Here is a 57,671-nt window from a genome sequence, read left to right on the forward strand (position 1 = left end):
TCGCGAGGTTGGCACCAATAATTGGGAAATACACATCGTTGATCAGCTTGTTACGCACAAATGAAGAGAGCGCACTCGGTTTGAATTCATCCAGTCGCAAACGATCGCGCTGAGTTGCCAGTACCGACTGTTTCTGTTGATGAAACGCGGTAAAGGCTGGCACATCAATCGTCACAAACTGGCGCAAGCGACTAATAAACTCTTGATAATTAATCGCTAATTGGCGATCGCTGATATTGGCATGCTGCCCGAGCAAACCCTCAACCACCGCATCGGTTTGTGCGCTTGAGCCGTAAAAAGAACCAGAAAGCTCGGCATTTACATCAAGCAGCGATTGGCTGGTAAGCAACGTTTGACTAGTAAGTATCAAAGCCGCTTCAATTAATTCATCCTGACTGACTTCAAGCGCTTGATGATCAGCAAAAGATTGCAGCCACGCCAAGTGCAGCTGATATTGCTGCTCGACAGTTGCACAGCCTGAAAGCGCATCATTGATTTGCTGCGTTAAGCTTTTGTGTTTTAGTGTGGTTTGCAATTGCTTAACCAGCGCTAAGCTCGTTTCTTTTACCACAAAACACGGTTTAGCGTTTGCCAGCTCTTGCACTAAATAGCTCGCCGCTAATTGAGTATCAGCGCGCAGCCATGCATGGTTTTCAATAAATTGGCTTAGGGCGTTTGCGATTTCTTCGCTTAGCTGCTTGCTTAATTGACTGCCGCCAAAGGTTGATGCCATTAAATGCAAATTGTGGCAGCGCTGGATAAGGTCTTGTTGCGCCTCTGACGTTAGGTTTGTCAGGAAATACAAGACCGCTAATCGACGCTCAGGCGCAGGAATCGCCAGCAAGCCAATTGACGCTTTTAACGATAATAACTGGGTGAGAATTAACGCCGCATCAGCATCGTGCACGCCTTTGTCGTAACCTTCTTGGTAGCGAGGCTCTGCCGCCTTGCGCACGATATCCACTAACGTGCCATCTTTAGCTGCTGCCGATAAGCGCTCCACTTCACTTGTGCCACTGGCTTCGGCGTCAAATAAAATAGACGCGGCTAAATATTCAGCGCGATACACTTTGGCAGATTCGGAAATTAGCCCTTGCTCCCACAGATATTCAGTGCCTGCAAAGTCTGTTTTGGGCAGGTTTTCAAAATATTCGGTACCGCTAATGTGCACCACCATGCTGTTGTCGCGTGGCAGTAAGGTGAGTTCCAGCTTTTGTTTGTTAACAGTAAATTGATGCTCGCCAATTTTTACCAAGCTACCATCGGCTGAGTAAATATCGGTTTTATCGCGCAGTGAGCGAATACCTTGGTCTTTGGCGTTTTTAAGCTGGGCTTCAATATCGTCAGCGCGGACATGATCGTCTAATTCACGCAATTGTTCGACTAGCTGCCTAAGTTTGGTAACCATAGGGTCGGCAGCAAAAAAGCTATTGAGTTGGTCTTGCTCGTTAAACGATTGGCTGCGGCGCACTATGCCTTCAATAATGCGGTCGGCTGCGGTCATAAGGTTTAAGCAACGGCGCTGCACCGCATCCATTAACTGTTGCTTGTGCTGCTCAAAGTTGTCGTAAATTTCATCGCGCTTGGCGAGTATTTCTTGGTAAAACTCGTCGTAGTCGCTAAATTGGCTTTCTAGCTCCTCCAGTTGGACAAGAATTTGCGACAGTTGCTGGTCGCAAGCGGCGGGCGTGTCGGCGGCGCTCAAACCACTGGTGACACTTTGCCCTAGCAGCTTAAAACGGGCACCAAACTCTGCGCGCGCCTCTTCACTGCCAACATTTTTAGCCGCGAGATCGGCACCTGCTTTCACCCGATTAATTTGGCTAAACACACCAGAAATATCTTCTAAAATTCGCGTACGTTGGCGGCTGTCTTCAATTTCCAGCGACAACATGGTGTGATTTAGCAATTCTAAACCACTGACAAGCTCTTCAATTGCTTGGCGAATAGGCTTTAGCGCTGTGATTGATTCACTTGCTTCCACCGCCGCTTCTAGTTCGGCAATTTGTTGTTGATAGGGCGCTAATGCTTGGTCTTGTTGCAAAAAGTCAGCGGTTGCTTGGCTCACTGCTTTCGTTAGCTCATCAAGCTGCGCTTCCATGTCGTCAATTTCTTCCACACCAACATAGCGCAGTTCTTTGTGGGAAATAAGCTCCCCTTTAAATTGCGCAAGCTGGGCAAGGTTATCAACAAATTGCTTAGCAGTTTCAAAGTTAGACGAGCTGTTAGCCGCAGTGAGTTCTGCTAATTTTTCACGCGCTTGGCTCATGGTTGCATCAGAATTTGCCTTGATGCTGGCGACCTTTTCAAACTCGTCTAGTACCAGCTCTGACGTGGTGACTACCTGTTTTAGTAACTCGTTAAGGCTAGCGAGCTGGGCATCATCAAGCCAGTGGTATTTATCGAATAATTGTTTGGATTCTTTGACCAAATCATTGAAGTGCTGGGCGCTTGGCTCAGCCACTGAAATCAGCTTCACAACACTATATAAATCAGAAACGCCGCGCACTAACTCAGGATTGCCGATTTTGCCAAAAAAGCTGTTGTCGGCTGGCTGATTACTGGCGTGCTCCTCGCTGCAAAATGGTGTTTGCCATATCTGCATGGCATGTACGCGCGAAGGCTCAGCTTCGGCGCTAAAAACCACAGTGCGACCATCGTGATACAAACTTTGCCCATGACCATAAATAGGGTTTTGCAAGGTGCGGGTGATCAGGTTGTAGCCAAACAGCGCATATTGCCCTTCGTTTGACTCATAGAATATATAGAGATAGTCTTCACCGTTTGGTGATTTTACGACGCGGTGCAGTTGTAAATCGTCAGCGTTATCGTCAAAGCTTTTGTTTTCGCCGTTTTGCAGATAATAGCCGCCGGGAAAGATAATGCCGTGATCTTCAGGAAGTTGAATACAGGCGTGCTCGATGGCGTCTTGGCGCAATACCTCTTGAGTTTTTCCGTTGTAAATTAAGTGCCTGGTTTGCTGTTCGCGGTAAGGCTTAATTTTCAGCAGAATAAGTTCGCCAACTTTCGCGTATTGAATGTCGGCATCATCGAGCGACTGATGTTCATCTTCGACCGGCTCAGCATAAATTCCTTTGCCATCTTCAGTGTTGTTTTCAACTTTTAAGGTGATCGAGCCGCCAATCGCTTCAACAAACAAGGTATCAAACAAGTTAAAGTGGGGATGCTTACCTTGTTCTTGTTGCTCACGAGTGACTTTGTGCCATTCAAAATCAAAATTTTCCGGTTGTTTTACCTCGCGCTCGCCGCGATTATCGATGTAAGTGACTTGCTCATTGGCATCAATCGCCCATTGGAACACTCGAATATCATCTAGTCGTTCACCAATGCGAAATACCGCAAATAACTTGCTGCCCTGACGGTAAATATGGGTGAGGTAGGTTTTCTTGTAGTAGGTATACAGCTCTTCAAAATCGCGAACAAAGTCAGGGTGTTCCAAAAAGCTGCCTGCCATGGGGATATCGACAATATCGTATTCGCCATTGTTTTCTTCTATTCGGTGTAGGCTAAAGACATCGGCAATGGTGATATTGCGTTTTAGCCCCAAGAAAACATTGTAGCCAAACAGTAAAGTGTCACCAATTGCTGCGATATCTCTGGCGGTGCAATTATGCTCGGTACGCACTCTTACCCGCGCTTGCACTTTCATGTCGGTGGCGCCAAAGGTGGCAATGCGCTCGTCGTTGAGCTGCTTAATTTGGCTACTCAGGTCGCTGCCTAATGCTGTTAAACGACGCTGAATGAGTTCGTATGAGCCACCTTCTGCAACCGCTTGGTTAGTGACGCTTTCCTTATCTGTCATGAAATACTCCATGGTGCTGGCTGTCAGCTAATTCTGTAATTAGCCGACTCAATGGCTTAGCCATACCTATGTAAAAAAGAACTATGTAAAAATGCGATTGAATCTACCTGCCAATCGCCCAACACAGTATTAACTTGTGTTGCCTTTTATTAGCTACGAAGACGATTTACCGTTTAAATTTAACAAACTTGCCAATGCGCCTTTTTGCGCATCATCTGCATTGTTAAGCGACGATAATAGCTTTGCCATATTGATATTTTTAATGGTTTCACTCGATTCTGCCGCGCCAGACAACACGCCTTTCAAGTCTTCCATAAAGTTGCGATCGCCATTTAATTGCTCTTTAAACAGGGCTTGCACGGTATCGCTTTCATTGACTAAACCATCAAGCGATTTCCCCACAGTGATCGACTTCATAAACTGGCGTAAGAAGTCGCCGTCGCCGCCCATTATATTGATATCAGCTTCGCTTAGTGCCGTACCTAACACTTCTGCTTGCTTCTCGGCTAAATCAACACTGTTGTCTAATTTCGCCAGGGTTAATTCACGCTCTTGGTTAAGGCGTAAACCGAAGGTTTCAAATTCACGTGCCTCCTCAGACATGGCATTGAGCACTTCTTGTTTCTCGCGTAAACCGGTTGCTTCCGCCATTGCTTTTTCTTGAATACCTTTGGCTTCAGCAGTGAGTTTCAGCTCAAGCGATTTCGCCTCAGCTTCACCTTGGCGCTCATTTGCCTCGGCATTGGCAAGCGTAACTTGTGCTTCTGCTAAGCCAAGTGATGCTGCTTCAGCTTGTTCACCCTCAGCAAGAATTTTCTTCGATTCGGCTTGTTTGCTCGCCGCCTTTAACTCGGCATCTGCAATAGTCTGCATTTTTCTGGCGGTGTGCTCAGCCGCTTGCTCTTGTGCTTTCGCCGCTTCAATGTCTTTCACTAACGCTTCTTCGGCTTCTGCTTGTGCTTTGATCACTTGCTCTTCTTTAGCGCGATTCGCTTCTGAGACTACGCGTAAGTCTTTAATGCGCTCTTCTTCTTCGGCAACATTTTTCTCTACCGCAATACGCTCGCGCTGCACTTCAGCAATGTTCTTACGTTCAATTTCCAATGCTTTTTCTTTATCGATACGCAGTGTTTCCACTTCTTTTTCGCGATCGATCGATTCAATTTGGCGAGCACGGGTGACTTTTTCTTCTTCAATTGCCACCGCTCTGAGGCGATTTTGCTCGGCAATATCACCTTCGCGTTGTTTGTTTTGCTCGGCAACCACCACTTTTTGCTCGGTATCGATACGCGCTTGTTCTGATTTAGCACGTTCTTCTTCAACAATTTTCGCTGTTTCCGCTTCTTCGCGAGCTCTAACCGTGGCAATTTCACGGGCTTGTTTCGCTTCGGCATCGGCTAATTGGCGCTCTAGCTCAAGGCGTTTTTCTTCGGCATCAATATCTTGGCGTTTAATGCGAATTTCTTCTTGGCGTTTTAAGTCGTTCGTTTCCACACTTTGCTGCGCGGTTAATTCGGTGATGCGGCGAATACCTTCGGCATCCATAATATTGTTCGGATCTAAATCATTAATCGAGGTTTGCTCAAGGAAGTCGATAGCCACATCTTCCAGTACATAGCCCGATAAGTCTTGACCAATCACTTCTTTGATTTTGTCACGGAAAATATCGCGCTGGGTAAATAGCTCAGTAAAGTTCAGCTGCTTACCAACGGTTTTTAGCGCTTCTGAGAACTTGGCTTCAAATAGCTCTTGCAGAGTTTCAGGGTAAGAAGAACGATCACAGCCCACTTGCTTGGCAACGCGCAGAATATCTTCTTTGGTTTCGTTAACGCGAATATAGAAGGTGATAATGATGTCGGCGCGAATATTGTCTTGGCAAATCAACCCAGAGCGACCTTTGCGCTCAAGCACCATGCGCTTGGTTGAAATATCCATCACTTCTTTTTTATGGATAACAGGGATCACCATGCCACCTGTGGTGCTGATCTCAGGCTCAGCTCTTAACTTGTTGATGATCAGCGCCTGACCTTGTTCTACTTTGATGTAAAACTTGGCGACCATAATGAGTAGTGAAAAGACGAAAAGTACGCCAATTCCAATCGCTAGATAGAGTGGTTCCATTACCATGTGTAGTTCCTCTTATTTAAATCACGTGCAAGTTGTGAAAATTTTTCTTGTCTGGTTGTTCTTCTCTAGTTTTGAACAAATTCAAAATGTTTAATTGGGGTAGGGGGCAACGATATAGGCATGGCTGTCGTTTAAGTATTCAATCACCAGCACTTTTTCACCCATTGCCAAGGTGTGTTCAGGTGCGCAGCGCACATCCAGTAAAATTTCCGCGCCGTCATTAAACACACGGGCTTGACCAAATGTCTCACTCACTTTGCTGGTGGCAATAATGGCTTCTTTTCCCACTAGATGATCACTTTTGGCGGTTTCAACGCTTTTAAACATGCCTTTGAGAGGGCGAATAATCACGGCAGTAGCAGGTAATGACAGGAAAAACACAACCACAGCACTGATTAAGCCGCCCAAGTAAAATAGCCAGTCACTTGGCAGCCAAGTTAATAAATAATATTGCAGGTAGACACTCACCAACCAGCAAACGAGCGCGATAATGCTGATCACTAAAGTGAACGGAATGCCTGTTAAACCAAAGGTGAGCAGTAATCCGGTTAAACCGCCAACACTGGTAACTGAAGCATCTGCATCCATATCAACGTCACCGCCAAGATCTAAATCGACTAGCCCAAGCAAACCGACAATCCAATAGACAACAACAATGCCAAGTAACACAGAAAAGATAACAGTGGGGAATTGCGAAGAAGTGGTTAACAACTGTTCCATGTTTCGTCCTTAAAAAGTAGTCGCTAGTCAAACACTCGCGAATCCTAGATGCATTTAATTACTATAGGAGGTTGACATAATATGTCAACCTCCTATAGTAATTTACGACTTTATAACATATAAATTAACCTACAAACTATCGGTATTTAAGAAGTCAGAGCGTAATTTGTTGATGATCAACTTCTCAACTTTACGATACAAATTAAATTATATTTATCAATTTATTAGATGGGATAAGGAAGTCATTATGAAATGTACCTGCTGTAAACAAGGCGAATTAAAACCCAGCTTCATTGAGGGTTTGTTTAGAGCTCACACTTGCACGAACTGCAGTGGTAATTGGGTTTTAATTGAAGACTATGTCGCGTGGAAAGAACGTAATCCACAATTTACATTCGACAATAACGCAAAGGTAGCCGTTGATGAAACAAGTGAAGCACTGTTGTGTCCGATGACTGGGACAATCATGCGTAAACTGCGTCTTGCAGCAAACACAGAGCATCGTATTGATTACAGCGCCAGTGTTGGCGGTGTTTGGCTGGACAAGGGAGAATGGGAGCTACTCAAAGAGCATGGACTTGCAGGTTCCTTAAATGCGATTCTCACTGCTCATTGGCAACGCAATATACGTCTTGATAGCACTAAAGATAACTTTACTGAAATCTATAAAGACAAGTTTGGCGAAGAGAATTACGATAAGGTAAAAGCATTAAGAGAATGGCTATACCAACAACCGAATAAAGCAGATTTACGAGCCTACCTTTTAGCAGAAGATCCATATTCAGCAGAAAAATAACAATAAGGGAAGTTTATTATGCGCGGAGCAGGTGGCACTTCAGGTGGACTAGGGCAGTTTTTTATTGGTCTAATAATGATGTGTGGTGGCTTTTATATGCTGTTAAATGCCATTACCGTTTCTTCAAGCTTTGGTATGGGCATGCGCTTATACAGCTTTTCAGCCATGGGTAGCAATTACAGTGTGACCAGTGGGATGATTATGATCCCCTTTATGTTCGGCGTTGGTCTTATCTTTTATAACGGGCGTAACATTTTAGGCTGGATACTCGCGATAGGTTCAATCACAGGATTAATTTTCGGTGTGATTTCCTCATTACGCTTTTCTTTCCGTACCATGAGCTCTTTCGACCTGATTGTTATTCTGGTGCTTGCTGTTGGCGGCTTAGGGCTATTTTTACGCTCGCTAAAAGCGCTTGATGAACGCCTGCCAGATTGAACATTAATGACAGTAGATAAAGTGGACTTGAGCGAATATTCAATTTTGAAAACAAAAGGCTAGCAATTTCGCTAGCCTTTTACGTTTTTTAAGCTGGGTTTGTTAGTTATTGAGCAAACTGAAACTTATGTAGCTGCGCGTAAGCACCATCTTGCGCTAGTAACGCTTCGTGATTGCCTTGCTCAATCACTTTACCCTGATCGATCACCAAAATATTGGTGGCACTTTCAATCGTCGATAAACGGTGAGCGATAATGATTGATGTGCGTTGCTGTTGCAGTTCGGTCAAAGCATCCTGAATATGGCGCTCAGATTCAGTATCTAGCGCACTGGTGGCTTCATCTAAAATCAAGAAAGGTGCATCACATAACAATGCTCTAGCAATTGCCACGCGTTGACGTTGACCACCTGATAGCAGGGCGCCATTGTCACCAATATTGGTGTCTAAGCCTTGTGGCAATTTGTCGGCAAATTCCAATACGTGAGCTTTCTTTGCGGCGGCAATGATTTCTTCGCGGCTTGCGTCAGGCTTGGCATAAGCAATATTGTTGGCAAGCGAGTCGTTAAATAGCACAACTTGTTGAGATACATAAGCAAATTGGCGACGTAGCGATTTAATCGTCAGTGTCGAGATATCGGTATCGTCAATTAAAATTTCGCCTTTTTGCGCTTGATAGAACCTTAATAACAACGACGTTAACGTCGATTTACCGCTACCAGAGCGGCCCACCAAAGCAATTGTTTCGCCGGTATTGGCGTGAAAGCTGATATTGTCGAGCGTTAGCTTTTCTTCATTCTGGTATGCGAAGCTAACATTGCGAACGGTTAACGCACCTTGCGATTGCTCAAGCACCTTATCACCAGTTTCTTGCTCTGGTTGCTTATCGAGCAGTTCAAAAATACTGCTACTCGCCGCCATTCCGCGCTGGAATTCGTTGTTCACATTAGTGAGCAGTTTCAGTGGCCTCAATAGCATGGTCATATAAGTCACTACGCCCATAAATACACCGGGCGTTAAGCTGTCAACAAAGCCATCAAGGGTGGCCACATACAGTACAAAGGCTAAAGCGAAGGACGCAATAATTTGAATAATTGGCACACTGGCAGACTTAGCGGTGACCATTTTCATCCGCTGCTGGCGATTGTGCTTATTAATTTGGTAGAAGCGATCGTTTTCACGCTCTTGGCCATCAAACGTGATAACAACCTTGTGTCCGTTAAACGTTTGCTCTGCAGCGCTGGTCACTTCACCCATGGCGTTTTGAATATTTTTGCTGATCTTGCGAAAACGCTTAGACACTATGGTCACAATCACCGCGATAATTGGCGTGATCACTAAGAAAATCGCCGATAACTGCCAACTTTCCCAAAACATTAGGAATAGTAAGCCAATTACAAAGCCGCCTTGCTGAACCAGCGTCAATAATGACTTGCTCACCGCTTGTAACACTTGCTCCGTGTCAAACGTTAACTTGGAAATTAACGTACCCGTAGACGTGCTATCGTGAAAGGCAACAGGCATTGCCATAACATGCTTAAAAATTTTCTGGCGCAAGTCAGCAACCACATTGTTGCCAACCCAAGCTAAACAATAATTGCTTAAGAAGTGGAAAGTGCCGCGCAAAATAAAGCAGACAATCACAAACAGCGGGGCCCACTTCATAAACTCTGGGTTTTTGCCCGTTAAACCTTCATCGATCAGCGCAGGCAATTTAGATAAGAAGTAAACATCAATTGAGGCATAGCCAAGCATACAAAAGATCGCGAAAAACGATGCTGCTCGGTAAGGAAACGCATGGCGAATCAAGCGCTTAAAATTAAGCCAAGTGTTTAACTCGGTTACGTGTTGTTCGGCTGGCGATACTTCTTTGGAGCCATTTCCCATGGATTAAATTCTCGTGTCTTGCGTATGCAATCTAGCTGAAATAATAACTTAGCGCTGATAGAAAGCGTTCTGCGCTGAAATTTTGCTAATTATATACAAAGTTTATGGGCATTGGCATGACTGTATAAGATTCTCGTCAATGTGATTAGTCTTCTGGTAAACAGCCGTGAGGGATCGGCTTCATGGTTTCAGGGTCAACACAGACAAAAGTCACATCGTGCACTTCACAGATAACACAATGAGTTGATTTATTGCGCACTAGCACATCAACCGTGATTGAGGTACGACCAAGGTTCTTGGTTTTCATCCCAAATTCGATGATATTGCCTTTGAAAGCGGGCGCACGAAAATTAATTTCGCCAAATCGAGCCGTTACCATGGTCATATCATCTTGGTTACCTAATTGGCACTTGGCGTATATGTAAATTTCTTCGTCTATCCACGCCAACATAGTGCCACCAAACAAGGTGTCATTGTGATTAAGGTTGCCGGTTTGCACTAAACGGCGACCGAAAAAGGCCCAATCTTGCGAGGCTGATGTCATTCGTTATACCTATCAGTAGAGTGTTGAAGCTAAGTTTATCACGCTCGGCCTGTAATCAGGCGATATGTCGCAGAAAAACCACCAAAGTAAACCAAGGTGCCCTAGATCAATCTCTCGCTAAAATATATCGGCAAAAGCTGATTTTAACTAAGGCTTGCAGTACACTAGCGTCAACTTGAAAAGGTAAACGAATAATTGATGTCTCAGCCCATGCAGCACGAACAAAGTGAAAACCAAAACGCAACAGATCAAGAAACCACTCATTTTGGCTACCAAACGGTAGAAAAAGGTTCTAAAGAATCTATGGTGGCAGGTGTATTCCACTCTGTAGCGAAACAATACGACATTATGAATGACTTGATGTCTTTCGGTATTCATCGCTTGTGGAAACGTTTTACCATTGACGCTTCAGGCGTGCGCCCTGGCAATAAAGTATTGGATTTAGCCGGTGGCACGGGCGATTTAACCGCGAAGTTCTCTCAGCTTGTGGGCAAAGACGGCAAAGTGATTTTGGCAGACATCAATAGCTCAATGCTTAATGTAGGTCGTGACAAATTGCGTGACCGCGGTCTAGTGCAAAACATTGAGTATGTGCAAGCAAACGCCGAACATTTGCCATTTGAAGAAAATACCTTTGATATTGTGACCATTGCATTTGGCCTGCGTAATGTCACCAACAAAGACAACGCATTGCGTTCAATTTTCCGTGTATTAAAACCAGGTGGACGATTACTGGTATTAGAGTTTTCAAAGCCTGAGCACGAAATACTTAACAAAGCTTACGATTTCTATTCATTCAACATTTTACCGAAAATGGGTGAGCTGGTCGCCAAAGACGGTGAAAGCTACCAGTACTTAGCCGAGTCAATTCGCATGCACCCAGATCAAGAAACATTAAAAACTATGATGAATGATGCAGGCTTTGAACAAACCACTTATCACAACTTAACCGGTGGTATTGTAGCGTTACACAAGGGCTACAAGTTCTAATTTATGCGACCTGCTTTACTTGCTCAATTGCTGTGTTCAGCGATAGAAACTATCGCTAATCAAGCGTTTGCCCTAAGTGAAAAGCCTGTAACTTTTGCCGAAAAGTATCAAGGCAAAGCACTTGCTATTGACCTAAAAGAGCTCGGCTTTTCACTGCAATTCCAATATATATCTGCGAAGTTATTAGTCACAAGTCCTGAGCAGCCAGCTGCCGACTGCACCATCACCACTAGCCTATCAACACTTAATAAAATAAAAAGTGAGTACCAACTTACTGAATTGATAAAGGCAGACCAGCTCGATATTTCTGGCGATATGAAACTCGCACAGCAGTTTGCTGCCTTGGCAGAAAGTATTGAGATCGACTGGGGCAGTGCCATTGAAGCGCATATTGGCGATGTTGCAACGCATAAGCTGCTAAGCCTTGTGGCTAAAGCGAAAGACAAACTGAATTTTGCTAAAGCACAAATAAGCGCGGATATGAGCGAATACTTGGTCTTTGAGCAACAGTTAGTTGTTTCTGCTGGCGAATTGCGTCACTTTAACGAGGGCGTAAAAAACAACCAGCAACACGCCGAGCAGCTTGCTCAACGCATTGATGAGCTGTCAGCAAAAATCACGAAACTCAACCATCATTAGCGGGTGTAGCTAGCTAATATCTTGGCTTTGTTAATCAGGGTCTTGTTGAACATAGCAAGTCAAATTAAGCGGCTTAAGCCAATAACACTAACGGAATGCCAACGTGCGCAGCTTACGAATTTATCGAATTATTAAAACCTTTCTTCAGCATGGATTAGACGACCTGCTGCCAAGCAAAGCTATTCCTTGGTATGTAAAATTAGCAAGACTTTCACTGTTTTGGTTATACAACAAGCATTCAGATAAAAGCGATGCCCAGCGTTTTCGTTTAGCCATTGAGGCGCTTGGGCCTGTGTTTATCAAGTTTGGTCAAATGCTCTCAACACGCCGAGACCTGTTGCCACAAGCCTTTGCCGAAGAACTGGCATTACTACAAGACCAAGTACCACCATTTTCTGGCGAGCAAGCCTTAAAACAAATAGAAAAATCGATTGGTCGCGAAGCCTTTGCTACCCATTTTAAAAACTTTGAACAAGAGCCGCTCGCGTCTGCTTCGATTGCGCAAGTGCATACCGCCACGTTACTGGATGACGACGGTAACAACATAGAAGTCGTGCTAAAAGTACTTCGCCCGGGTATTGAAAAAACCATTATCGCTGACATTAACGTGATGTTGATGTTTGCAGGCATTGTCGCCAAGTGGCTGCCTGACGGTAAACGGTTGCGCCCAAAAGAAGTGGTGAACGAATACAAGAAAACCATTTTAGATGAATTAGACTTAAACCGTGAAGCGGCTAATGCCATTCAACTAAAGCGCAATTTCACGCAAGGCCGTGATACAGATCACCACTTATACGTTCCTGAAATTTATAGCAGCTATTGCCACAAGAACGTGTTAGTGATGGAGCGCATCTATGGCATAGGTGTTGGAGAAGTGGCCACCTTGCAGGAACTTGGCTGCAATATGAAGCTCTTGGCTGAACGCGGTGTTGAAGTGTTTTTCACGCAAGTATTTCGCGATAGCTTCTTCCATGCCGATATGCACCCCGGCAATGTATTCGTTAACGCCAGCAACCCTAGCGATCCAACGTGGATCGCCATTGATTGTGGTATTGTTGGCACACTAAACAAAGAAGATAAACGCTATTTAGCTGAAAACTTTGTCGCGTTTTTCAATCGCGATTACCGCAAAGTCGCGCAATTACATGTCGATTCAGGTTGGGTGCCACGCGACACGAGTGTCGATGAATTCGAATTTGCTATTCGCACGGTTTGCGAGCCTATTTTTAATAAGCCGCTGGCCGAAATCTCGTTTGGCCAAGTGTTGGTGAACCTGTTTAACACAGCGCGCAGATTTAACATGGAAGTACAACCACAACTGGTGTTACTGCAAAAAACCTTGCTCTATATCGAAGGTTTAGGGCGCCAACTCTACCCACAGTTAGATTTATGGCAAACCGCTAAGCCTTTCTTAGAAAACTGGGTAAAAGAACAAATGGGTGTTTCGGCAGTTTTTGGCAAAATTAAAGATAACTTGCCATTCTGGAATGAAAAACTACCGGAAGTGCCTGATCTGGTTTACGACTTTTTGCACTCAGGAAAGCAGGCGCATTTACAGCAAATTGAATTATTGACCGAAATCAAACAACACCAGCAAATTAAATCACGCCAGCTGACATATTCTATTCTTGCAGCCGGAGCAATGATCACTAGCGCGTTAAGTTTGTCCGCTCAGAACTGGCTTGTTACCTCAGCTACTGGTGCTATTGCGGTGCTATTTGCAATCAAGGCACTCAGCGCTCGCTAACGCTAATTTCTGCTAACGCTAATTCCTATTGGGGAGCTAAACTGCTCCTCTTCTTCTGCTTTCTTCTGTCCGCAGCTCTGCTCTCTGTTGCTATTCGGCGTAAACCCTCACTCAGAAATTTTCCAGCATTCTCAAAATCAATTGCTAAGCTTGTTTTAAATCAAAACCTAAGCAGTAGCCAACTGCTAAGATGAAGAAAATATAGACAAGGAACTCGCTCAGCTTGCAAGAAACCATCAAAAAGCTCGCTGGATTTATGCTCGGCAGTATTCGCGATTTAGCGCCAATTATTGCCGTGATCGTGTTTTTTCAGCTAGTCATTATTCAACAACCCCTACCTAACGTGCTAGAGCTCTTAGTCGGTGTACTTTTTGTACTGCTCGGCCTGACCTTTTTTATCCATGGTTTAGAGCAAGGCCTGTTTCCTATTGGCGAAACCATGGCTCACGCATTTGCCAAAAAAGGCAGTGTCTTTTGGCTGCTCATTTTTGCCTTTGCACTGGGTTTTGGTACGACAGTCGCCGAGCCTGCGCTTATCGCCGTTGCGGCAGAGGCTGCTGAAGTCGCTGCCAGTGGCAATATGATAGCCGCCGATGAAGCGGCAAAAGCTAGCTACGCTAATGGTCTACGCTTTACCGTTGCCTTATCAGTGGGACTAGCCATTGTGCTTGGTGTATTTCGAATTCTTAAGGGGTGGCCAATTCAGTACCTAATTATTGGTGGCTATGTCTTGGTGGTAATTCTTACCTTGTTTGCACCGGTTGAAATTATTGGTATCGCATACGACTCTGGCGGTGTTACTACATCAACGATCACAGTGCCTTTAGTGACGGCTCTCGGTGTCGGACTTGCTTCTTCCATTAAAGGTCGTAACCCAATGATTGATGGCTTTGGTTTGATTGCTCTCGCGTCATTAACGCCAATGATGTTTGTAATGGTTTACGGGATGGTAATGCTATGAACCTATTCACGATATTGACTGACCTAGCACAAACCATGTTCAGCACGGTAACAGATGTTATTCCAATTGCCGTTATTATTTTTGGCTTTCAATTTGCCGTCATACGCCAACCTGTACCCAATATCGGTAAGGTACTGACAGGATTTGTTTGGGTTGTCGTCGGCCTAACGTTTTTCTTAGTCGGCTTAGAACGAGCCTTGTTCCCTCTTGGCAAATTGATGGCACAGCAACTTACTGATCCTGTGTTTATTGCTGGTGGCGAAGCACTTAATGCGGTTAAACAGGCTATCACACTTAGCTGGCAAGACTATGGCTGGGTTTATTTATTCGCTTTCTTAATCGGTTTTAGTACCACTATTGCCGAACCTTCACTAATTGCCGTGGCGATTAAAGCGAACCAAGTTTCAGGTGGTGCCATTGGTATTTGGGGATTGCGTATTTCAGTTGCACTTGGCGTTGCTATTGGTATTTCTTTGGGTTGTTACCGCATTGTGGTTGGCGACCCTATTCACTGGTACATCATTGCTGGCTATGTCGTTGTGGTTATCCAAACCTTATTTGCGCCGAAACTGATTATTCCACTGGCGTATGATTCCGGTGGGGTAACAACGTCAACCGTAACCGTGCCATTAGTAGCAGCGCTTGGTTTAGGCCTAGCGGAAACTGTGCCAGGAAGAAGCCCACTTATTGATGGCTTTGGATTAATCGCTTTTGCTAGCCTGTTCCCGATGATGTCGGTAATGGCCTATGCACAATTAAGTCAATGGTACGCTCAGCGCAAACGCCCTGAAGCGGCTCAATCTTAAGGAATTATTATGCGCTTTAAACTTATTGTGGTCTTCGTGGAAGATGCACTCACAGATCAAGTCGTTGAATCTGCTCGTGAAACAGGCGCGACGGGCGCGACTGTTATCAACAATGCTCGCGGAGAAGGGTTAAACAAATCAAAAACCTTCTTCGGCTTAGATTTAGTCACCCAACGTGACGTGGTGCTGCTGTTGGTAGAAGAGCACATGTCACGCCATATTTTAGAAGAAATCGCCCGAGTTGGTGAGTTTGACGAAAAACCAGGCTCAGGTATTGCCTTCCAAATCGATGTTGAAGACGCGGTTGGCGTGTCTCATCAAATCAGTCAATTAAGCTCAAGTGTGGAGAACGAACTGTGAGTATGAAACAAACCATCAAATCAAAAGATGTTATGACCTCTGCCTATGCCCAACTTGACGGCATGCAAACAGTGCGCGAAGCACTTACCGCGATGAAAGAAAAAAATACGCAAGTTGTGATCGTGAACAAACGCGACCAACATGACGCTTACGGTATTTTATTGCTGTCAGACATCGCGAAAAAAGTGCTGGCTAAAGACCGCTCGCTTGACCGCGTGAATATTTATGAAATTATGTCTAAGCCAGTAATGGCTGTACCGCCAGAAATGGATGTACGCTACTGTGCACGCTTGTTTGATAAGTTTGGCTTAAGCTGTGCGCCAGTGATTGAATCAGAGCAAATTCTGGGCTTAGTTGGCTACCAAGAATTGCTGATGAAAACTATTGAACAGTTTGAATAATCGCTGACACTGCTTGCGATAAACTTTTTCCAACCAAATACGAAAAAGGTCAGCGTCATAACAGCTGACCTTTTTTATTCAAAACTAAGACTAAGCGATTAATTTAGCTTAAAGCCCCGATATACTCAGATGTACTAGTTCAGATAAACTAGTTCAGATAAATTAGTGCAGACTAGCCACTAGCAGCAAGCCGCTTTCACATCTACTGTTTCTTCAAGTACATTAGCTTGCTCTACTTGCGCTTTAACTGCTTGTAATGCTTGCGTATTGCGTTCACTAAACCTGTCGGTGAGCATAGGGTTGGCATCGCGAGTCAACAAAGTGAATTTCATTAACTCTTCCATCACATCAACAATACGATCTCTAAAGGGTGACGCTTTCATTGTTCCATCAGGGTTAAACTCTTGCCAAGCTTTCGCTACCGATGATTGATTCGGTATGGTTAGCATACGCATCCACCGACCTAAGACCCGCATATTGTTGAGCGCATTAAAGCTTTGAGAACCACCCGTCACTTGCATAATCGCCAGCGTCTTCCCTTGTGTCGGTCGCACAGCACCATCAGAAAGCGGAATCCAGTCAATTTGATTTTTAAACACTCCGGACATATTGCCGTGAATTTCTGGCGAGCTCCACACTTGGGCTTCTGACCACATAACAATTTGCCTTAATTCCTTCACTTTAGGGTGCGAAGCCGACGCGCCATTATCAAACATTGGCAGCTCCGCTGGGTTAAAGAGTTTTACCTCAGCGCCTAAATGTTCGAGTATTCTACCCGCTTCTTGTGCCGCAAAACGACTAAAGGATTCCTCTCTTAGCGATCCGTACAGCACCAATACTCTTGGTTTATGGGTGCTCGGCTTAGTTACAGTTGAAGTGAGGTTAAAGGTATTATTTTCTAGGTAATTCATTAGCTATCCTATGTTTGTTAAGACAGCTATAAGACGTGCGTCAGTCTGAAAAGACGAAACAACAACGAGAAAAAATCAAAATATTTTGCTAACGCTTACTTAGGGCGTGTTGATCTTTCAGGGTTGTTTATGCAGTAGTCTGTTTGGGTTTTATACAAGGCGGCACTTGTGCAGTGTAGTCATTCTCCATAAATAAGTGCCAACACAGTAGAAAATTCAAACAGACGCTGCCCTGCGGGTTCACCTAAACGCTTCCTGCTCATTGTTGCTCGATTTTTACATAGAACGACTATGCGACAAAGCGAGCGCCGCGATCAGAAAGCGTTTAGATAGAACAAAATTCAATCTCGAAAGTTCAACACGCCCTAGTCGCAACGTAAACAGTTAGTCGGTTTTTCGATAAATTCGATTAAATTACCCTGTTTATCCAACTCGAAATGGCAGCAGTCATCAAACAAGGCTTTTAATAGCGTTCGTCCTTTTTGGACGCGAGACTTTAACGTTGAATAGCTAATACCAAGCTGCTCTGCATATTGCTTTTGGGAATGCTCCGAAAGCTCAATAACAGTCAGCAATTCCGCAGTTTCTCGTGGCAGCGCGTTAATAAAAGGCGCGATACATTTCGACAATTCTTGCTTAACGTCAGGTGGACTATTTTCATACCACAAGTCTTGCGCACTAAGATCTCGGTTTCGTTGTTTTCGATAAAAATCGATGATGGTGTGGTTAGTAATTTGGAACAGCCAAGGCTTAATACGGCTTTTATCTTTAAGCTCAGGTAACTTTGTATGCACTTTAATCAAAATTTCCTGCAACAAGTCTTCAACATCATCAACGTTAGCCACTCGTGATAACAAAAACGCTTTCAAGCTACTTTTGTATTGTTGCCAAATAACTTCAAGCTTCATATCAGTGCGCCTTAGACATGTGTTACATGATAGGGAAGAGTGGGGAAATTTATCACACTCCCATCAGCAGCTTAAGCCAAATAGTTAGCGGACTCTGCTTGAAGGATTAAAGCAAATTATCAAAGAAAAGCTAGCCTAGCTATAAGCTGACGTTGTTTGACCTGAACGGCTCACTAACTTGGTCAATGAGGCTAGCGGCATAGGTTTATAATAAAAGTAGCCTTGATGGTAATGAATATGAAGCTGCTGGCAGTACTCCGCTTGTTCAGCACTCTCTATTCCCTCTGCAATCACTCGCATATTCAGTTTATGTAGCATGCTGGCAACGCCCGCCAACATCGCCTTGCTCATTGAATGTTGCGAGCCAGAGTCATCAATAATACTGCGATCAATTTTAACCGTATGAATGGGACATTTTAGTAGGTGTGATAACGACGAATACCCCGTACCAAAGTCATCCAACGCTATCTTAATACCATACTCATATAAGGCTTCTAAGTTTTCTAATGTTGCAGTGTTATCGTTGAGCAGGGCGGTTTCGGTAATTTCAATGGTGATATTCTTGGCAAGAATTTTCTTTTGCTTTAACCGGTTAATGATAGCAGTAGCAAAACCTGCTTCAGTGAGCTGGCAGGGGGACACATTGATAGAAACATAAAATTCAGACGCTGGTGATTGTAAATACGCTGCTAATTCTTCCAGTGCTTTGTCAAATACCCACAAACCGAGTTTTTGAATAAGGCCACATTCTTCTGCAACTGGAATAAACTGATCAGGGCGTTGCGTAACGTTTGCTTTGGGCCAGCGCACTAACGCTTCAGCCCCCATAATTTGTCCTTGCTTGACGATAGGTTGGTAGTGAAGATCAAAATCCTGCGCAAACGATGCGCGCCTAAGCTCGGTTTCGATCTTATACTTAAATAAGATCTCTGCCTGCATATTGTCTTCGTATACACACAGCTTTTCGTGAACGTTTTGTTTAGCTCGATACATAGCAATATCTGCACACTTCATCAGCTCTGTTTGAGTATCCCCATTGAGCGGGAACAGCGCCATTCCAACGCTTGCAGAGCTATGAACTAAATGGTCGTCGATCATAAAAGGTTCCGCCAGAGCCTCTAGCAGCCGATTACCAATTTGTTTTGCTTCTACCAACGACTTAAGCTGACCGCAGGCAAAGGCAAACTCATCCCCCCCAAGTCGGGCAAACAGCTCGTTACTGCGAAAAACTTTTTTAAAACGCTTGGCCACTTCAACAAGTAGTTGATCGCCAACATTGTGTCCGTATGTATCGTTAATATGCTTAAATTTGTCAAGATCGAGCAACATTACGACAATAATTTCACTGGGATGGCGCAGTCCTGCTTTGATGCGCTGCAATAATGATTCTTCAAAATGGTAGCGATTGTATAAGCCAGTCAGAGAATCACGCTCCGCCATACTCTTAACTTTTTGATAGCTTTCGTAAAGCTCTTGTTCTAACTCATAACGCTTTTTCGCCTGTAAAATTGAACGTTTTAGCTGTGAAGGGGTAATATCTTCTTTGAGTACAAAGTCTTGGGCACCAGCATTAATAGCGTCAAGTATAAGCTCATCATCCGCATAATTGCTGACCATAATAAACGCGGTTTCACAGACAAATGGCGATTTTTTCAGTTTAAGCATCAACTCAATACCATTAACCGCAGGCATCAGATAATCCAATAAAACCACATCAAAATTTTGATAAGTGAGTTGTTGCAGTGCTTTATTTGGCTCGCTTTCTTCGACAATATTGTAGTTAAAATCTGCGTTCGACAGAGCGCGTTTTAAACTCGCACGCTCAATGTCATCATCATCCACAATAAGCACATTTAACTGGTTATACATCCTTATACCTCAGTACTTTTAACTTTATACTTCTAACTTTGCACTTTTGCCTTCTAGCTTTTACCTTGGTACAGGAACGCTCCAAAAGTTTAGACGGAAACGTTAAGTAAAAAGTGTTAGCTTAAGCCTCAAATACAAAACTCAAAACAAATTAAAACGCAACAGCGGGAGCTAGTAGGCATTACGCTGGCTAGCGCCAATAGGTTTTATACTGGCAAGTGAGCTATCCGCCAATAACCCTGTAATAACGACACTATTTCAACAAACTCTTTACCTGCTTCATCTTTGACAAAGTAGCCAGCAACGTTTTGGGAATAACTACTGACAATATCTTGCTCATCATCAGAAGTCGTCAGTACAAAAATGATCGCATTTGCTGTGTTCTCATTGCTTCTAACCTGCGCTAAAAACTCTAGTCCTCCCATTTTGGGCATTTGCAGATCAAGCAACACGACAAATGGATGAGGTACAGCATCATTGAGCAGTAGTGATAAAGCTTCTTCACCGTGATGAGCACGGATGATTTTGTTACCAATACGCTCTCTAGCAAAACTGCGCTCTATGGTCATAAAATCAATATCGTCATCTTCAACTACCAGTAGAGTAACTTGCTCACCGAACTTGGTCATAAGCTTCCTTATTGGTTTGCTGAACCACAAGCTGCTGCAACGGCCAAATAATTTTAAAGTGCACCCCTTGGCGGTGTTGTTCGTTATAGACAAGCTCAACGCTACCTTGGTAGTGATCGATGACCTTTTTCACCATCGCCAGCCCCATACCGCTGCCTTCAACTTCATCTTTAGATTTGAGTGTTTGAAACATTTGGAATACTTTATCAGCATATTCTGGCGCAATGCCTGGCCCATCGTCTTGATAATGAATCTCGTAGCAGTTTTCGCGCTCAACTACATCAATAGTAATAGTCCCTTGCGCTTGATGGTGATGTTTGATGGTATTGCCAAGTAAATTCAATAACACAATCTGTAAGGCTGCCCGTGGTAGCATAACGTCGATATCGGTTGCCACCACGGGGAACCGCTCATATTCAGCATTAAGTTCGTGGGCACTGACTGCTAACCGATTAAAGTTAAAGTGTTCAGCGTCTGTCAGCTTTTTATTCAATCGTGAGTAGGCCAGTAAGTCATTCAATAATTGTGATAATCGCGCAGCGCGATTCTTGATCATATTAAAATGCTGCTTAGCACCATCTGGCATGCTATCGCCGTAATCTTCTTCAACCCATGAGACCAGCTTCTTAATGGCATTAAGTGGTGATTTCAGATCGTGTGACGCGATATAAGCGAATTGTTCGAGGTCTTCATTGGACTTTCGCAACTTTGAAATCAGTAAATCGCGCTCTGTCACATCAGCAGCAGAGCCGAGAATAAAGGGCTCACCAGCGCTATCAGTAAAGCGAACTTTATTAGTTTGGAGGATTCGGACTTCACCGTTGGGGAATGTAATTTTTTCAACGGTTTCGCTAAAACCCGCAGCAAACGCTTCCTTGTCTTTGGCGAGAAAGTCTTCTACGTCTGCTGGGTCATAATCTTCAAAAGTCGTTCTGCCCAACACTTGCTCTTGATCGTCAACCCCATAAAGTTGAAGGAATTGCTCGTTAACTTTAACTAAACGAAAATCTTTGTCTTTCACGAACATATAGCCAGGTACAGCCTGAAAGACTAACTCTAAAAAATTATGCGCCTCGCTAAGTTCTTGTTCTTTTATTGCTAACTGCCGGTCATGACGCTTTTTCTGCACCGCTAGCCGAATAGTTTTATCCAACATACTGGCAGTCAATTCAGCTTTGACTAAATAGTTTTCCGCACCAAATTTAATGGCATTAACGGCGACAGATTCACTACCTTGCCCTGTAGTCATAATGACGGGTATAAAAGGGTGATTAGTGACAATATTAGCAAGCACTTCTATGCCCGTTACCCCTGGTAGAGAGTAATCAAGCAGTATGCAATCTGGCTGTATGTTTTTAACCAGTTCCATACCTTTTTGACCTGTAATGGCATGGTAAAAAATATAGTCACTGGATGCCTTCCCCAACAAGCGTTCACACATTTCAATATCATCGGGGTTATCATCAATGATCAATACTTTGCAATCCAAAGAAGTGCGCCGAGGTAGCAGTGTTTTAGCATGTTTAATTGCTGAAGATATTTTCTCGTCGAGATTAACAGAGAATAAATTATATTTGTTGATATAGTCTTGGGCGCCTTGTTTAATCAAGGTTGCGGCGGTTAACTGGTCTGTTTGTCCGGTTAACACCACAATCGGAATGCTAGGAATTTTGGCCTTTAAAGCACGAAATAAATCTAAGCCCGACATGCCCGGTAGGTGGTAATCAAGCAAAATACAATCGTACTTGTTCACTTCAATTAGACTTAACCCTTCTTCACCTGACAAGGCACTTGAGAACTGATAGCTATGCACCTGACATTTAGCTAAAGAGCGCTGAATTGCTTCAACATCGTCTGGGTTATCATCAATGATTAATACATCCCTTACTTGCATGCTAGCTTTCCTTTTGCTCGCTACCTGGCAATACCGCAATACCAAACCAATAGTCTTTCATGGTTCCTATCGCTTGCGTAAGCCCTTCGAAACTAACCGGTTTTTGAATATAAGTACTGGCTCCCAAGTTATAGCAGGCTTCAATATCATGCGGATCTGTGGAAGTGCTCAGTACCACAACAGGAATACCTTTTAATGCCATATCCTGTTTAATAATTCTCAGTAATTCTCGCCCGTCTAGGCCCGGCATATTAAGGTCTAACAAAATAATTATCGGCTTTTCAGCAGCGTTTTCACCACTGTGCTTGCCTTCATGGTACAAATAATCTTTTGCATCCTGACCGGATTGACACCAAGCAACGGGATTTAACAATTGATTTTTGCGCAATCCTCGAAAGGTTGCCTCAAAATCATCCGGGTTATCATCAACTAGCAAAATAGTACCGACTTTATTGTCCATCGTTGCCTTCCACATTTAACGTAAAGTAAAAGCAAGTACCGTTGCCCAGCGAGGACTCCAGCCATATTTGCCCATTTTGCCGCTCAATAATTTTTTTAACGAAAGTTAACCCGACACCTGTGCCACGAACAGCATCATTTTCTTCGTTTAAGCGCTTAAAAATGCGAAAAATATCGCTAAAGAAGCGTTTATCAATACCAATACCATTGTCTTTAACAAAGAAAACTCGTGATTCCTGAGTACCTGAGAACGGGTTAATGGTTTGCGTTATGCCCACTTCAACACGCTTATGCGGGCTATGGTTGTATTTGATTGCGTTAGAAATTAAGTTTCGAAACAACTCAGTCGTACGCGGGACATCGCACAACACCTCAGGTAAATCACTAGGCCAATGCACGCTGATATTGGGGTTTTCTTCAGGCAACGTGATTTCCACGACATTGGTTAACACGTCAGTAAGATTAACCTTGTTGATCGCTAACTCCTGACGCCCGAGCCGAGAGTAGTACAGCAAGCTATCAACCAAGTGCTCCATGCGCTGGCAAAGAAATCGCATTCTTGCCAGTCGCTGTTTACCTCGCTCATCAACTAATTGCTCGTAGTCTTCTTCTAAAAATATGGCGTTATTAGACAAGCCGCGTAATGGTTCTTTAAGGTCATGGGAAGCGATATAAGCGAATTGGTCGAGCTCTTCGTTACTCACTTTTAGCTGATCCATATAAGTTTGTATTTCACTTTCTGCGGCTTTGCGCTCGCTAATATCGTGAATAATGCCAACAAATATGCTCTCGCCTTCACTTTTCATTTCATTGACACCGAGTTCTATCGGAAAAATGGTGCCGTCTTTTTTCCGCGCCGCAACTTCACGACCAAGGCCAATGATTTTTTTCACGCCACTGTGATGATAGTTTTGTAAATATTGATCGTGTTCTGAGTGATAAGGGTCTGGCATCAGCATTTTGACATTTTGACCAACCACTTCGCTTTTTTGATAACCAAAAATACGCTGTGCCGCTTTATTGAATTCTTTAATTTGACCACGTGAATCTATCGTAATCAGGCCATCAATCACGGTATCTAGTAAGGTTTCGGCATATTTAACAGATGTTCTAAGTTGCGCTTCACCTAGCTTGCGACTGGTAATATCGCTAATGGTGCCGAGAAAATAGCGTTGCTCATCTATGAACAATTCGTTCACCGATAACTCCATCGGAAAAACCTCGCCATTTTTGCGCTGTGCTTTTATTTCACGACCTTTGCCAATGATTTTCTTGGTGCCAGTGGTTAAGTAATTGGTTAGGTAGCCGTCGTGCTCAGAATGAAAAGGCTCAGGCATTAAGACATTAACATTTTTGCCTAATACTTCTTCCGATTGGTAACCGAAAACGCGACATGCAGCGGCATTGAAACTTTGAATTTGGCCTTTTTCGTCAATAATGATAAAGCCATCGACAACAGTATCGATGACCGACTGTATTTGGGCATTAAACATGGGGGACTACATCATTCCTTTGATCAAAGATTTTTTTGTCCGTTCATCAAAGGTATAGACCATTTTCATCAATTATTGAAATTAGCCCGCTATATATTGGGAAAATAGTCGATAAGCTTGTAGATTTTGTCCAGCCTACTTGCCAACATCACTTAACTAAGTCTATGATTTTCAAAGGTTGTCACCTAAATGTCGCCTCTATGACGTGGTGTTTATAAGCCACAACAAAGATGATTGCTAACGACTGCAATATTTAACAAGTATTGCCAAATAATACCAATTGAATTAATTAGTTGATCAATTGTGGCGTAGGAAAAAGGTTCATAAACAAGGCACGATTTTTTGGTAACTAGTTGTTCTAATTTCAAAAATAATAACGCAGTTTATGGGCGTTTTAACCAGCCAAAATGATCAAGTATTTATTGAAATTGGTATAAGCTGCAAAGGAAGATTTACATGCTAATAAAGAAGTTACGCCTACAACGTGGTTGGTCACAAGAACATTTATCACAAGTGTCTGGTATTAGTGTTCGCACGATTCAGCGTATTGAGCGTGGCCAAAAAGCGGGGCTCGAATCACTTAAATCGCTGGCAGCTGTTTTTGAAATTGATATTACATCACTGCAACCGGAGGCAGACATGACCAGCAATCAAATATCATCAGAACATTCATCAGGGCTAGATCGTTCTTCTCAACTTCAGGTGACGATTGAAGAACAACGGGCAATGGAATACGTGCAAGGGCTCAAAGCTTTCTATGGGCACTTGGCCACCTACATCATCGTTAACATCGTATTATTGGCCGTAAATTGGTTTATTACGCCGGGCTATTTCTGGGTACTGTGGGTAATGATGGGGTGGGGTATTGGCCTTGCCAGCCATGCTGTCGCTACGTTCGAGTTATTCAACTTTTTTGATGCCGATTGGGAAAAGCGTGAAATTGAGAAACGTTTAGGACGAGACTTGTAAGCCAATAACTCGCGCTACCCGCTATACAGAATTAAATAGAGGGTATTAGCCACCCAGGTGGGCGTTTATCAATGACAAGAATGGCTCACCATATCTCGCCAGCTTAGTATCACCAATACCACTGACCGACAACATTTGTGCTTGTGAACGAGGCTGAATACGTGCTAATTCCGCCAATGTTGCATCGTTAAACACGATAAACGGGGCGACATCTTCGGCATCGGCAATTTCTTTGCGCAACGAGCGCAATTTGCCAAATAGCTTGCGATCGTATTGCTTGGTGGCCGTGTTTTGCTGCCAGTAGCTAGCACGTTGTAAGCGTGGTGAAGCGAGCATTAAGGTTTCTTGCGCCGTTAAGATTGAGCGGGCAGCTTCAGTTAACTTCAGTGCCGAATGCTGAGCAATATCTTGCTGTAAATAGCCTAAATGAATCAGTTGGCGAATCACCGAAAACCAGTAGCTGGGCGTTTTGTCTTTGCCAAGACCAAAGGTTGATACTTTTTCGTGACCATGTTTTTGAATAAGCGGCGTTACTTGACCACGTAGTACCGTCACTACGTATTGCACATCGCCTTTTTGCTCAATGCGATAGACACAAGACAATACTTTTTGCGCTACTTCTGTGGCATCAAATTCGCTGGGTGGATCCAAGCAAATATCACAGTTACCACAGCGTGTTTTAGTAAATTCAGCAAAGTAATTGAGTACCACTTGTCGGCGACAAGTTTGCGCATCAACAAAATCAGTCATCGCCTGAAAACGTTGCATCTCTACTTTTGCACGTTGTTCATCTTCATGCTCAGCAATGCGTTTTTTCATGCGACTAATATCTTGCTCATCGCACAAGAACAGTGCCTCTGCGGGCAAACCATCGCGACCAGCACGACCAATTTCTTGGTAGTACGACTCTATCGTACGAGGCGGCTCAAAATGCACGACATAACGCACATTTGGCTTGTTAATACCCAAGCCAAAGGCGACTGTGGCGACTACAATTTGAATATTGTCTTTGGTAAAACCATCTTGCACGTAAGCGCGAATTTCAGTTTCTAACCCTGCGTGGTAGGCAGCACAATTAATCCCTGATTCACCCAAAAATTTACTGAGCTTTTCCACTTGCCAGCGACTACTGCAATAGATAATACCGGCATCGTCTTTACGCTGCTTTATGTACGACAGAATTTGCTTTTGACCGTTGTACTTTTCCGCAAGCGTAAAACGAATGTTCGGGCGATCAAAGCTGTCTAGGTGAACATAAGGGTTGTGCAAGCCTAGTTGCTCAAGAATATCTTTGCGCGTAGTGACATCAGCAGTGGCGGTTAAGGCCATCACGGGAATATGTGGAAAATGGCGTTTTAAACAGCCTAGCTGGGTATATGCGCGACGAAAATCATGCCCCCACTGAGAAATACAATGTGCTTCGTCAATGGCAAATAAACGAATGGGTAGGCTAGCAATACCTTGCAAAAAGTAGTGCTGAGTTAACCGCTCAGGAGCCACATAAAGTAGACGAATTTGCCCTGCTGCCAAGCGCTGAAAAATATCGTTAACCTCAGCTTGGCTCTGCGAAGAGTTAACAAATGCGGCGCTAATGCCCTGTCTAGTGAGACCGTCGACCTGATCTTTCATCAATGAGATCAGTGGCGAAACCACAATAGTGATGCCGTCAAACAAGGTGGCAGGCAACTGATAACACATGGACTTACCGCCGCCTGTTGGCATTAAGACTAAGCAATCTCGGCCACTCATCACTTGCTCAATAACATCTGCCTGCCCATCGCGAAATGAGGTGTATCCAAAATGATGCTTGAGCGAATCGAGAAGTGAAGCTTGCGGGGCAATTGCAGAGGGAGTCAACGGTTTTCCAGCTGGTTAAAAATCGCAAGCATTTTAGCCCAAGCGCATGTGAATCCCTAGTGTGGAGTTTAAAAAATACAAAAAAAGCTGCTAGGCTGAGGTTACCTTGTCAGCACATCAGACCAGATCATCAAAGGAGCTAAGGCGCACAATATGAATAAAGAACAACGCTTTCAAAAAGTTGCTGAGCTATGGAATGCCAACATGCCATTTAACCAGTTACTGGGTTTTGAAATTTCTCGCTTTGACGATACCCGCTCTGAAATTAGCTTTCATTGGCACGACAAACTCATTGGCAATCCTATGCAGAAAATACTTCACGGTGGAGTAACGGCCGCTGCACTAGATTTGGCCGGCGGTGTTGTTGCTGCCGCCAGCATTATCGCCAACATGGAAGAGGCTTCAGCACAGGTGATTCAGGAAAACCTCAGCAAGCTCGGCACCATAGATTTACGTACCGACTTTTTACGCCCCGGCCGAGGCGAGCACTTTGTTGCTTCCGCACACATTATTCGCAGTGGTAGTAAAGTGGCTGTAGCCCGAATGGAGCTACACAACGAAAAGAACGACCATATTGCCTTTGGTACTGGCACCTATATGGTTGGTTGAAACCTAATTAACCTTAGCTCGGGATAATAAATAGTGAAATATTTATATTCATGCACTTACACCTAAAGGTTTCTTCTAGTGAGATTTTTACTGATATTAAGGCGAATTTACGCGTCAATAGCTCGTCTATTGCAAGTGAATTCAACAAAGATAGCAGTGAAAATAGCCGCTAGAAGTGCATTAGTTATCACGAGCTGAGGTTAATTATAACCTTGCTATGAATGCGCGAACCTGTGATAGAATTCGCGCCCTTAAAATAGCGACTAGGTCTTCTTCATGCCCAACTCATCAGCTTCAGCTCAAACTAATAGCGGAATAATCAATGCGCTAGCGGCATACTTTATGTGGGGCTTAGCACCAATGTACTTTAAGGCGCTAACAGCCGTTGGAGCGACTGAGATATTGATCCACCGCGTCGTCTGGTCAACGCTGTTATTGTTGGTCATCGTTGTAGTTATTCGCAAATGGCAGCCTTTTATCAATACTATCACCAACAAAAAAGTCGTCGCTAGCCTTGCAGTTACGGCAACATTGCTGGGCAGTAATTGGTATATCTTCATTTGGGCAGTGAATAACGATCACCTTTTAGATGCCAGTTTAGGTTACTACATCAATCCTATTTTTAATGTCGCGTTAGGTATGATTTTCCTTGGTGAACGGTTGCGCAAGTGGCAGGGTGTGGCAGTGGCGCTAGCGATAGTTGGCGTACTGATTCAAGTCGCCGTACTCGGTACTATCCCTGTGATTTCACTGGTGTTAGCAGCAACTTTTGGCATTTATGGTTTAGTGCGTAAAAAGCTACATGTTGATTCGTTTGTTGGCTTACTGATTGAATCGCTATTACTATTGCCTGTTGCGCTCTTAGGTTGGCTATTTTTTGTCAGCAGTGACACCAGCAATATGGCAAATAATGCTTGGACGCTAAACACTATGTTAGTGTTAGCCGGTATTGTCACCACAGCACCACTACTTTGCTTTACCGCAGCAGCTAAGCGTTTAACGTTAGCAAGCCTAGGATTTTTCCAGTATATCGGCCCTAGCATTATGTTTATGCTCGCGACATTTTATTATCAAGAAACGTTAGAACCGGCCAAGCTTGCAACCTTTGCCTGTATCTGGCTCGCACTGCTGGTTTACAGCGCAGACTCTCTGCGCGCGCGAAAGGCCAGTAAAGCTGTATCAGGCTAATTGGCAGAGCATTTAAAAAACAAAAGAAAAACCAAAGTAACCAATAGACAAGTAACATTGCAAATTCTCAGGCTGAGCTATACTAAACAAGGTATTTAACAGGGAATTTGCACTATGGAACAGTTACTTGTCTTTGAAAAAATCCGCTATCAGATCGACCCGCCAAACAATATATTCACAGTGAAAGTTGCACGTAATATCGACTACAAAGACATTGTCGTCCATTACGGTAATTTAATGGAAGATGAGCGTTATTATGCAGGCTTGAATGGGTTATATGACTTTAGCCAATTAAAACGCATTACCGGCGATCACCAAATTTTGATTGATACAGCAGCGGTTATGAACGACCCGCAAGTGGTTAGCCGCCCAGCTAAAACCGCCATTGTCGTGTTTGAAAAATTCGGAATGTTTTATGAAGTCTTGAATAGGTTTTGCCAGGCAACAACGCCTTCTCAAAACGACTTTCAGATATTTGATGTCAGCGAAAAAGCTGAAATTGAGCACTTTCTTGCTCTACCGAAGAACTACTATCAGCTGGCAAGTAATACCTTGCCAGCCTAGCTACAGCGTCCCGCACAAAGTTACTAGTCTTCTTGGCCGCTAATCACTACTTGGTTACGGCCATTTTCTTTAGCATTGTACAAGGCCTGATCGGCCGCATTCATTTGGCTTGCTAATGAGCCTGTACCATTGAACACCACACCAATACTGATAGTAAGTGATATTTGTTGGTCTTCGTAGGGCAGTTGCGCTACTGAAAGTTCTCGGCGCAAATCATCTAGGCGCGTGAATAATTGGTCTTCATCTACACCTTCCATCAACACTGCAAACTCTTCACCACCTAAACGTGCCAACATCGCTCTTGGCAAATGTTTACGCATATACAAGGCAACCATTTTCAGCACATTGTCACCGGCATCGTGACCATAGTTATCATTGATTTTTTTGAAGTAATCAATGTCTAACATTGCTAACCCGTAGGTCACTCCTTGTTCGGCGTATTTAGGCAACTTATTTTGCGCAACCTGAATAAAGGCGCGACGGTTAGGTAGGTCAGTTAAGTAGTCAGTATTGGCTGCACGTTGAATTTGTTTAATATTGTTTAAACTTTCAATATTTTGCGTAATTCGACAGTAAAACTCTTCTGGGCAAAATGGCTTACGCAAGAAGTCATCAGCACCATTTTTGATAAATCGAGCAGAATGAATACCATTGCTGGCTCCTGAAATACCAATAACCGACATACGATCGCGTGAGTAGCGTTTCCGTAATTCATTGGTAAGCTCAATACCATCCATATTCGGCATTTCTAAGTCGGTGATCACCATCTTAATATCAGGGTGCTGATCAAGCACTTCCAGTGCTTTAACACCGTCGCTGGCGACATAAACGGTAAAGTTTCTGCGCATTAACAATTCAACAACATGATTGCGAGTTGCTAGGCTATCATCAACCACCAAAATACCATTTTCATGGTTCACTTGTTGGCCATGCAAAATACGTTTTAAATATAAAAACGCTTGGCTATTTTCTTTCGGAATATAATCAACAACGGCTTGCGCTAAGATTTTCTGACGGGTGATATCATCCATTTTCCCGGTCATCACAACCGCTTGTACGCCATGTGACAAGACACAAGGGATGGCTTCACCATCAGATGCATCTGGCAAGGCATAGTCAACGGTGGCAGCAAAAAACTTAGTATCACCATGCAATAAAGTTTCAACTTCTGCCAAGGTACTCGCGACAACTGTTTCAAATCCCAATGATTCAGCCAGCTGACATATAACCCTAGCAATTGGCTTACTATCTTCTACAACTAATAAACGATCAGCCATTATCTCTCGTTACTCCTACTCATATGAACCGAGCTAGTTAATTGATGTTAAGTTAGCGTACGAAACAACTAACCATTTGATACCCACTTGCTCAAAATTAACCTGAATACGGCTTTGAGCACCCGCTCCTTCATAATTAAGTACCACACCTTCACCAAACTTTTGATGCATCACTCGTTGCCCAAGGCTAAACCCTGTATTATCAAAAGATTCCGTGGTTAAGGTCGCAGAAAACCTGCCGCTTGAAGCTGGTCGTGAAACCTGACTTTGCAAGCGTATCTCTTCTACACACTCTTGTGGTAACTCGCGTAAAAAACGACTCGGCTTATGGTATTTTTCTTGACCATATAAGCGCCGACTTTCAGCATGACATAAGTATAGCTTGTGCATTGCCCTTGTCATGCCAACGTAACATAGGCGTCGCTCTTCTTCTAAACGACTAATATCTTCTTGCGACTGTTGAGAAGGGAACATACCTTCCTCTAAACCAGCAATAAAGACCAGCGGAAACTCCAAACCTTTCGCCGAGTGCATCGTCATTAATTGCACCGCCGGCTCGTATTCATCTGCTTGCGACTCACCTGCTTCAAGCGAGGCATGAGTAAGAAAAGCCGTTAACTTAGTTTGTTCTTCTTCCAGTTCTGGTTCTTGCACAAAGGTTTGGCAAGCCGTTACTAATTCGTTTAAGTTTTCAATGCGTGCTTGCGCTCGTTCGCCTTTTTCTGCTTGGTACATAGCTTTAAGACCGCTATGACCGATAACAAAGTTCACTTGTTGATCTAAATCTAATGCCGCCGAGTCATCTTCAAGCTGATCAATCAGGTTAATAAAGTTCGTAATGGCGTTTGCAGCGCGGCCTTTAATACTTTGTTCGGCCAGCATATTTTGACACGCTCGCCACAAAGTAACTTCCATGGATTTTGCAGCATCGCGAATCAGCGCTAGGCTTTGGTTGCCAATGCCTCGTGTTGGCGTGTTGATAATGCGCTCGAACGCAGCGTCATCGTCACGATTATTAATTAGGCGCATATAAGCGAGCGCATCTTTAATTTCTTGGCGCTCGAAGAAGCGTAAACCACCATAAATGCGGTAGGGCAGCTGTGCTTGCAGTAAGGCTTCTTCAAGTAAGCGTGATTGCGCATTACTGCGATATAAAATGGCGACATCATCAAGCGAGCCATTTTCTTCACGCCAAGTATTGATTCGGCCAGCGATAAAGCGAGCTTCGTCGATCTCATTGAAGGCCGTATAAATCGAGATTTTTTCGCCAGCCGTGTCTTGCGTCCACAACTCTTTACCAAGGCGGTTATTGTTGTTGGCAATTAACTTGTTTGATGCATTTAGAATGTTAGCGGTAGAGCGATAGTTTTGTTCTAAACGAATCGTTTCTGCTTTCGGGTAATCATCAAGGAAGCGCTGAATATTCTCAATTTTTGCACCACGCCAACCGTAAATTGACTGATCATCGTCGCCAACAATCATGACATTGCTTTTATCTTTGCCAAGCATGGTCAGCCAGGCATATTGAATCGCGTTAGTGTCTTGGAATTCGTCAACCAAAATGTGCTGAAAGCGCTGCTGGTAGTGATTAAGTAACGCAGGGTGCTCAAGCCATAACTCATGCGCACGCAACAAGAGCTCAGCAAAATCAACTAAGCCAGCACGGTCACATGCATCTTGGTAACTTTGGTAAATATTAATAAAGGTTTGCTCGGTCGGATCAAACTGGGCATCAAGGTGTTTAGGTCTTAACCCCTCATCTTTTTTGCCGTTGATATACCAAACCGCTTGCTTGGCTGGCCATTTTTTCTCGTCTAGGTTGAGCGCTCGAATAGTGCGCTTGACTAAGCGCAATTGGTCATCAGAATCTAACACTTGGAAGCTCTGCGGCAAGTTGGCTTCTTGAAAGTGCATGCGCAACAAGCGGTGAGCTAGGCCATGGAAAGTCCCTAGCCACATACCAAACACATTACCGCCAGTGGTTTGCTCAACACGGGCGCGCATTTCTGAGGCGGCTTTGTTGGTAAAGGTTACCGCCAAAATACTATGTGGCGACGCTTGCTCAATACGCATTAACCAAGCGATACGTTGCACTAAAACACGTGTTTTGCCACTGCCTGCGCCTGCCAGCACAAGCATATTTTGTAAGGGGGCAGCGACGGCTTCGCGCTGCTTGTCATTTAAACCGTCTAATAGATCAGAAACGTCCATTACTTAGAAACTCAAAATAGAAACTCAAATTAGGAACTCAAGTGGGGGGCTAAACCTGCTAATTCAGTCACATCGCTTAGCTCAATATGGGGTAAAACTTTCAATGGTTTGCCAACATCATAGCAAGACAACCAAGCAGCTTGGCAACCTGCGCGTAGCGCACCAAGAATATCTGCACGGCCACAATCGCCAACATGTAGTATATGCTCGCAAGCAATCGCTAAATCTTGTGCCGCTTGTTCAAATAAGTCGCCAGCTGGCTTCATTTTTAGACCATTGCCAGCGTGGTAAATATGGTCAAACTGGTCTTTTAGCCCAATAGCTTGGGTATCAACATTACCGTTGCTGATGGCCACAACAGGCACATGTTCTCTAAGCTGTTGTAACAGCTCAATGCTGCTAGTTGGCACCGAAAAATCGCTACGAGTTGCTAAAAAGTGTGCCATGGCTTGTTCTGCGAGTGATTTGGCTTGTGCCTTCTCCGCTCCCAAACTTGCAATACCAAGTTGGTAGGTGGCTAAACGCAATGCCGTAACATCGTGCCTTATTGCAGGGTTTTGCTCAATTGCGGCGGTGCGATGTGGTTGCCAAAAATGGCGATCAAAAGTAACTGTTTTGCCAGCTAATAGCGGTGACAATAATTGTTGAAAGTAGCCGGGCATCGCACGCTCGGTCGCAACCATTACAGGACGGTTGCTATAGAGCGTGTCGTCTAAATCAAAGCTGATAGCCTTGATGGGCTTTAACGTACGGTAAAATTTCAAGTGCTGACACCTTTGCCAATCATTTAATATTCTGTCAAACCTTACGCTAAGTTATAGCGCAAGGCTTAGAAATGGCAGATGTTATTGTTCAAGATGTTGAAATAACAGTTTAGCCACTAGCTTTTGGAATTGGCTAAGCAATAAGGTATCCATACGCGGATCAAAGTGATCGGCATCTTGCGAGCTAATCGCTAAAAACCCGATATCTTGACCAGCATGCTCGAGCTTAATTAGCACCACTGAGCCCGCAAATCCGTGACCAAATATTTGTTGTAGTTCACTTTGCTGCAATCGACCAAAATAATAATCTTCGTTTGCTAAGCGCGTTTCTATGACCGACTGGCAATCGTTTACGATCACGCTGTCGTGTGCTGGCGTTGCATGGTTAGCGATAAAACTAGGCGTTAACCATAATTTTAATCCTGACAGAGAAAGCAGCTCTAAGGTTGCACGTGCAAGAACATCTAATAATTGTGTAACATTTTTGCTATCAATTAACTGCAAATACAAATCGCTGTACAAGCGAAACAGTTGCTCATTATTGTTAGCAACCGACATTAACTGAGTAATTTCTTCCTCAAGCCCCTGAATTTTTTGTCTTAGTTGGGTTTGTTGACGCTCAACTAGTGAGACTGTGCCACGATGTGGGTCTTGCAAACGCAAAGACGTAATCAATGATGAGTTGCGGCTAAAAAACTCAGGATTATCTTCAAGGTAACGCACAACGAGATCGTCTGTTAACGGCAAATCGTCGGCGTGTAACGGGTTTTGTTCATTCATATATGTATTTGACCATCAAAAACATGAGCAGCCGGGCCAGACATTTTCACCGGGTGGCCTGGACCCTTCCAAAATATCCGTAGTTTACCGCCAGGCAATTCAACAGTAACTTGTTTATTCAATTTTTTCTGTGTTTGACCAATCACCACAGCCGCACATGCGCCGCTGCCACAGGCTAATGTTTCACCAGCACCACGCTCAAAAACGCGTAATTTAATAAAGTCAGGTGAAACCACCTGCATAAAGCCAACATTGACTTCTTTTGGGAATCGCTCGTGGGTGGATAACTCTCGGCCTAAGGTTTCTACTGGCGCAGTGTTAATATCGTCAACGGTCAGCACGCAGTGTGGATTGCCCATAGAAACAGCGCCACACAGCACAGTATCATGTTCGGTGCGCATAATGTAAGTGCCTTCAACCTTTTGCGCTTTAAAGGGAATTTGCGCAGGTTCAAATTGAGGTGTTGGCATATTCACTGAGACATTGCCATCACGCTCAACGTAAAGCGTCATTTTGCCAGAAGAAGTTGAAACGCGAATCTTATTGCGGTTAGTAAGCCCTTTGCTGCGCACGAAACGAGCGAAACAGCGAGCACCATTGCCACATTGGCCAACTTCACTGCCATCAGCGTTGAAAATTCGGTAGTGAAAATCTAAATCTGGGTCATAAGGGGGTTCAACAACCAAGAGTTGGTCAAAGCCAACGCCAAAATTGCGGTTTGCCAGTTTTTTTATTTGATCATTCGGCAAGTATACGTTCTGGGTAACATTATCAATGACCATAAAGTCATTGCCCAAGCCGTGCATTTTTGAAAAATTAACCAGCATATTTAGTGTCTTTCTTTACTTCTTATTAGCTGTTGTTAGTCGTTGATGATGCTGACGACTAAGGTAAAAGGTGCTCACCCTGCCACAGTTGCTCAATTGTTTCGCGCTCTCGCACTAAGGTACTGGTGTCGCCATCAACCATAACTTCAGCGACACGTGGACGGCTGTTGTAATTAGAGCTCATGGTAAAGCCATAAGCACCAGCCGAGCGCACCGCCAGTAAATCACCGGCTTTAATGGCTAATTCGCGGTCTTTACCGAGAAAATCACCCGTTTCACAAATTGGCCCAACAATATCGTAATTGATGCTCGGCTCATCTTGGCGCTGCTCAACAGGAATAATATTCTGCCACGCTTGATAAAGTGATGGTCGTAGCAAGTCATTCATCGCAGCATCAACTATGGCAAAGTGCTTATCTTGATTGGTTTTTAAGAACTCAACTTCGGTCACCAAAATACCAGCATTAGCCATTATGGCGCGGCCCGGCTCGTAAATCAGGGTAATGTTGCGGTCGGCAGTTTTCTCAGCAATTGCTTTCGCGTATTCATTAGGGTGCGGTGGTTGTTCGTCGTTATAACACACGCCTAGGCCGCCCCCAACATCGATATGAGAAAGCTTAATGCCTTGTTCGGCAAGAGTATCAACCAACACTAATACGCGATCGAGTGCGTCCAGAAACGGCTGTACTTCGGTTAGCTGTGAGCCGATATGACAATCAACCCCTTTAATGTCGATATTGGCAAGCGTCGCTGCGTGTTGATAAAGCGCGGGGGCTTCTTCAATGCTAATACCAAACTTATTTTCTTTTAAGCCTGTGGAAATATAAGGGTGTGTGCCCGCATCAACATCTGGATTAACGCGAAATGACACAGGCGCCTTTTTGCCCGCCTTACCTGCAACGTGATTGATGCGCTCTAGCTCAGCAGCAGATTCAATATTAAAACAGTAAATACCGTGGGATAGGGCATAAGCGATTTCGTCAGAGGTTTTACCTACTCCAGAGAAAACTACTTTGGCAGGGTCACCACCAGCAGCTATCACGCGGGCTAATTCGCCCTTAGAAACAATGTCAAAACCTGAGCCTAAACGCGCCATCACGTTCAACACCGCTAAGTTGCTATTCGCCTTCACCGCATAACATACCAGGTGAGGGAGTTCACCTGCCGCTTGATCAAAGGCATGCCAGTGACGTTCGATTGTCGCACGCGAGTAGACATAAAGCGGCGTTTGATATTGTTTTGCTAGCTCAGTAACAGCGCACGCTTCTGCATACAAGGAGTCACCTTGATAGTTAAAATAATCCACTAGTTTTCTCCTGCATCCGATACTGGCTGTTCTTGCTCAGGCTGCTCTGGCGTTTGATAAAGTGGCGCTTTTAAGCCACAACCAGCAAGCAGACAAAGTACAAAAAAGCAGGCACAAATTCGGTTAAGTTTTGTTTTCATTTTTTAATAAGTTAGCAGGCAAAAATTAAGGTAATACGCTGGTATTACGGCATGTGACTGGTATTATACGCACATGCACATCTACAAATACAAGTGTTATCACTCTTGGATCTGATAAATGAACGATAGCCAATACAATTTCATTGCTGACGAGTTATTACTCGCGGTAGAAGAAGCCATTGAAGACTGTGGTACAGACATCGACTACGAAGGTGTTGGTGGCATGCTAACCTTGGCATTTAAGAACGGCAGTAAAATTATCATCAATAAGCAAGCGCCACTGCACGAAATTTGGGTTGCCACTAAGTTTAATGGTCACCATTTTGTGTTAGAAAACGACCAATGGCGTGACAAACGTGCTGGCGATGAATTTTGGCAGTTTTTGTCTGCCGCCGTTGCCAAACAAGCAGAAGCTGACATTACGTTAGCACAACCATAAGCGCTAGTTCCTAGCACTCAGCCGTAAGAGATCATCATGACCACAGTAAGAATCGCGACTCGCAAAAGCGCTTTAGCCCTATGGCAAGCGGAATACGTAAAAGCTCAATTAGAGCACTTTCATCAAGATATCACCGTTGAACTTGTCCCTATGACAACCAAAGGCGATATAATTCTTGACACACCACTGGCTAAAGTGGGCGGTAAAGGCTTGTTCGTTAAAGAGCTAGAAGTTGCCATGCTAGAAGGGCGCGCAGATATTGCCGTGCATTCGATGAAAGACGTACCTGTCGATTTTCCAGAAGGTTTAGGGCTGGAAGTTATTTGCCCTCGTGAAGACCCGCGCGACGCTTTTGTTTCAAACACTTACGCCAGCATTGACGAGTTACCAGAGGGTGCCATTGTTGGCACCTCAAGTTTGCGTCGTCAGTGCCAGCTAAAATCGCAGCGTCCCGATCTAGATATTCGCGATTTACGCGGCAACGTGAATACGCGCTTGAAAAAGCTTGATGACGGCGAGTACGACGCGATTATCCTTGCCTCGGCAGGCCTTATTCGTTTGGAAATGCCAGAGCGCATTAAAGCCTACATTGAACCAGAGCAAATGTTACCGGCGAATGGTCAAGGTGCTGTCGGTATTGAGTGCCGTACCGATGATGAAACCATCAAGCAATTGTTAGCACCGCTAGAATGCCAAGAAACTCGTGTTCGAGTACTGGCCGAGCGCGCTATGAACCGTGCACTAGAAGGCGGTTGCCAAGTGCCAATCGGCAGCTACGCTACTATTGAAGACGACGAACTGTACTTACGTGGTTTAGTTGGCTCAGTTGACGGTAGCGAAATTATCGAAAGCGAAATTACTGGTAGCGTTGAGCATGCTGAGCAAATCGGTCAAAAACTTGCCGATACGCTATTAGGCTTAGGTGCTAAGCGCATTCTTCAGCAAGTTTATGGCGACTAACAAAGTCAATAAATCGCACCTTCAGGCGAGTAGTTCAAGCAAGCCAAAATTGCTGATTACTCGCCCTGAGCCACAAGCTCAACAATTAGCTAGCCAACTTAACTTAGCTGGCTATCAAACCCTTTGCCAACCTATGTTTGCATATTCAGCCGCAGGCAATCAAAGTCAACTAAGCCAAGTACTTAATACGCACCAGCCCAGCATTATTATTTTTGTTAGCAAAGCTGCAGTCGAATGGGCGAATAAAATACTTCCCCTTAGTGCTTGGCCAACTGCCACCACAGCCATTAATGTCGCCGTTGGTAGCGTAACCCTTACCGCTTTGCATCAACTGGGTATCAAGCAAGCTATTTGTCCACCTCAGCATGACAGTGAAGGAATGCTGGCACTGCCTGAATTAAGCCAAGTAACCAACAAAAATATTCTTATTGTGCGCGGCAATGGCGGTCGGGAGCTACTGGCAAATGAACTGGTTATACGCGGTGCAAATGTTCGCTATTTCGAAAGTTACTATCGCCAGTGGCACGAGTTTGATCCGCATCAAGCCCAGCAGTGGCGCAGCCAAGGGGTAACAGGCATTATTGTGACCAGTCAGGCATTACTTGAAAGCACTTGGCAATTAACCCAAAATGGAACTCATTCTGAGCATAATAATAATTTTTGGCAAAACACCTGTTTATGGTTTGTTGCCAGCACGCGTATTGCACAACTCGCAAGAGAATATGGGCTTAAGCACGTGATTTGTACTCACGGCGCAAGTGATCAAGCCATCATCACCACGCTGAACCAATTGGAATCTATAAATGACAACTAACACAACGCCGGAGTCGGCTGATAACAACGCAAAGTCATCTAAGGTTGAGTCATCAGCCAGTGCAACAAAAGTTGCTCCGAAAAAAGCGCCTACGTCCACTCAATCACAGCCTCGTGCACCGCAAGCAGATAACGCTATTTCGAAAGTCGGCTTGTTGGCTTTAATATTGTCGGTTGGCGCATTCGCGACTATCGGTGGTGGATACTTTTGGCTACAAGAACAGCAAAAGTTAATGCTTAGCGAGCTGACTCAAAACCAGCAACAACAAAATACCAGCGTTGAACAAAGCTTAAAACAAGCCTTAGCAAGCCAACAACAAAGCACACTCGCACAAATTCCACAATTGGCAGAACAAGCGGTTGCACCAGCAATATCACCAGTACAGCAAGAGCTCGCGCAGCTAAAAGCGCTGACTTTAAGTTTACAACAAACGAAAAATACGCCGTGGCAGCTAAAAGAGGCAGAATACCTGATCCGCGTAGCTAGTCGTTCACTGTGGTTAGAGCAAGATGCCCAATTGGCAACTCGCTTACTTAACGAAGCGGATGACAAGTTAAAAGCAACTAAGAACCCAGAGTTCTTGCCTGTGCGCAAGCTGATTAGCCAAGATATTGCGGCATTGAACTTACTACCAGAATTAGCAACTGATGACGTTATTCTCACCTTGATGGGTTTAGCCGAGCAAGTTAATCGCTTACCAATTGCGATGGCACATTTACCAACGCCAAGGGAAGCAGAGCCCGATCTAGAGTTGTCTGATGACATTGCCGACTATAAAGAAAACCTTGCCAAGACATGGCAGAAAATAGCGAATTACTTCTTTACGGTTAAACGCCGTGCAAGCAACGTTGAAGCATTGCTTAGTCCTGAGCAACAAAACATTTTGCGCCAAAACTTAATACTTAAGCTACAACTTGCCCAATGGGCCGCTAGCCAGCATAAAAAAGCGCTATACCAAGAATCGCTAGTTAAGGTGAATGCATGGTTAAGTGAGTACTTTGATACTGATTCACCTGAGGTAACAGGGTTTATCGACACTGTGACAGCAATGAATAATCAAGTCATTAGCCTGAGCTTACCGAGAAAGCTTGAATCTTATACTGCCATCAGCCGCTTGGTTCAAAGCAGCGCACGAAGCAATGTACCAAGTGACGCGCCGGGTGACGTGCAAAATGATACTTCACCCGCAGACAACGATGAAAATGAAAAGCGCAAAGCAGATAATGAGCAAGACTCAGCTGGAGCTATTTTATGATCAAGCTAATTCTGATGACCTTATTTGTGCTTGCGGCAATTGCGGTAAGCCCATTACTGATTGGTGAAAAAGGCTACATTTTAATTGCCTTGGGTGATCTCACGATAGAGTCGACTGTCGTTACTGCCACCTTTTTCCTAGTCGTATTATTTATTATCTTGCTGTTTACACTGAAGGTATTAAAAGGTGGCGTTAAGCTAAGTACAGGCACTTGGCACAAATTCGCTTTTGCCAACAAGCGTCGCAGCGAGCGTGACTATCGCAAAGGTATTGCCGAGTATTTGCTGGGCAACCACCAACAAGCAGAAAAACTACTAGCAAGCAGCGCTGATAAAAGCCACTCACCACTGACAGCCTACTTAGTTGCCGCCAAAGCTGCCCATCAGCAAAACGATAGTGTAAATGCCGAACGCTACCTGCAATTAGCAGATCATCAAGGGCAGAATGTAAAAGAGCATGGCATTGAAAGTATTTTGGTGCAGATAGACATTTTGATGGCAAACAAACAATGGCAAAAAGCGCGTGAGATGCTTGATAACTATCACACGCATATTGGCCATGATCACCGGCTACTCGCTCATGAAATAACCCTGAGTATTGCCGAACAACGTTTCGAGCATGCGATTGATTTTATTGCCAAGGCGAAAAAACAAAAAGCGATCAGCAATGAGCAAATCAGTGGCTGGCAACAAGCGGCTTATTTGGGACAGTTTGAGCAGCTAGTGCATGATAAAAGTGCCCAAACACTCGATCAATACTGGCAACGCCTAGCGCGTAAACTTAAGCAAGATAACGATATTATTGCTGCTTACTGCCAAGTATTAGCCAAGCACCAATTAACCGAACAATTAAACCAGTTGCTATTGCCAGTGATTAAGAAAGGTAAAAACACTTACCTTATCAATAAATTAAAAACCACCCCGCTTGCCGCGCCAAGCGAGGTGATTAAGGCAACGCAGCAACACTTGCAAAAAGACCAACACAATCATTTTTGGTTAAGTTGTTTAGGCCACTTTGCACTGAGCGACAAACAATGGCCATTGGCAGAGCGGGCATTTCACAGTATCGCTTCAAGCGCCGAGCCAATCACTTCCCTTGATGCCAAAGGATATGCACGCGCTTTAAGTGAGCAGGGTAAATATCAGCAGGCCGCGGAGCTATTGATAAGCTTGTAATCATATGACAGCAGTACCTACGTCGACTCCATCAGGCAATGCCCAGCCAAACCAGTTTCACCCGATTGCGGTGGCAATGGTACTGGGTCTTATAGGAGCATTAATTAACTGTTTCCCATTTCCGTTTCTACCGGAAGTAGAGTTAATTTTTGGCAACACTATGATTATAGTGGCTGCCATGTGTCTCAAGCCGCAATGGGCACTGCTGACAGCCTTATTAACGGCAACACCGCTTTATTTTACTTGGGGTCACCCATTTGCCTTTTTAACCTTTGGCCTTGAAGCCCTAACAATCTCGTATTTACGCACTAAGGGGTTCTACGTTTTATTCGCCAATATTGGCTATTGGTGCCTCATTGGTATGCCGTTAACAGGCTTTCTGGTCTGGCTGAAATTAGAACAAGGTACAGTGTACTGGTTATTTATTTCACTAAAGCAAGGGTTTAACGCGGCACTGTACACAACAATAGGCTGCTTACTTGGCTTTTTGCTGAGCGACCAGCTAAACGCCAACTGGTCACAACAACCGCCACTAAAGAAAAAGCTAAGACACCAACTGAACTATGCCATTGTTCTGGTAACCACCTTAGGTTTGTCGGCAACAACGCTTTTTATCAGTCGTGATTTAATCCTTGGAGCACAAGAAGTTGTTGAAACAACTTTAGAAGACAGATCGAGAAAATTTGCTGAAATCATTGATATTTCAATGAAAAATCAACAAAGTGCGATAGCCTTAGCCGCTAACTGGCTGAGTGCAATCCCAGCCAACCAATGGCAGCAATCGCTAGAGCAAGTGCATCAGAGTTATACGGGCTTTCTTACCATGCTAGTAACTGATCACAACGCCAATATAATCCACGCGAGCCCAAGCAAATTGCTGTCGGTAGACGCCAAACTTAATGTTGCAGATCGCGACTACTTTCAGCAAGCGATGTTGACCCAATCGCTCTATATTTCGCCCGTGTTTAAAGGTCGAGGCTTTGGTAATGACACTATCGTGGCAATCAGTACCCCTATTTTTGATAGTGCAGCCCCCAATCAGCCAAAAGGTATTGTTGAAGGCTCTGTTGACCTTAGTTTTATTGGCAAAGTTACGGATGCAAAGTTAGGGTCAGAAGCAATAAAAGTAGTGGTCACCGATCAGCACGACAATATTATTTATGCCCACCCCTCATTCAACTTAGAGCCTCTCTATCTGTTTGATACGGAGCGCGTGGTCGACACCTCCATCCAAGACCGACTGATTATTGAAAGTTTGCCGGATAAGCAGTTTGCTTACGCCATGACCACAGCAACCATGAATTGGAAAATTTATACGCTGATTGACTACGACGTTACTGTTAAAGAAATTGAGCGCGAATACCTAGTGATCTTCTTCGCTTTAATATTCACCTTGCTGTTAACGACGGTTCTTGCGCATCGCATCGGTAATCGCATCACACGCCCACTGCGATTTATCATCAAGCAAGTCAATAAATACGACAATAAAACCATTACCGAATTTGCGCCGCTTTACCAAGTAGCAGCGACTGAAATTGATCAGCTCTACAATGAGCTTAAATCGGACAAACGTTCGGTAAAAGAGTATCAGCAGCAGTTAGAGTCTAAGGTTCAAGAGCGAACCAAAGAACTTAACGAAGCGAACCAAAAACTCAAAGCAAGAGCCAATATAGACAGCTTAACAAAAGTGTATAACCGCCATTATCTAGACAGCCGCTTTGAGCAAATTCAAAAAGCTGCTCAGCGCAGTGGCGATAACCTGTCTGTTGTCATGCTGGATTTAGATCATTTCAAACGCTTAAACGACACCTATGGTCACATTACAGGTGATAAGGTGCTGGTTGCTGTCGCTGAAGTGATTAGCCGGACGTTTAGCCGCGAAACCGATCTGGTCGCTCGCTTTGGCGGTGAAGAGTTCGTGATAGTTGCTCCTTATATTTCACCAGAGGCACTCTCACAGAAGCTTGAGTCTTTGCGATCAGCGATAGCAGCACTGCAACTGAGTGACTCTTCAGGTCAAGCCATTACGACCAGCGCAAGCTTTGGCGCAGTGATCGCTAAAGCGAGTTTTGCCGACAATATCGTATGTTGGATAAAAGTAGCTGACGCTTGTTTATATCAAGCAAAAGGTAATGGCCGAAACCGAGTCGTGCTAGACGACCAAACGGCAAGTGAGCAAATGGTAGAAGAAGCGGAGCTTTAACTTTTTAAGTTAGCTCCGTATTTTTGAGGAGAGAGCTTAGATGTCGCTCCCTAGGAATATGTAACGCTTAGCCTTACCTAACTTTGCCTAACCTTAAATAAACGCAAAGGCATCAGCGTACATATGGTCGATATTCGCGCCATGCTCAACAAAATCATTGCGCACTATACCAACCATATCAAAGCGGCCAGCCAAATAGATGTCATAAGGTTCAAGGCTAACAATATCTTTCATAACCGCTTGATGCACTAAGCCTGTTTGGCCTTGCCATGCCTCATCCGCCTGCTCAACAACAGGAATAAAACGCGCGTTAGGTAATGATTCAACCATGGCTTTCGTTTGCTCTAGCTCATAACATGCATCCTGCGTGCGTAAGCCCCAATAAACCAATAGTGGACGCTCTGTGCCTTGCTTAGCCAAGTGCTCGAACATCGATTTAATGTAAGAAAAACCTGTACCACCAGCCATTAATAATAATGGACGCTGGCTTTCTTCACGTAAATGCGCATTACCCATTGGCGCTTCGATCGTCACTGAATCACTGTTCTTTAGTTTTTCAATTGCTTGCATTGCATAGCTGTCTTCACCAAAAGCACCGATTTGTAACTCAATTAGCGATTGGTGAGGTGCACTGGCAATCGAAAATGCACGCTTGTCATCTTCTGCCATCACTAAATTAAGATATTGGCCAGGCTTGAACGTCACCGCTTCATTGGGTGCGAGCAACACTTTGTATACATACGGGGTTAAGTTGGTGATCTGTTCAACCCGGCATTCAATGGTATTCATCTACAATAATTCTCTTATGTCTTTTATTTGGAGGCTTTCGGGACTATCGCCAATTCTTGCCATATTTCATCTACCTGCTGCTTCACTGCCTCATCCATGACGATTGGCTCGCCCCATTCTCGGTCAGTCTCTCCTGGCCATTTGTTGGTGGCATCCATCCCCATTTTTGAACCTAAGCCAGACACTGGCGAAGCAAAGTCTAAATAGTCGATTGGCGTGTTATCAACTAACAGGGTATCACGACTGGGATCCATTCGCGTAGTAATTGCCCAAATCACATCTTCCCAGTCACGCGCATTCACATCATCATCGCAGACGATGACAAATTTGGTGTACATAAATTGGCGCAAGAAAGACCACACCCCCATCATGACGCGTTTGGCATGACCTGGGTATTGCTTCTTCATGGTGACCACGGCCAAGCGATAAGAACAACCTTCAGGTGGTAAATAAAAATCAACAATTTCAGGAAATTGCTTACGTAATATCGGCACAAACACTTCGTTTAATGCAACACCTAAAATGGCTGGCTCATCTGGCGGACGGCCAGTGTAAGTGCTGTGATATATCGGATTTTCCCGCATCGTTACATGAGTAACGGTAAATACAGGGAATTCATCTACTTCATTGTAATAGCCAGTATGATCACCGTAAGGGCCCTCTGGCGCTGTTTCATTCGGCGCAATGTAGCCTTCCAGCACAATTTCTGCTGTTGCTGGCACTTGCAGGTCATTACTAATGCTTTTTACCACCTGCGTTTTACTGCCGCGTAATAAGCCAGCAAAAGCATATTCAGACAAGGTATCAGGCACTGGGGTAACAGCCCCAAGAATCGTGGCGGGGTCGGCACCTAAGGCAACCGATACTGGGTAGTTCTCACCTGGGTTTACCTTCTTAAATTCTTGAAAATCAATCGCCCCACCGCGGTGTGATAACCAGCGCATAATTAACTTGTTTTTACCTAGTAGCTGCTGGCGATAAATTCCTAAATTTTGGCGCTCTTTATGTGGACCTCGAGTGATTGTTAGTCCCCAAGTAATGAGCGGGGCAACATCACCAGGCCAACAATGTTGAATCGGTAACTTGGTTAAATCGACCTCGTCACCTGACATCACAATTTGCTGACACTCTGCTTTTTTCACCACTTTGGTTGGCATGTTCAGTACTTGTTTGTACAGCGGTAACTTATCTAATGCGTCTTTAAAGCCTTTTGGTGGCTCAGGCTCTTTTAATGTTGCCAGTAGCTGACCAACTTCGCGCAACGCGGCAACATTTTCTTGCCCCATTGCCAAGGCAACACGCTCAGAAGTACCAAAAAGGTTAGTTAATACTGGCATATCAAAGCCAATAGGGTTTTCAAACAACAAAGCAGGACCTTTGGCACGAAGCGTGCGGTCACTTATTTCTGTCATTACCAACTCGGTAGAAATAGGCTGCTTAATTCGTTTTAGCTGACCGATTTTTTCCAGTTGCTTGATAAAGTCGCGTAAATCGCTGTATTTCATATTATATTTTGCTCAAAAATAGTGCTGCTATTATAACTTGCGACGCTAGCGCTCGCTATGTCCTAACGTGAATTTACGTAATACTGCTAAGGTTAGACTGGACTACTACGAACTTGAGACCAATTATGACCAGTAAAGTTATTATTTTGCTTATCGCATTAACTGCTTTTGCTTCAAGCGCTTGTGACGACAAAAGCCATCGACAGTTCGATTTCTGGATTGGTCACTGGCAAGTAACGAACAGTGCCAATGATGAGGTCAGTAACAGTAAAGTTTCCTTGATTAACAATGGTTGCGGCATCTTAGAAGAATACCAAACACCATCCGGCTTTGAAGGAAAGAGCCTCAATATTTATGATCAATTGTCCAAACGTTGGCATCAAACCTGGATTGATAATACTGGCCTATTGCTGCAACTCGATGGTGAGTTTAAAGGTAATGTAATGACCTTAACAGGTGAGCTGATAGTTCCACACAACCCGCCAGTGATGAACAAAATTACGTGGCAGCGGTTCAGTGAAGAGGTTGTAGTTCAGCGTTGGTATACCAGCCAAGATAACGGGAAAACATGGGAGCTAGTATTTGATGGATATTACGAAAGAGTTAAACCTGATAATTAGCCTAGTCTTTGATGCAAGCTAGCTACTTTTAACAACTAATCGAAATGAGGAATTATGGAAGTAAAGGCGGCTTAACTTGCGCCGCTTCACGCAGACGTTTAATCAACTCTTTGTGTGTTGTTTGACTGGCGGCAAGCCACAGTGTCTTAGTTTCAATATCAACAGGTAGCACTTTCACAAAACGATGACAGTCATGCCGAGTTAACACACAAGACTCCATAAAATGACTTGAACTCGCTGGAATAACGTCAATACGGTTATTCATTAACTTATCAAAGTTTTGCTCTGCAAATGGAACAGCATGTATTTGGGTAAAGCCTGACGCTCTTAAGTGTTGGTCAAGCATAGAGTTGATTACAGTACCGACTCGCATCGATTTAATGCTGTGCTCGGTTATCTCTTTACTCTGCATCACTTGCGCTGTGCTGTAAAAATTATAATCGAGGCTAACTACCGGCGTTACCCACTGATAATCTTGCTCGCGTGAGGGCGTGCGCGCTAAGCCAACAATCAGAGTGTTGGGAGCCGTTTTAGCTTGCTCTACCGCTCTTGGCCAAGGAATTAGCTTGAACTGATACTCACCGAGGTTGGCTTTTTGTAGCACACTTTTAACTTGCTCAGCCATTAGCCCTTGGTAATTACCGCGATGCATGTACTGCAACGGGTAGGCATCTTCAACCAACACATCTATTTTAGCGAGTTTTGGCTCAGCACTTATCGCCTTAAAGGCTAGCAGCATGCTCGCCAGTAGAGTAAATAGTTTCAGTGTCAACTGTGATCGGTGTTTCATTAAATAGTATTGATTGTGTTGTCAGCAACTGGTGCTTTCGTTATGCGCTTTATCGAGCCTGAAAACAAAAAACACCAGCTTAGCCGGTGTTTTTCAATCAAAGAATCGTACTACTTACGTTTCATTGAGTCGAAGAATTCATCGTTGGTTTTGGTCATTGCCAACTTATCGATAAGGAATTCCATGGCATCGATTTCGCCCATTTCGTGGACAATCTTGCGCAAAATCCACATTTTTTGCAGTTCATCTTGCTTAGTAAGCAATTCTTCGCGGCGCGTACCACTGCGATTGAAATGAATTGCTGGGAATACACGTTTTTCAGCTACTTTACGAGATAGGTGCAGTTCCATATTACCTGTACCTTTGAATTCTTCGTAAATAACTTCATCCATTTTCGAGCCAGTATCCACTAGCGCGGTGGCAATAATGGTTAAGCTGCCACCTTCTTCGATGTTACGCGCAGCACCAAAGAAACGCTTAGGACGGTGCAACGCATTGGCATCAACACCACCCGTTAGGATTTTACCTGATGATGGAATTACGGTGTTGTACGCACGTGCCAAACGAGTAATTGAGTCGAGCAAGATAACCACATCTTTTTTGTGCTCAGTTAAGCGCTTCGCTTTTTCAATGACCATTTCAGCCACTTGTACGTGACGACTAGCTGGTTCGTCGAACGTAGAGGCAACCACTTCACCTTTTACTAGGCGCTGCATTTCGGTAACTTCTTCTGGGCGCTCGTCGATAAGCAATACCATTAATTCACACTCAGGGTGGTTATGAGCAATGCTTTGTGCAATGTTCTGAAGTAATAGCGTTTTACCCGCTTTTGGTGGTGCCACAATCAAACCACGTTGGCCTTTACCAATTGGTGAAGCTAGGTCTAATACACGGGCAGTAATATCTTCTGTAGAACCATTGCCGCGTTCCATCACCATACGTGAGTCACAGTGAACAGGCGTTAAGTTTTCAAATAAAATCTTGTTACGTGAGTTCTCTGGCTTATCAAAGTTAACTTCATTAACTTTTAACAGCGCAAAGTAACGTTCGCCATCTTTTGGCGGACGAATCTTACCTTGAATCGTATCACCAGTGCGTAAGCTGAAACGGCGAATTTGACTTGGTGATACATAAATATCGTCTGGGCCAGCAAGGTACGAAGAGTCAGCTGAACGCAAGAAGCCAAAACCGTCTTGTAAAATTTCCAACACACCGCTACCGAAAATGTCTTCACCGCTTTTAGCATGCGCTTTTAGAATTGCGAAAATAATGTCTTGTTTACGGTTACGAGCTAGATTATCAAGCTTCATCGACTCGGCTAAAGCAACCAATTCGCTGATAGACTTCTGTTTGAGTTCAGTAAGATTCATAGTAGATGTTCTTAAACAATAAAATGTTGTTATGTGTTGCCTGCTGGCAGTGCTTGGACGTAAGAATAGGGTTTAGGTATGTGTTACTACAGGGCTAAAGTTAGCATTAAAAACTTGCTAGGTAAAGTAAGCGCCTTGTTTATTCTAATTATTCAAATGCTTTTCAAGCGCAAAAGAAAAAGCTCAGCAATGGCTGAGCTTTTCGTTGATCACTTATAGGTTTGCGTCAATAAACTCTTTTAACTGAGTTTTTGATAATGCACCTACTTTAGTGTCAGCGACGTTACCGTCTTTAAATAACAATAATGTTGGGATACCGCGAATACCGTACTTAGGTGGAGTACCGGCATTTTGGTCAATGTTTAATTTACCAACAGTAAGCTGGCCGTCATACTCTTGCGCAATATCGTCAAGTAGTGGGGCAATCATTTTACAAGGACCACACCATTCAGCCCAAAAATCAACCAATACTAAACCTGATGCGTTGATTACATCAGCGTCAAAGCTGTCGTCTGTTAGCTGAAGTATTTTATCGCTCATTTCTTTCTCCGTTACTAGATACCTTGCAAGTTATACGAGCAAGAGTATACCTTGCTGATATAGTTATGCGAATAATTCAATAGAGTTTTTTATTATACCAAGTGCAATTTAGGTCGTTTGTTTCACTTGCGCCGCCAAGTTGGCCTGTTTTTCGCGTTTTCCTGTTATCAATCATTTTTTAACGCCTGATAACCTGTTAAGCTTGCTGCATGAAAAAAACACACTTAACTGAAACCAAGTTTGCCGACCTTGGGCTTGCTACGCAAGTTGTTACAGGCCTTGAAGCTATGGGCTTCGAGCACTGCACCAATATTCAAGCAAAATCGTTACCTGTTTTGCTAGCAGGCAAAGATATCGCTGGTCAAGCACAAACCGGCGAAGGTAAAACCATCGCATTTTTATCTGCAACCTTTCACCACTTATTGCAACAAGGCAACGTTGATCATAATCAGCCGCGCGCCTTAATCATGGCACCAACGCGTGAATTAGCGATTCAAATTCACAACGATGCAAAAGCTATGGCCAAAAGCACGGGATTACGCCTTGGTGTGGTATATGGGGGCGAAGGTTATGAATCTCAACGCCAAGAGTTGGAGCAAGGGGTAGATATTTTAATTGGTACTTGTGGCCGATTAATTGACTACTTCAAACAAGGCGTATATCAGCTGAGCAACATCGAAGTTGTTGTCCTTGATGAAGCCGATCGCATGTTCGATTTAGGGTTTATTAAAGACATTCGCTATATGTTCCGCAAAATGCCAGCGGCCGCCAAGCGCTTGAATATGCTATTTTCGGCGACTTTATCGTTTCGCGTGAAAGAGCTTGCGTTTGAGCATATGAACGATCCGGTCAGTGTCGAAGTTGCGCCTGAGCAAAAAACAAATACGCGTATTACCGAAGAGCTCTTCTATCCATCAAACGATGACAAAATGGCGTTATTACAAACCCTTGTTGAAGAAGAGTGGCCAGAAAAAGCCATTATTTTCGCCAATACCAAACACATGTGTGACAGCATTTATGCCCACCTTGATGCTGACAAAGTGCGCGTTGGCCTGCTAACTGGCGATGTAATGCAGAAAAAACGCCTGAAAATTCTAGAGCAGTTCACAAAAGGGCACCTAGATATTTTAGTGGCAACCGATGTCGCCGCTCGTGGCTTGCACATTCCGGCCGTTACGCATGTATTTAACTACGACTTGCCGGACGACTTTGAAGATTATGTCCATCGCATTGGTCGTACTGGGCGCGCGGGCGAGACAGGTCATGCTATAAGCTTTGCTTGTGAAGATTACGTTTTCAACCTGCCAGCCATCGAAAACTATATTGGTCATACACTGCCGGTCAGTAAGTACGATCCTGATGCGCTGCTAACAGATCTACCTAAGCCTAAGCCTCGTCACCGTCGCCATAAGCCACACAACGGTGGTCAAAACAGAGCGCGAAACGGACGCAGATAAGCAATGAAAAGTCAGCAGTACGCCGCACCTAGCCCACTTTATGCGGTGATCGACTTGGGCTCGAATAGCTTTCATATGTTGATCACCCGTTTAGTCGCTGATGGCGTACAAACGGTTGACAAGGTAAAGCGCAAGGTACGCCTTGCCTCAGGCTTAGACGAGCAACTGAACTTATCAGAAGAAGCCATTGGTCGCGGCCTTGAGTGTTTGAGCTTTTTTGCAGAGCGTTTACAAGATATCGCGCCAGAAAACATCCGTATTGTTGCGACTGCAACCTTGCGCATTGCCAACAATGCCGATCACTTTCTCTCTCGTGCACAAACCGTATTAAAACAGCCAGTGCGCTTACTTTCGGGTATTGAAGAGGCAGAGCGTATCTATCTTGGTGTGGCACATACGAGTGAATGCAGCTCACGAAAGTTAGTCTTAGATATTGGCGGAGCCAGCACTGAGATTATCGCTGGCGAAGATTTCGATATTCACCACGCCATCAGTTTAAACATGGGTTGTGTTACCTTTAATCAGCAGTTTTTCTGTGCTGGTAACATTGATGAAGCAGCATTTAGTAAGGCGATTGCCGAAGCGAAATCACACCTGCTGCCATACATTGCGCAATACAGCGATTTTAATTGGCAACATGTGCTTGGTGGCTCTGGCACGATGCAAGCGTTAGCAGAAATATTGATGCACCAAAACCGCTCTGCCATTGTCACCTTAGCCTTTATGCAGGAAGTCAAAGCGCAACTGATTAGCGCAGGGCAAATTGAGCAAATCAATATCGGCGGATTAACCAGTGAACGCTCACCGGTACTGGCCAGTGGTTTAGCGATTCTGATTGCATTATTTGAAACCTTCGAAATTAACGCCTTGCAGCTTTCTAGCGGCGCTTTGCGCGAAGGTTTACTCTACGAGATGTTGCCAGATATGCGCTCATTGCATATCAGAACGCGCACGGTTGACTCTTTAGTAGAGCGTTTTCATATCGATGTCGCTCACGCAGAACGCGTCAGTCACCAAGCGATGCACTTGTTCAATGGCTATGCTGACAACTGGCAATTGCACGACAACAACCTAAAACAGCTTTTAAGCTGCGCTTGCCAATTACATGAAGTCGGCTTATTACTGTCTTACAAAAATCACCAGCGCCATGGTGCCTATATTTTGCAACACGCCGATTTACCGGGCTTTGATCAAACGGAGCGTCAGCTTTTGGTAAATTTAGTGAGGCTCTCTAAAGGTGATATACCAGCCAATGCAATGGCAGAATTGGCAATTACAGATACGTTAACCGCCACTCGGCTTTTAGCGGTATTGCGGCTAGCGATTATTTTGTGTCGCCGCCGCAAAGACGACGTTTTGCCGCAATACAACACCAGTGTTAACGAGCAAATGATAAATTTATGTTTGCCAAGCCAGTGGTTAGAAGCACATCCGTTAATTAATGATGAATTGCTTCATGAACGTCAGCAACTTCGTGCACTAGGTCTAGATCTGACCATCGCTTGTTAGCACAGCACAAGCCGCTGATATGCCTAATTAAAAAGATTCACAATAGATACCCAATGCCATATCAGGTGATCGGGTATCTCATTGTTGGGTTGGCGTTAAAAGGTGAGCATAAAAGCTAGTTTTCTTCTTTTAACCAACGAGCAACTTGCTTGGCAAAATAGGTTAAAATACCGTCAGCGCCAGCACGTTTAAATGCCAGTAAACCTTCCATTACACACGGTTTTTCCGCTAACCAGCCGTTTTGAATTGCAGCCATATGCATGGCGTACTCACCACTCACTTGATAAGCATAAGTAGGCACTGCAAATTCGTCTTTAACACGACGAACAATATCAAGATAAGGCATACCTGGCTTTACCATCACCATATCTGCACCTTCAGCAATGTCTTGCGCAATTTCATGCATTGCTTCATTACTATTCGCCGGATCCATTTGATACGTATACTTGTTACCACCTTTGAGGTTACCGCTAGAGCCAACCGCGTCACGGAATGGACCATAGTAGTTAGAAGCGTATTTAGCTGAGTATGCAAGTATGCGAGTATTGAAGTGTCCTGCCGTTTCAAGGGCTTCGCGAATTGCGCCTACTCGACCGTCCATCATATCAGACGGCGCGACAACATCAGCACCGGCTTCTGCATGAGACAGTGCTTGTTTCACTAAAATATCTTTCGTGACTTCGTTAATCACATAGCCTTCTTCATCAATAATGCCATCTTGGCCATGGGTAGTGAATGGATCTAATGCAACATCGGTAATAACACCTAGCTCTGGAAAAGCTGATTTTAATGCGCGTACGGCGCGTTGTGCCAAGCCATCAGGGTTGTAGGCTTCTTCAGCCATTAACGACTTTTGTGCTTGCGGTGTCACTGGAAATAAAGCGACAGCAGGTACGCCCAGCTCAACGAGCTCTTTCGCTTCTTCAAGCAGCAAATCAATGCTCTTGCGTTCTACGCCTGGCATAGATTCTATGACTTCACGCTGATTCTCGCCTTCTAAAACAAAAACTGGGTAAATTAAGTCATTCACCGTTAATTGATGCTCTGCCATCAAGCGGCGAGAGAAATCATCTTTACGCATACGGCGCATACGTCGAGCAGGGTACTGGCCAAAGGCATTAGTCATGAGAGTGCTCCTGAATCAATAAGTCTGGGGAAATTTCTTGGGTTTTAATTTGGTTACGACCATTATGCTTCGCTTGATACAAGGCCTTATCAGCCGCACAGAAGATGTGTGCAGGTTCGATATGCTCTTGCTGCGTATAAGTGGCAATGCCACAACTTACGGTCAATGCAATGTGTTGTTCGTGATAAACAAAATCAAACGACTGCACTGCTTTTCTTAACTCTTCAGCAAGGTTAATCGCGCCCGCTTGATCGGTATCGGGTAAAATTAAGCAAAACTCCTCACCGCCGTACCGGCAACCAATATCGGTACTGCGTTTCAAGCTTTGCTTAATATGTTGAGCTAACCAGCTTAAACACTGATCTCCCGCAAGGTGACCGTATTTATCATTCACTCGTTTAAAGTAATCAAGGTCAATAACTACAAGGCTTAGCGGCGTTAGGTTTCGTTTACTGCGGCGATATTCCGCCAACATACGCTGATCGTAAAAGCGGCGATTATACAAACCCGTCAATTCATCGATGGTGTTCTTTTGCTCTAACTCGCGATTCGCTTCTTCCAGTTCAGTCAGCGCAATGTTTAATTCTAGCGTGCGCTCTTGGACTCTTTGTTCCAATTCTTCTTGGTTTTCTTCTTGCAGCGCTATCAGTTTTTCATGAGCTTGCTTAGAAGTCATTGCATTCGCTAACGCTTGCTTTTGCGCTAACTGCTTGTCTTGCATTTGGTAGTAGTACATACGACAGATTAAAAACACGACAAGTATTACGTTAAACAAGAATGAAACAACCAAAAGTGACTCTCGCGCACTAAATGGTGAAATGTCAAAAAACAGGCCGAGCGATATAATTAATCCAAACAAAAATTGCACTGCCATTATTACGCTGAAGAGCAAGGCCAATCTTTGCTTGCGCTGATGCAAGTACAACCCAAGCGTAAACAGAGCGACCAACATCGCAATGAAAACTATGTTGGTTGACAGCACGATAGCTGAAAGTGGTAAGTAAAAGCTCACTAGTGAAATAGCAATCAATAGCAGGGAAGCAAATTTGGCAAACTTGACCACAATTGGCATGAGTTTGGTCAATTGGAAGAGGTAAACAGTAAACCAGATAAATGCCAAGGTACTTAGACCAACCAAGGCTAATAACTCGATACCTCTAAGTTCGTCATGATTCGGGAAGAGGTAATAGAGGTGGCCGCCCACCAATACAGAGAGTAAGCCTGCACGTAAGAAAAAATAAACTGATAGCCAAGCGAGTGCTTTGTCTCTAACCGTGATCCCCAGCAATAACGACATAATGGCAATCGCCACAACCGCACCAACCGCAAAAGCATTGCGATACTGTAAACTCCCTTGTTTAGCGGTAAATTGCTGACCACTTTCAACACTGATTGGGCGATATAACTCACTGCTAGAGCGTAATTGAATATATAACGTGCGATATTCGTTGGGCGCTAACGTTAATTCCGTTAACCAATGATTAGTCGCTAACAGCGTCGTTGATTCTTGGTGTATTTGTTGACCGTGAGCTTCACTAAACACATTAAACGAGCTAAAAACAATATCGTTACCTAGGGTAACAAAACTCGTCGCAAACGCCTGACTAGGGTTATAAATAACTACCTTGTACCAATTACCTCCTTCGGCAATCGGTAAATGCTGTGATTCTAGCTTCTGCCAAGCCGTATCAGCGCTAGCAATTTGTTCTATAGTTTTGGGGTGAGTTTGGATGTCATCCTGTGAAGCCTTATATAAGGCGCTAATTTCAACGGTGCTATTTCCCTGGGTACCAAGGGCATTTCCTTGAGGTGCTTTGGTCAAATGCACTACGTCATGACTAGCAGTAGCGACAAGCGAATAGCACAAACACAACAAGGCTAAAAACCGAACAACCGAAGTCACAACCACAGCCTTAATCACAACGAAAAAACCTTTTTAGCGTTAGCGGTACTTATCGCGATGACCTCATCAACATCAACTTGTTTTAATTCGGCAATTTGCTCGGCGACATAGCGCAGGTATTTAGGTTCATTGCGGCTAGATTTAGGACGCGGCCTGATCGTACGCGGGGTCAGGTAGGGCGCATCGGTTTCAATCATCAAGTACTCGAGCGGCAGTGCTCGAACTGCAGCCTGTAGTTCAGCGCCACGGCGTTCATCGCAAACCCAACCGGTAATGCCAATGTAAATACCACTTTTCACACACTGAATTAATTCTTGTTCATTACCGGTAAAGCAATGAGCAACCATGGCGGGTACTTGCTCGATATAAGGTTTTAAAATAGCGAGCCAGTCTTCAAATGCATCTCGTTGATGCAAGAACAAAGGCAACGATAGACGGCTAGCTAATTGCACTTGTTCGCGAAAAACTTTGGTTTGCTGGGCTGGTGCAGAGAAGTTTCGATTAAAATCGAGCCCACATTCACCAATCGCTTTAATTTGTGGGGACTGCGCCAATTCGGCTAAAACATCGAGATAATCTGGAGCAACATGATCTGCATAATGAGGGTGAACGCCAGCAGTGGCAGAAAGGAACTTATTGTTCGCATTGGCAAGCGCCAATGCCTGTTCACTTTCAGCAACCGTAGTACCCGTGATCATCAAATGGCTAAGCCCGCTGCTTAGTGCCGCGGCAACAACCTCTTCACGATCTTTATCAAAACGAGTACTCGTGAGGTTAACCCCAATATCAATCATGCTAGTTACGCGCTAGTTAATGCGTTTAACTCGAATTGTGCGATTGGCATCTGGTTTTTTCAAATAAAACGCGTTCATCACGCCACGTTTGATAATAACTTCTTGACCAGCAACAAACTTGGCAAAACGATCGGTATCTTTTTGCTCCCACTTTTGTCCATTCTCAAACACAAAGCGCCATTTCTTTCGCTTAGACAAGGTCACAGACTTTATAACAAAGCGCACCTCGTCAACTTGGCTTGATTTAAACTTTGCTTCCTGCCCAAAGATATCTTCTGCATCAACCTGCACAATTTTAGGCGACTTCCTAGCCGGTGCTGCTAAAACGCTTTCGCTGGTCGCTGCCGGCACTTTATCAGTATTAACTTCTGGCTGCTTTGTCGGCAACTCTGATGATAAAGACTTAGCAACGCCATCGTAACACACAAGACGTTTCAAGCTGTCCGTTTCGCTTTGACAAGTTAGCAACTGTGCTTTCAGGCTATGCGACGGGTTAGCGCTAGCTGTTAAGCTGATAAATACAAGTGATAACATTAGCGTGATTTTTTTCACTACTGCTCCTCTGATGCCTCAACGGCTTCCTTTTTCTGATAAAAGCCCGCTAAGAATAAGCCAAGCTCAAATAGTAAGAGCATGGGAATCGCAAGCAAGGTTTGTGAAATAATGTCTGGTGGTGTTAGCAACATACCAACAACAAAAGCGGCAACAACGATGTAAGGGCGTTTTTTACGCAAGCTTTCTGGGCTAGTAAAGCCAGTCCAGCACAGCAACATGATCGCAATTGGGATCTCAAATGCTGCGCCAAAGGCAAAAAACAACTTCAACACAAAGTCTAAATAGCTACTGATATCGGTTGCTATGGTCACACCTTCGGGGGCGACCGAAGTAAAAAAAGCAAAAGCGAGTGGAAAAACCACAAAATAAGCAAAGCTAATTCCGCCGTAAAACAACAAGGTACTACCAACCATTAAAGGCGCGACAAGTCGCTTTTCATTTTGATATAAACCTGGCGCTATAAATGCCCATACTTGATATAAAATCAATGGCATAGCGATAAAAATTGAAAGCACTATGGTGAGTTTAAATGGCGCAAAAAACGGGGATGCTACATCGGTAGCGATCATTTGCGTGCCCTCAGGCATAGTTGCTAGTAAGGGCTCAGCTAAATACTGATATATGTCCTGCGCAAAATACGCTAGACAACAGAAAACCAACAAGACACTAACAACGGCACGTAACAAACGTGTGCGTAATTCAATCAAGTGGTCAAATAAAGTGTAATTAGCCTGACTGTTTGTCATTCGGCGTGGACGTCTCTTGAGTGGTCGAAGAAGCATTGGTTAGTGCTTCTTGGTTGGTATTTTGTTGTGAATCAGGGGGAGGCTGCGTAGCTTCTGTTTGCTGAAATGGTCTATTCACCATTTCAGCAGCTTCTTGCAGCGATTTTAATGACTCTGCGACTTGCGGCGACATATTTTTAAAATCACTTTGCTCGGCTTTTTTAAGGTTTTCATGCAACTCATTGATGCG

At 44.2% G+C, this 57,671-nt stretch carries 53 protein-coding genes (2 of these 53 cut by a window edge); 22 read left to right on the forward strand and 31 right to left on the reverse strand.

What is annotated here, in order from left to right:
- The 3 genes from ACSLUR_RS09990 to ACSLUR_RS10000 all read right to left on the reverse strand — a co-directional run.
- Positions 1–3,823, reverse strand: partial view of a DNA repair ATPase gene (locus tag ACSLUR_RS09990; protein ID WP_448554113.1) — the 5' portion only. Its footprint begins 1,490 nt before the window's first position; the window shows 3,823 of its 5,313 coding nt (coding positions 1–3,823); it begins with the start codon at positions 3,821–3,823; its stop codon lies off the left edge, out of view.
- 153 nt (positions 3,824–3,976) lie between these two features.
- Entirely contained in the window at positions 3,977–5,950 is a 1,974-nt protein-coding gene (locus ACSLUR_RS09995; protein ID WP_448554114.1) for a flotillin family protein, read from the reverse strand.
- Between the two features lie 90 nt (positions 5,951–6,040).
- A complete protein-coding gene (locus tag ACSLUR_RS10000; protein ID WP_448554115.1) occupies positions 6,041–6,670 on the reverse strand; it encodes a DUF1449 domain-containing protein in 630 nt (209 codons plus the stop codon).
- A gap of 247 nt (positions 6,671–6,917) precedes the next feature.
- Here ACSLUR_RS10000 and ACSLUR_RS10005 point away from each other — a divergent pair, with 247 nt between their 5' ends.
- Both ACSLUR_RS10005 and ACSLUR_RS10010 read left to right on the forward strand, forming a co-directional pair.
- The gene (locus ACSLUR_RS10005; RefSeq protein ID WP_448554116.1) at positions 6,918–7,466 is read left to right on the forward strand and encodes a zf-TFIIB domain-containing protein; all 549 of its coding nucleotides are present in this window, start codon (positions 6,918–6,920) and stop codon (positions 7,464–7,466) included.
- A gap of 18 nt (positions 7,467–7,484) precedes the next feature.
- Entirely contained in the window at positions 7,485–7,904 is a 420-nt protein-coding gene (locus ACSLUR_RS10010; RefSeq protein WP_448554118.1) for a hypothetical protein, read from the forward strand.
- Positions 7,905–8,010: 106 nt separating this feature from the next.
- On the opposite strand, the gene msbA is transcribed toward ACSLUR_RS10010, so the two are convergent.
- The gene (msbA, locus tag ACSLUR_RS10015) at positions 8,011–9,789 is read right to left on the reverse strand and encodes a lipid A export permease/ATP-binding protein MsbA (protein ID WP_448554120.1); all 1,779 of its coding nucleotides are present in this window, start codon (positions 9,787–9,789) and stop codon (positions 8,011–8,013) included.
- A 145-nt stretch (positions 9,790–9,934) separates the two neighbouring features.
- On the reverse strand, positions 9,935–10,333 hold the full coding sequence (locus ACSLUR_RS10020) for an acyl-CoA thioesterase (RefSeq protein ID WP_116002147.1): 399 nt from the start codon (positions 10,331–10,333) through the stop codon (positions 9,935–9,937).
- Positions 10,334–10,531: 198 nt separating this feature from the next.
- Between ACSLUR_RS10020 and ubiE the strand changes: the two genes are divergently transcribed.
- From ubiE to ACSLUR_RS10055, 7 genes are all read left to right on the forward strand, one after another.
- Positions 10,532–11,323, forward strand: coding sequence for a bifunctional demethylmenaquinone methyltransferase/2-methoxy-6-polyprenyl-1,4-benzoquinol methylase UbiE (gene ubiE, locus ACSLUR_RS10025; protein WP_448554122.1), 792 nt, complete (start codon positions 10,532–10,534; stop codon positions 11,321–11,323).
- A 3-nt stretch (positions 11,324–11,326) separates the two neighbouring features.
- Positions 11,327–11,962 carry a ubiquinone biosynthesis accessory factor UbiJ gene (locus tag ACSLUR_RS10030; protein WP_448554124.1) on the forward strand — a complete coding sequence of 212 codons (636 nt, stop codon included), beginning with the start codon at positions 11,327–11,329 and terminating at the stop codon, positions 11,960–11,962.
- Positions 11,963–12,065: 103 nt separating this feature from the next.
- Positions 12,066–13,709, forward strand: coding sequence for a ubiquinone biosynthesis regulatory protein kinase UbiB (ubiB, locus tag ACSLUR_RS10035; RefSeq protein ID WP_448554126.1), 1,644 nt, complete (start codon positions 12,066–12,068; stop codon positions 13,707–13,709).
- Between the two features lie 256 nt (positions 13,710–13,965).
- Positions 13,966–14,670, forward strand: a complete 705-nt coding sequence (locus tag ACSLUR_RS10040) for a DUF1538 family protein (protein WP_448554383.1) — start codon at positions 13,966–13,968, stop codon at positions 14,668–14,670.
- Positions 14,667–15,476, forward strand: coding sequence for a DUF1538 domain-containing protein (locus ACSLUR_RS10045; protein WP_448554128.1), 810 nt, complete (start codon positions 14,667–14,669; stop codon positions 15,474–15,476). Before ACSLUR_RS10040 ends, ACSLUR_RS10045 begins: the two co-directional genes overlap by 4 nt.
- Before the next feature lie 9 nt (positions 15,477–15,485).
- Entirely contained in the window at positions 15,486–15,836 is a 351-nt protein-coding gene (locus ACSLUR_RS10050) for a P-II family nitrogen regulator (protein WP_116002151.1), read from the forward strand.
- A 2-nt stretch (positions 15,837–15,838) separates the two neighbouring features.
- Positions 15,839–16,237, forward strand: coding sequence for a CBS domain-containing protein (locus tag ACSLUR_RS10055; protein ID WP_448554130.1), 399 nt, complete (start codon positions 15,839–15,841; stop codon positions 16,235–16,237).
- 179 nt (positions 16,238–16,416) lie between these two features.
- Here the strand turns inward: ACSLUR_RS10055 and arsH are convergent, their stop codons facing one another.
- From arsH to ACSLUR_RS10090, 7 genes are all read right to left on the reverse strand, one after another.
- Positions 16,417–17,148, reverse strand: coding sequence for an arsenical resistance protein ArsH (arsH, locus tag ACSLUR_RS10060; RefSeq protein WP_448554132.1), 732 nt, complete (start codon positions 17,146–17,148; stop codon positions 16,417–16,419).
- A gap of 365 nt (positions 17,149–17,513) precedes the next feature.
- A complete protein-coding gene (sigZ, locus tag ACSLUR_RS10065) occupies positions 17,514–18,056 on the reverse strand; it encodes an RNA polymerase sigma factor SigZ (protein ID WP_448554134.1) in 543 nt (180 codons plus the stop codon).
- 135 nt (positions 18,057–18,191) lie between these two features.
- Positions 18,192–19,925 carry a two-component system response regulator gene (locus tag ACSLUR_RS10070; RefSeq protein ID WP_448554136.1) on the reverse strand — a complete coding sequence of 578 codons (1,734 nt, stop codon included), beginning with the start codon at positions 19,923–19,925 and terminating at the stop codon, positions 18,192–18,194.
- Between the two features lie 206 nt (positions 19,926–20,131).
- Positions 20,132–20,554 (reverse strand): response regulator, encoded by a 423-nt coding sequence (locus ACSLUR_RS10075; RefSeq protein WP_448554138.1) that lies wholly within the window; start codon positions 20,552–20,554, stop codon positions 20,132–20,134.
- A complete protein-coding gene (locus tag ACSLUR_RS10080; protein ID WP_448554140.1) occupies positions 20,538–22,448 on the reverse strand; it encodes a response regulator in 1,911 nt (636 codons plus the stop codon). Before ACSLUR_RS10080 ends, ACSLUR_RS10075 begins: the two co-directional genes overlap by 17 nt.
- 1 nt (position 22,449) lies before the next feature.
- Positions 22,450–22,908, reverse strand: coding sequence for a response regulator (locus ACSLUR_RS10085; protein WP_448554142.1), 459 nt, complete (start codon positions 22,906–22,908; stop codon positions 22,450–22,452).
- On the reverse strand, positions 22,898–24,400 hold the full coding sequence (locus ACSLUR_RS10090) for a PAS domain S-box protein (protein WP_448554144.1): 1,503 nt from the start codon (positions 24,398–24,400) through the stop codon (positions 22,898–22,900). Before ACSLUR_RS10090 ends, ACSLUR_RS10085 begins: the two co-directional genes overlap by 11 nt.
- Before the next feature lie 456 nt (positions 24,401–24,856).
- Here ACSLUR_RS10090 and ACSLUR_RS10095 point away from each other — a divergent pair, with 456 nt between their 5' ends.
- Complete coding sequence (locus ACSLUR_RS10095) at positions 24,857–25,369, forward strand: 2TM domain-containing protein (protein ID WP_448554146.1); 513 nt, start codon at positions 24,857–24,859, stop codon at positions 25,367–25,369.
- Positions 25,370–25,414: 45 nt separating this feature from the next.
- Here ACSLUR_RS10095 and recQ read toward each other — a convergent pair whose 3' ends face one another.
- Entirely contained in the window at positions 25,415–27,226 is a 1,812-nt protein-coding gene (gene recQ / locus ACSLUR_RS10100) for a DNA helicase RecQ (RefSeq protein WP_448554148.1), read from the reverse strand.
- Between the two features lie 153 nt (positions 27,227–27,379).
- Between recQ and ACSLUR_RS10105 the strand changes: the two genes are divergently transcribed.
- From ACSLUR_RS10105 to ACSLUR_RS10115, 3 genes are all read left to right on the forward strand, one after another.
- The gene (locus ACSLUR_RS10105; protein WP_448554150.1) at positions 27,380–27,835 is read left to right on the forward strand and encodes a thioesterase family protein; all 456 of its coding nucleotides are present in this window, start codon (positions 27,380–27,382) and stop codon (positions 27,833–27,835) included.
- A gap of 276 nt (positions 27,836–28,111) precedes the next feature.
- The gene (rarD, locus tag ACSLUR_RS10110; RefSeq protein ID WP_448554152.1) at positions 28,112–29,023 is read left to right on the forward strand and encodes an EamA family transporter RarD; all 912 of its coding nucleotides are present in this window, start codon (positions 28,112–28,114) and stop codon (positions 29,021–29,023) included.
- Between the two features lie 114 nt (positions 29,024–29,137).
- Entirely contained in the window at positions 29,138–29,587 is a 450-nt protein-coding gene (locus ACSLUR_RS10115) for a hypothetical protein (protein ID WP_448554154.1), read from the forward strand.
- A 23-nt stretch (positions 29,588–29,610) separates the two neighbouring features.
- Here ACSLUR_RS10115 and ACSLUR_RS10120 read toward each other — a convergent pair whose 3' ends face one another.
- The 7 genes from ACSLUR_RS10120 to lptM form a co-directional block, all read right to left on the reverse strand.
- A complete protein-coding gene (locus ACSLUR_RS10120) occupies positions 29,611–30,864 on the reverse strand; it encodes a diguanylate cyclase (protein ID WP_448554156.1) in 1,254 nt (417 codons plus the stop codon).
- Positions 30,865–30,897: 33 nt separating this feature from the next.
- Positions 30,898–33,075, reverse strand: coding sequence for a DNA helicase II (gene uvrD / locus ACSLUR_RS10125; protein WP_448554158.1), 2,178 nt, complete (start codon positions 33,073–33,075; stop codon positions 30,898–30,900).
- Between the two features lie 29 nt (positions 33,076–33,104).
- The gene (locus ACSLUR_RS10130) at positions 33,105–33,839 is read right to left on the reverse strand and encodes an HAD-IA family hydrolase (protein WP_448554160.1); all 735 of its coding nucleotides are present in this window, start codon (positions 33,837–33,839) and stop codon (positions 33,105–33,107) included.
- A gap of 81 nt (positions 33,840–33,920) precedes the next feature.
- Positions 33,921–34,619 carry a DUF484 family protein gene (locus tag ACSLUR_RS10135; protein ID WP_448554162.1) on the reverse strand — a complete coding sequence of 233 codons (699 nt, stop codon included), beginning with the start codon at positions 34,617–34,619 and terminating at the stop codon, positions 33,921–33,923.
- Complete coding sequence (gene dapF / locus ACSLUR_RS10140; protein WP_448554164.1) at positions 34,616–35,446, reverse strand: diaminopimelate epimerase; 831 nt, start codon at positions 35,444–35,446, stop codon at positions 34,616–34,618. Before dapF ends, ACSLUR_RS10135 begins: the two co-directional genes overlap by 4 nt.
- Positions 35,447–35,504: 58 nt before the next feature.
- Positions 35,505–36,752: a diaminopimelate decarboxylase gene (gene lysA, locus ACSLUR_RS10145; protein ID WP_448554166.1), complete on the reverse strand. Its 1,248-nt coding sequence runs from the start codon at positions 36,750–36,752 to the stop codon at positions 35,505–35,507.
- Positions 36,752–36,892: an LPS translocon maturation chaperone LptM gene (gene lptM, locus ACSLUR_RS10150; RefSeq protein ID WP_147301995.1), complete on the reverse strand. Its 141-nt coding sequence runs from the start codon at positions 36,890–36,892 to the stop codon at positions 36,752–36,754. The genes lysA and lptM overlap by 1 nt, the downstream gene beginning before the upstream one ends.
- A gap of 118 nt (positions 36,893–37,010) precedes the next feature.
- Here lptM and cyaY point away from each other — a divergent pair, with 118 nt between their 5' ends.
- From cyaY to ACSLUR_RS10180, 6 genes are read left to right on the forward strand one after another with little or no spacing between them, the layout of a single operon-like run.
- Positions 37,011–37,331, forward strand: a complete 321-nt coding sequence (gene cyaY, locus ACSLUR_RS10155; protein ID WP_116016137.1) for an iron donor protein CyaY — start codon at positions 37,011–37,013, stop codon at positions 37,329–37,331.
- A 36-nt stretch (positions 37,332–37,367) separates the two neighbouring features.
- The gene (gene hemC, locus ACSLUR_RS10160; RefSeq protein ID WP_448554169.1) at positions 37,368–38,291 is read left to right on the forward strand and encodes a hydroxymethylbilane synthase; all 924 of its coding nucleotides are present in this window, start codon (positions 37,368–37,370) and stop codon (positions 38,289–38,291) included.
- The gene (locus ACSLUR_RS10165) at positions 38,281–39,105 is read left to right on the forward strand and encodes a uroporphyrinogen-III synthase (protein ID WP_448554171.1); all 825 of its coding nucleotides are present in this window, start codon (positions 38,281–38,283) and stop codon (positions 39,103–39,105) included. Before hemC ends, ACSLUR_RS10165 begins: the two co-directional genes overlap by 11 nt.
- Positions 39,095–40,360, forward strand: coding sequence for a uroporphyrinogen-III C-methyltransferase (locus ACSLUR_RS10170; protein WP_448554173.1), 1,266 nt, complete (start codon positions 39,095–39,097; stop codon positions 40,358–40,360). The genes ACSLUR_RS10165 and ACSLUR_RS10170 overlap by 11 nt, the downstream gene beginning before the upstream one ends.
- The gene (locus ACSLUR_RS10175) at positions 40,357–41,535 is read left to right on the forward strand and encodes a heme biosynthesis HemY N-terminal domain-containing protein (RefSeq protein ID WP_448554175.1); all 1,179 of its coding nucleotides are present in this window, start codon (positions 40,357–40,359) and stop codon (positions 41,533–41,535) included. Before ACSLUR_RS10170 ends, ACSLUR_RS10175 begins: the two co-directional genes overlap by 4 nt.
- A gap of 4 nt (positions 41,536–41,539) precedes the next feature.
- The gene (locus tag ACSLUR_RS10180) at positions 41,540–43,738 is read left to right on the forward strand and encodes a sensor domain-containing diguanylate cyclase (RefSeq protein ID WP_448554177.1); all 2,199 of its coding nucleotides are present in this window, start codon (positions 41,540–41,542) and stop codon (positions 43,736–43,738) included.
- A gap of 93 nt (positions 43,739–43,831) precedes the next feature.
- Here the strand turns inward: ACSLUR_RS10180 and fre are convergent, their stop codons facing one another.
- On the reverse strand, positions 43,832–44,527 hold the full coding sequence (gene fre, locus ACSLUR_RS10185; RefSeq protein ID WP_116002176.1) for an NAD(P)H-flavin reductase: 696 nt from the start codon (positions 44,525–44,527) through the stop codon (positions 43,832–43,834).
- Between the two features lie 23 nt (positions 44,528–44,550).
- Entirely contained in the window at positions 44,551–46,032 is a 1,482-nt protein-coding gene (gene ubiD / locus ACSLUR_RS10190) for a 4-hydroxy-3-polyprenylbenzoate decarboxylase (RefSeq protein WP_448554179.1), read from the reverse strand.
- Positions 46,033–46,157: 125 nt separating this feature from the next.
- On the opposite strand from ubiD, the gene ACSLUR_RS10195 reads away from it, so the two are divergent.
- Positions 46,158–46,652, forward strand: coding sequence for a hypothetical protein (locus tag ACSLUR_RS10195; RefSeq protein ID WP_448554181.1), 495 nt, complete (start codon positions 46,158–46,160; stop codon positions 46,650–46,652).
- A 52-nt stretch (positions 46,653–46,704) separates the two neighbouring features.
- On the opposite strand, the gene ACSLUR_RS10200 is transcribed toward ACSLUR_RS10195, so the two are convergent.
- The 3 genes from ACSLUR_RS10200 to trxA all read right to left on the reverse strand — a co-directional run bounded on the left by ACSLUR_RS10200 (position 46,705) and on the right by trxA (position 49,352).
- Complete coding sequence (locus ACSLUR_RS10200) at positions 46,705–47,442, reverse strand: substrate-binding periplasmic protein (protein WP_448554183.1); 738 nt, start codon at positions 47,440–47,442, stop codon at positions 46,705–46,707.
- Positions 47,443–47,552: 110 nt separating this feature from the next.
- Positions 47,553–48,812, reverse strand: coding sequence for a transcription termination factor Rho (gene rho, locus ACSLUR_RS10205; RefSeq protein WP_116002180.1), 1,260 nt, complete (start codon positions 48,810–48,812; stop codon positions 47,553–47,555).
- Between the two features lie 213 nt (positions 48,813–49,025).
- Positions 49,026–49,352, reverse strand: coding sequence for a thioredoxin TrxA (gene trxA / locus ACSLUR_RS10210; protein ID WP_116002181.1), 327 nt, complete (start codon positions 49,350–49,352; stop codon positions 49,026–49,028).
- 209 nt (positions 49,353–49,561) lie between these two features.
- Between trxA and rhlB the strand changes: the two genes are divergently transcribed.
- Positions 49,562–50,809: an ATP-dependent RNA helicase RhlB gene (gene rhlB, locus ACSLUR_RS10215; protein ID WP_448554186.1), complete on the forward strand. Its 1,248-nt coding sequence runs from the start codon at positions 49,562–49,564 to the stop codon at positions 50,807–50,809.
- Between the two features lie 3 nt (positions 50,810–50,812).
- Positions 50,813–52,318 carry a Ppx/GppA phosphatase family protein gene (locus ACSLUR_RS10220; RefSeq protein ID WP_448554188.1) on the forward strand — a complete coding sequence of 502 codons (1,506 nt, stop codon included), beginning with the start codon at positions 50,813–50,815 and terminating at the stop codon, positions 52,316–52,318.
- A 115-nt stretch (positions 52,319–52,433) separates the two neighbouring features.
- Here ACSLUR_RS10220 and hemB read toward each other — a convergent pair whose 3' ends face one another.
- The 6 genes in view from hemB to tatB are tightly spaced (at most 14 nt apart) and all read right to left on the reverse strand, a layout consistent with a single transcriptional unit that may run on beyond the window.
- Positions 52,434–53,444 (reverse strand): porphobilinogen synthase, encoded by a 1,011-nt coding sequence (gene hemB / locus ACSLUR_RS10225; protein ID WP_448554190.1) that lies wholly within the window; start codon positions 53,442–53,444, stop codon positions 52,434–52,436.
- Positions 53,437–55,347: a sensor domain-containing diguanylate cyclase gene (locus ACSLUR_RS10230; protein ID WP_448554192.1), complete on the reverse strand. Its 1,911-nt coding sequence runs from the start codon at positions 55,345–55,347 to the stop codon at positions 53,437–53,439. The genes hemB and ACSLUR_RS10230 overlap by 8 nt, the downstream gene beginning before the upstream one ends.
- A gap of 14 nt (positions 55,348–55,361) precedes the next feature.
- Positions 55,362–56,141 carry a TatD family hydrolase gene (locus tag ACSLUR_RS10235; RefSeq protein ID WP_448554194.1) on the reverse strand — a complete coding sequence of 260 codons (780 nt, stop codon included), beginning with the start codon at positions 56,139–56,141 and terminating at the stop codon, positions 55,362–55,364.
- 12 nt (positions 56,142–56,153) lie between these two features.
- Positions 56,154–56,693, reverse strand: coding sequence for a hypothetical protein (locus ACSLUR_RS10240; protein WP_448554196.1), 540 nt, complete (start codon positions 56,691–56,693; stop codon positions 56,154–56,156).
- A complete protein-coding gene (gene tatC, locus ACSLUR_RS10245; RefSeq protein WP_448554198.1) occupies positions 56,693–57,442 on the reverse strand; it encodes a twin-arginine translocase subunit TatC in 750 nt (249 codons plus the stop codon). Before tatC ends, ACSLUR_RS10240 begins: the two co-directional genes overlap by 1 nt.
- Positions 57,423–57,671 carry the 3' portion of a Sec-independent protein translocase protein TatB gene (tatB, locus tag ACSLUR_RS10250; protein WP_448554200.1) on the reverse strand. Its footprint extends 162 nt past the window's final position, so the window shows 249 of its 411 coding nt (coding positions 163–411); its start codon lies off the right edge, out of view; its stop codon occupies positions 57,423–57,425. The genes tatC and tatB overlap by 20 nt, the downstream gene beginning before the upstream one ends.

Source organism: Thalassotalea montiporae (assembly GCF_053485855.1).

Excerpts from the sequence above, each read along its gene's own strand:
- fre (WP_116002176.1), bottom strand. The coding sequence starts at position 44,527 with ATGAATACCATTGAATGCCGGGTTGAACAGATCACCAACTTAACCCCG.
- ACSLUR_RS10200 (WP_448554183.1), bottom strand. The coding sequence starts at position 47,442 with ATGAAACACCGATCACAGTTGACACTGAAACTATTTACTCTACTGGCG.
- ACSLUR_RS10135 (WP_448554162.1), bottom strand. The coding sequence starts at position 34,619 with ATGAATGAACAAAACCCGTTACACGCCGACGATTTGCCGTTAACAGAC.
- sigZ (WP_448554134.1), bottom strand. The coding sequence starts at position 18,056 with ATGAAGCTTGAAGTTATTTGGCAACAATACAAAAGTAGCTTGAAAGCG.
- msbA (WP_448554120.1), bottom strand. The coding sequence starts at position 9,789 with ATGGGAAATGGCTCCAAAGAAGTATCGCCAGCCGAACAACACGTAACC.
- ACSLUR_RS10070 (WP_448554136.1), bottom strand. The coding sequence starts at position 19,925 with ATGTATAACCAGTTAAATGTGCTTATTGTGGATGATGATGACATTGAG.
- ACSLUR_RS09995 (WP_448554114.1), bottom strand. The coding sequence starts at position 5,950 with ATGGTAATGGAACCACTCTATCTAGCGATTGGAATTGGCGTACTTTTC.
- ACSLUR_RS10055 (WP_448554130.1), top strand. The coding sequence starts at position 15,839 with ATGAAACAAACCATCAAATCAAAAGATGTTATGACCTCTGCCTATGCC.
- ACSLUR_RS10095 (WP_448554146.1), top strand. The coding sequence starts at position 24,857 with ATGCTAATAAAGAAGTTACGCCTACAACGTGGTTGGTCACAAGAACAT.
- tatC (WP_448554198.1), bottom strand. The coding sequence starts at position 57,442 with ATGACAAACAGTCAGGCTAATTACACTTTATTTGACCACTTGATTGAA.
- arsH (WP_448554132.1), bottom strand. The coding sequence starts at position 17,148 with ATGAATTACCTAGAAAATAATACCTTTAACCTCACTTCAACTGTAACT.
- ACSLUR_RS10120 (WP_448554156.1), bottom strand. The coding sequence starts at position 30,864 with ATGGCTGATCGTTTATTAGTTGTAGAAGATAGTAAGCCAATTGCTAGG.
- ACSLUR_RS10030 (WP_448554124.1), top strand. The coding sequence starts at position 11,327 with ATGCGACCTGCTTTACTTGCTCAATTGCTGTGTTCAGCGATAGAAACT.
- rho (WP_116002180.1), bottom strand. The coding sequence starts at position 48,812 with ATGAATCTTACTGAACTCAAACAGAAGTCTATCAGCGAATTGGTTGCT.
- ACSLUR_RS10085 (WP_448554142.1), bottom strand. The coding sequence starts at position 22,908 with ATGGACAATAAAGTCGGTACTATTTTGCTAGTTGATGATAACCCGGAT.
- dapF (WP_448554164.1), bottom strand. The coding sequence starts at position 35,446 with ATGCTGGTTAATTTTTCAAAAATGCACGGCTTGGGCAATGACTTTATG.
- ubiD (WP_448554179.1), bottom strand. The coding sequence starts at position 46,032 with ATGAAATACAGCGATTTACGCGACTTTATCAAGCAACTGGAAAAAATC.
- ACSLUR_RS10195 (WP_448554181.1), top strand. The coding sequence starts at position 46,158 with ATGACCAGTAAAGTTATTATTTTGCTTATCGCATTAACTGCTTTTGCT.
- ubiE (WP_448554122.1), top strand. The coding sequence starts at position 10,532 with ATGTCTCAGCCCATGCAGCACGAACAAAGTGAAAACCAAAACGCAACA.
- ACSLUR_RS10115 (WP_448554154.1), top strand. The coding sequence starts at position 29,138 with ATGGAACAGTTACTTGTCTTTGAAAAAATCCGCTATCAGATCGACCCG.
- ACSLUR_RS10080 (WP_448554140.1), bottom strand. The coding sequence starts at position 22,448 with ATGCAAGTAAGGGATGTATTAATCATTGATGATAACCCAGACGATGTT.
- ACSLUR_RS10050 (WP_116002151.1), top strand. The coding sequence starts at position 15,486 with ATGCGCTTTAAACTTATTGTGGTCTTCGTGGAAGATGCACTCACAGAT.
- ACSLUR_RS10075 (WP_448554138.1), bottom strand. The coding sequence starts at position 20,554 with ATGACCAAGTTCGGTGAGCAAGTTACTCTACTGGTAGTTGAAGATGAC.
- ACSLUR_RS10180 (WP_448554177.1), top strand. The coding sequence starts at position 41,540 with ATGACAGCAGTACCTACGTCGACTCCATCAGGCAATGCCCAGCCAAAC.
- ACSLUR_RS10235 (WP_448554194.1), bottom strand. The coding sequence starts at position 56,141 with ATGATTGATATTGGGGTTAACCTCACGAGTACTCGTTTTGATAAAGAT.
- rhlB (WP_448554186.1), top strand. The coding sequence starts at position 49,562 with ATGAAAAAAACACACTTAACTGAAACCAAGTTTGCCGACCTTGGGCTT.
- lptM (WP_147301995.1), bottom strand. The coding sequence starts at position 36,892 with ATGAAAACAAAACTTAACCGAATTTGTGCCTGCTTTTTTGTACTTTGT.
- ACSLUR_RS10045 (WP_448554128.1), top strand. The coding sequence starts at position 14,667 with ATGAACCTATTCACGATATTGACTGACCTAGCACAAACCATGTTCAGC.
- ACSLUR_RS10010 (WP_448554118.1), top strand. The coding sequence starts at position 7,485 with ATGCGCGGAGCAGGTGGCACTTCAGGTGGACTAGGGCAGTTTTTTATT.
- rarD (WP_448554152.1), top strand. The coding sequence starts at position 28,112 with ATGCCCAACTCATCAGCTTCAGCTCAAACTAATAGCGGAATAATCAAT.
- ACSLUR_RS10005 (WP_448554116.1), top strand. The coding sequence starts at position 6,918 with ATGAAATGTACCTGCTGTAAACAAGGCGAATTAAAACCCAGCTTCATT.
- ACSLUR_RS10220 (WP_448554188.1), top strand. The coding sequence starts at position 50,813 with ATGAAAAGTCAGCAGTACGCCGCACCTAGCCCACTTTATGCGGTGATC.
- ACSLUR_RS10175 (WP_448554175.1), top strand. The coding sequence starts at position 40,357 with ATGATCAAGCTAATTCTGATGACCTTATTTGTGCTTGCGGCAATTGCG.
- hemB (WP_448554190.1), bottom strand. The coding sequence starts at position 53,444 with ATGACTAATGCCTTTGGCCAGTACCCTGCTCGACGTATGCGCCGTATG.
- cyaY (WP_116016137.1), top strand. The coding sequence starts at position 37,011 with ATGAACGATAGCCAATACAATTTCATTGCTGACGAGTTATTACTCGCG.
- trxA (WP_116002181.1), bottom strand. The coding sequence starts at position 49,352 with ATGAGCGATAAAATACTTCAGCTAACAGACGACAGCTTTGACGCTGAT.
- ACSLUR_RS10090 (WP_448554144.1), bottom strand. The coding sequence starts at position 24,400 with ATGTTTAATGCCCAAATACAGTCGGTCATCGATACTGTTGTCGATGGC.
- ACSLUR_RS10165 (WP_448554171.1), top strand. The coding sequence starts at position 38,281 with ATGGCGACTAACAAAGTCAATAAATCGCACCTTCAGGCGAGTAGTTCA.
- ACSLUR_RS10170 (WP_448554173.1), top strand. The coding sequence starts at position 39,095 with ATGACAACTAACACAACGCCGGAGTCGGCTGATAACAACGCAAAGTCA.
- uvrD (WP_448554158.1), bottom strand. The coding sequence starts at position 33,075 with ATGGACGTTTCTGATCTATTAGACGGTTTAAATGACAAGCAGCGCGAA.
- ACSLUR_RS10105 (WP_448554150.1), top strand. The coding sequence starts at position 27,380 with ATGAATAAAGAACAACGCTTTCAAAAAGTTGCTGAGCTATGGAATGCC.
- ACSLUR_RS10020 (WP_116002147.1), bottom strand. The coding sequence starts at position 10,333 with ATGACATCAGCCTCGCAAGATTGGGCCTTTTTCGGTCGCCGTTTAGTG.
- ACSLUR_RS10040 (WP_448554383.1), top strand. The coding sequence starts at position 13,966 with ATGCTCGGCAGTATTCGCGATTTAGCGCCAATTATTGCCGTGATCGTG.
- ACSLUR_RS10000 (WP_448554115.1), bottom strand. The coding sequence starts at position 6,670 with ATGGAACAGTTGTTAACCACTTCTTCGCAATTCCCCACTGTTATCTTT.
- hemC (WP_448554169.1), top strand. The coding sequence starts at position 37,368 with ATGACCACAGTAAGAATCGCGACTCGCAAAAGCGCTTTAGCCCTATGG.